The sequence below is a fragment of the Paramagnetospirillum marisnigri genome (assembly GCF_001650715.1).
Classification (GTDB): domain Bacteria; phylum Pseudomonadota; class Alphaproteobacteria; order Rhodospirillales; family Magnetospirillaceae; genus Phaeospirillum; species Phaeospirillum marisnigri.
On record NZ_LWQT01000045.1, the window covers coordinates 1 to 56,360 of the forward strand.

Below are 56,360 nucleotides of genomic sequence, written 5' to 3' on the forward strand. Positions count from 1 at the left end.
TCTTATGAATCACGCAAACTTGCTCTTGGGAACCCCAAAAAACCGCCCGTAGCTAAAATATGCCAAAGTAGTGCTAGCCCGCCCGGCTGAGCGGCAGTTCCGAGCGCAGCCAGTCACGAAAGGCCCTGACCTCGGGCCGGGCCAGGGATTCGCGGGCACAGACCATCCAATAGGCGGTGCGGCTGGGGATGGGCGGCCCCAGCACCATGGCCAGCCGACCGGAATCGAGGTCGCGCTGGACCAGGGGCAGCCGCCCGATTCCGACGCCCAGGCCGCTGATGGCGGCATCCAGCACCATCTGGATGGTGTCGAAGCGAGAACTGCGCGCCGGTTCTATCTCCGGCTCGCCCTTGGTGGCGAACCAATAGGCCCAATCGGTGGAGACGCTGACATTATGCAGCAGCGTGGCCCGGGCGAGATCGGCGCAACTGGAGATAGTCTCGGCCATGGCCGGGGTGCAGACCGGAACCAACCATTCCTCTTCCAGCTTCAGGGCATGCAGCCCATCCCACGGCCCGGCCGCCAGCCGGATGGCAACGTCGATGCCGTCCCTGGGGAACTCCACCTGCCGGAAGCGGGTATCCATGCTGACCTGGATCTCGGGATGGCGGGCCTGGAAGCGGGGCAAGCTGGGCAGCAGCCAGCGGGCGGCAAAGGTCGAGGCGCAACTGACGGACAGCTTGCCGCTGGGCCTGCGCCCAGGCACAGCGTCGGTGGCCCGCGCCAGCGATGCCAGGGCCTCGCTCACCTGGGGCAGATAGGCCTGCCCGGCCTCGGTCAGGTCCAGGCCACGGTTGTAGCGGATGAACAGCCGCACCCCCAGCCAGTCCTCCAGGGTCTGAATGCCATGGCTGACGGCGCTGGGAGTCAGGCCAAGCTCCTCCGCCGCCTGCTTGAAGCTCATCAGGCGGGCGGCGGCCTCGAACAGGCGCAGCGTGGTCAAAGGCGGCAGCCGATAGGTCATGATGGTTCAGTGTGGGGCAAGCCGCCCCACTTCTCAAACAAGAACCAGGGCGGATCGGATGAGGCGCGCTCACCCGAGCCGCCGCCCCTATTCCGCCTTCATGGCCAACAGGAAGTCTCCCACCTCGCCGCGCAGATGCGCGGCCTCGTGCACCAGTTCGTCGGCGGCCTGGAACATGCCCGATGCCATTTCACCGGTTGCGGTCGCCGCCTTGGACACATCGGCGATGTTGCGGGTGATTTCTGAATTGCCATCGGACGCCTGTTGGACGCTGCGCACGATTTCCTCGGTGGCGGCGCTTTGCTGCTCCACCGCCGCGGCGATGGAGGCGACCACCTGATTGACCCGGTCAATGGTCTGGCCGACACTGCGGATGGTATCGGCCGCTTCCCGGCTGATGGTCTGGATGCCCGCGATCTGCTGGGCGATCTCGTCGGTGGCCTTGGCGGTCTGATTGGCCAGGGTCTTGACCTCGCCCGCCACCACGGCGAAGCCCTTGCCCGCCTCGCCCGCCCTGGCCGCCTCGATGGTGGCATTGAGCGCCAGCAGATTGGTCTGGGCCGCGATGTCGTTGATCAGGGTCACCACCTCGCCGATGCGCCGCGCCGCGTCGGCCAGCCCATCCATGGTGGTATTGGCACTGTGGATGCCGTGCACCGCATCGGAGGTAATGGTGGTGGTCTCGGCCACCTGGCGACTGATCTCGCGCACGGAACTGCCCAGTTCCTCGGCGGCGGTCGCCACCGTCGCTACATTGGCGGCGGACAGTTCGGCGGCCGAGGCCACGGCGGCGCCCTGGCGGCTGGTCTGCTCGGCCGTGGCCTGCAACGAGCTGGACGAGGTATGGACCCGGTCGATGGAGGCCCCCACCGTCCCCAGGATTTCCTCCATGGTGGAATTGAAGCGGGTGATCAACTCGTCGCGACGCGCCAGCAACCGGGCCTGGCGCTCGCGCTGCTGGCCCTGCTCGGCCTCCAGCCGGGCCGCCCGCTCCATGCCGTCGCGGAAGACCGCCACGGCGCGGGCCATGGCGCCGATCTCGTCGCCGCTGTCCAGCGAGGGAATCTCCACCTGGGTGATACCGCTCGCCAGCCGTCCCATGACCTCGGTCAAGGCGGTGACAGGCCTGGCGATCAGGCGGGTCATGGCGAAGGTGGCGACGATGCCAAGCACCAGGGCGGCGCCCAGCACCAGGAAGAAACGCAGCCCGGCGGCGGCGGCCAGGGCCTCGGTCTCGCGGTAGTCCTCGGCCGCCTTGGCCGCCGCCTGGGCCGACAGTCCGTCCAGCAGCTTGTGCAGGCCGTCATATTCGATCTCGGTGCTGCCCATCATGGACAGGGCGGTGATGTGATCCGAAATGAAGATGTCGAGTACGTCCCCCGCCGCCAGCCCGTAATCCTTGACCTGCTTGGCGGCGGAGGCATCCGTCCCCAGCGCCGCGAGAACGACACCCGACTTAGCCGACAAGGTCTTGAGATCGCTCCGTATCTGGCCTTCCAGCGCCTTGATCTTGTCCTTGTCTTCCTTGGCCGCCTGCCAGCCCAGGACACGATAGAGATTGGACTGGATCGAGGCGGCGATGCCGTCCAGTTCGGCCGCCGCCCGGCTATTGGCGAAGGAGCTGTTGACCATTCGCTCCATGGCCGCGCCCTGGCGGTCCATGGCCAGGTGGAAGACCAGGCCAAGCAGCAGGATGGATGCCACAAGCAAAAGCGGCGCCATGAAGACTTTAAACGCGATACGCGCGTTGGAGATTTGGCCGAGCACGACGCCTCCCATGACCATCGGTTCCGGACCGATGGTCGGTCCGATGTTGTGAAGTCCTGCCTGTCCCCAATATCGGCCGCCGGATTGTGTCCCCCAGCGTGCCGTCCTATTCAAATTGGTATATGGATACCGATTTAGTCAAGCGCTTGTTGCCCGCGTGGTTCAGAATGAGCGGGTTCTAAGGTATTATCCAAAAACGAACGGGGCCGCACCCAGGTGCGGCCCCGTCGTCATCGACTGCGGCAAGGGGAACTTACTTCTTGCCCTTGCCCTCCGCCAGCGGCAGCGCCACGTAACGCAGTTGCTGGGGGTTCTCCACCCGAAGCAGCAGCGACTTGGCACCGGCCTTGCGGCCGTCCTCCACCAGCTTGCCCAGATCGGCGGGCGAGCCTACCGGCTTGTGGTCGGCTTCCTTGATCAGGTCGCCGGGGCGCAGGCCCTTCTCGGCGGCGCCGCTATCGGGCTTGACCTCGGTGACCACGATTCCCTTGTTCTCGTCATCGATGCCGAAACGCTCGCGCAGCGCCGGAGTGAGCGACGACACGGTCAGGCCGGTGCCGGGAATGGCCAGTACCCCGTCCTTGCCCTGGGATGCCTTGGGCTGGTCGGGCTTGGCCCCCTTGGCCAGCTTGTCGGCCGGGTCCTCGGGCATTTCGCCGACGGTGGCCGAGACGGTCTGCTTCCGACCGTCGCGCCAGATCACCAGATCCACCTTCTTGCCGATGGAGGTTCCGGCCACATAGCGCGGCAGGCGGCGCATCTCGGTGATGTCCTTGCCATCGAATTTCAGCACCACGTCGCCGTTCTTGAGGCCAGCCTTGAGGCCGGGGCCGTTGGGATCCACCGAAGCCACCAGGGCGCCATGCTGATCGGGCAGGCCCATATTCTCGGCCATGTCGGCATCCAGCGACTGGATACGGATGCCCAGCCAGCCGCGCCGCACCTTGCCATGCTTGCGCAGGTCGTCGAGAACCGGCATGGCCAGCGAGGCGGGAATGGCGAAGCCGATGCCGATGGAGCCGCCCGACGGCGAGATGATGGCCGAATTGATGCCGACCACCTCGCCCTTCATGTTGAACATGGGACCGCCGGAATTGCCCCGGTTGATGGAGGCGTCGGTCTGGAGGAAATCGTCATAGGGACCGGCGTTGATGTCGCGGGCCCGGGCCGAGACGATTCCCGCCGTGACGGTGCCGCCGAAGCCAAAGGGATTGCCGATGGCCAGAACCCAGTCGCCCACCCGGGCCTCGTCGGAATTACCGAAGGGGACGGCGGCCAGGACCTTCTTGCCGGGATCGATCTTCAACAGCGCCAGATCGACCTTGGGATCGCGGCCCACCACCGTGGCGGTGAACACGGTATCGTCATGCAGCTTGACGCTGATCTCGTCGGCGTCGGCGATGACGTGGTTGTTGGTCACGATATAGCCCGCCGGGTCGATGATGAAGCCCGAACCCAGCGAGGTCGCCTTGCGCGAGGGCGCGTCGGGACGGCCGGGGCCGCCCTGCTGACGCTCCAGGAACTCCTTGAAGAACTCCTCCAGCGGCGAGCCGGGCGGAAATTGCGGCATTTCCAGCCCACCGCCCTGGGGGGTCTTCAGGGTCTGGGTGGTCGAGATATTGACCACGCTGGGCAGTAGACGTTCCGCCAGATCGGCGAAGCTGGACGGCGGCGGACCACCGGCGGCCTGGGCCGTGCACGTGCTCGCCCAGACGAGTAAGGCCAGTCCGGCGATCGCGACACGCGACACGACGGAATGATGGTTGATCCTCGAGATGAACACCTGACCAAACCCTCCTGAAGATTAAGTCCCGGACAGACCATTTTACTGAGGTCGTCACCCCCGCGAAAGCGGGGGTGACGAAGTTATGTCCCTAGCGGCTCCTTGGCCCGGCATTGAAGGTGCGCAGGAACTCGTTGTCCGGTGACAGCACCAGCGTCGTGCCGGCATCGTTCAGCGCATGGCGATAGGCCTGCAGCGAGCGATAGAAGGTGAAGAACTGCGCGTCCTTGCCGAAGGCCTCGGCCAGGATGCGCGCCGCCTCGGCATCGCCCTGACCGCGGGCGATCTGGGCATCGCGCTGGGCCTCGGCCAGGATGACGGTGCGTTCGCGGTCGGCGCGCGCCCGGATCTGCTGGCTCCACTCATAGCCCTGGGCGCGGGCTTCCTTGGCCTGACGCTCGCGTTCCGACTTCATGCGGTCATAGATGGACTGGCTGGTTTCCTCGGGCAGGTCGGCGCGGCGCAGCCGCACATCCACCACCTGGATGCCCAGTTCGCGCCCGGCCCGTTCGGACACATCTTGCTGGATGCTCTCCATGATCTTGGAGCGCTCGTCAGACAGGATGGCGGGCAGCATCACCTGGCCCATCACCCGGCGCATGGCCGACGAGACGATCTGGGCCAACTGGGCGCGGGCCTGGGTCTCGGTACGGACCGCCTGATAGAATTTCAGCGGATCGGCGATGCGATAACGGGTGAAGGTATCCACCACGATGCGCTTCTGGTCGCCCAGGATCACCTGCTCGTCGGGCGGGTCCAGACCCAACAGGCGGATGTCGTAGCGCACCACATCCTCGATGAAGGGCAGCTTCATGTGCAGCCCCGGTTCCTTGATGGTGGCGCGATGGGCGCCGAAGCGCAGCACCAGGGCCTGTTCCGCCTGATTGACGATGAACAGCGAGGACGAGGCCAACACCAGCGCCACCAGCACCAGGGCCGCCGTCACGGCGAGAGAGCGGTTCATTTGGCACCTCCCGCCTGCTTCTTGATTTCAGGCAGCGGCAGATAGGGAATCACGCCCTGCCCTCCCTTGGCCGATGGGTCGATGACGATCTTGGTGGCGTTCTTCACCACCTCCTCCATGGTCTCGATATACATGCGCCGGGCGGTGACGTCCTCGGCCACCTTGTAGGCGCCCAGCAGCGACAGGAAGCGCTTGGCATCACCCTGGGCCAGGTCGACCACCTGCTCGCGATAGGCCTGGGCCTCCTGGGTGATGCGTTCCACCTCGCCTCGGGCGCGGGGAATGATGTCATTGCGATAGGCTTCCGCCTCGTTGCGGGCGCGCTCCTGGTCGGCGCGGGCGCGCTGGACGTCGTTGAAGGCGTCGATGACCGCGGCGGGCGGGTCGACCTTCTGCAACTGCACCTGCTGGACATGGATGCCGGCGCCATAGGCGTCCAGCAGCTTCTGCAGCTCTTCCTGGGCCTGGATGGCGATCTGCTCGCGCTTGTCCGACAGGGCCGCCTGGATGGGATTGCGGCCGATGACCTCGCGCAGCGAGCTTTCCGCCGCCACCTTGACCGTGGCCTCGGGGTCGCGGACGTTGAACAGGAACTTGCCGGCGTCCTTGATGCGCCAGAACACGGCGGCATCGGCCTCGACGATGTTCTCGTCGCCGGTCAGCATGCGGCTTTCCTCGGGAACCCCGCGCGAGGACGAGCCGCGCTCGCCCCTGGTGTCGCCCACCGAGCGATAGCCCAACTGCAGCTGGTTGACCTTGGTGACCTTGGGCAGCAGCACCGTCTCGATGGGATAGGGCAGGCGGTAATGCAGCCCCGGCTCGGTGGTATCCACCCATTTGCCGAAGCGCAGCACCACGCCCTGTTCGTCGGGACCGACCTTGTAGATGCCGGTGAAGGCCCAGGCCGCCAGGGCGAGCACCGCCAGCACCATCAGCCCCTGGGCACCGCCCAGTCCGCCGGGGCCGCCAGGCATGGCGCGACGCAGCCGTTCCTGCCCCTTGCGGATGAAATCCTCGATATCGGGACCGCCGGGAAGGGGGCCACCGCCGCCAGGACCGCCGCCGGGTCGACCCCATGGGCCGTTACCGCCGCCGCCACCACCCCAAGGGCCGCCGCCGCCGCCACGAGGATTCCAAGGCATGTATCACCCCTATCTATTGTCCGTCCGGTCGCGAAACCTGGGTTCGCACAGGGAACATAGGGCAGGATTCCCCCTCGTGCAACGCGGCCAAGTCCATATTACCGGTTTTCAATCCGTTGCGGGGCTTTCCGCCTTTCCAAACCGGGCCGGGCGACATATATCAGATCATGCTTGTAGGCCATTGGCCCGCAAAAACCCTGAGATTCGCAAGGCTTTTCCAAACAAAGAGGATGTCCATGGCCGAGGTCACCGAACAGCAGATCGTCGAGGCGCTGAGCCGCATCCAGGACCCGGACCGCAAGGCCGATATCATCAGCCTGGGCATGGTGTCGGGCGTGGCGGTGAAGAACGGCCATGTGGCCTTCGCCATCGAGGTCGATCCCCAGCGCGGCCCCCATCTGGAGCCCCTGCGCAAGGCCGCCGAGAAAGCGGTTCACGATCTGCCCGGCGTGCTGTCGGTTTCGGCGGTGCTGACCGCCGAGCGCAATGTCCAGGGCGGCCCCAAGGGCGGCGGCCATGGTCACGGCCATGGCGCCGGTCAGGCCGAGGCGCCGCTGCTGCCCACGGTCAAAGCCATCATCGCCGTGGCGTCCGGCAAGGGCGGCGTCGGCAAGTCGACCACGGCGACCAATATCGCCATGTCCTTCGCCCAGATGGGGCTGAAGACCGCCCTGTTCGACGCCGACATCTTCGGACCGAGCATGCCGCGCATGCTGGGCATCACCGGCGAGCCGGTCAGCAATGACGGCAAGACCATGATGCCCATGGAGAATTACGGGGTGAAGTGCATGTCCATGGGCTTCCTGGTGCCCGAGGATTCGCCCATCATCTGGCGCGGTCCCATGGTGATGGGGGCGCTGGAGCAGCTGCTGCGCGACGTCCACTGGGGCGAGCTGGACGTGATGGTCATCGACATGCCGCCCGGCACCGGCGACACCCAGCTGACCATGACCCAGCGGGTGCCGCTGACCGGCGCCGTCATCGTCTCCACCCCCCAGGACATCGCCCTGCTGGACGCCACCAAGGGCCTGAACATGTTCCGCAAGGTGGATGTGCCGGTGCTCGGCATCATCGAGAATATGAGCTATTACATCTGCCCGAAATGCGGCGACGAGGCCCATATCTTCGGCCATGGCGGCGCCAAGGCGGAAGCGGCGCGGCTGTCCACCGAATTCCTGGGCGAGGTGCCGTTGGATATCGCCATCCGCCAGACCTCGGACGCGGGCGAACCCATCGTGGTCTCCAAGCCCAACAGCCCCCACGCCAAGGCCTATATGGCCATCGCCGCCAAGATCTGGGACAAGGTCCAGGCCATGCAGAGCAGCGGACGCAAGGGCCCCCGCATCGTCATGGAGTAGGTCCAATGTCGACGGCGCTGGTGGTGGTGGGCGACAGCGCCTTCAGCCTGTTGCAGAGTACCGGCGCCGAGCTGGCGGAAGGATTGCGGCAGTTGGGCCATACGGCCGAGCTGCTGCGCTTTCCCAATGCCGCCTTGGCGGGGGAGCGGGCCTTCGAGGAGGGGTTCGCCCAAGTCTGCCGCCGCATCCAGGGCTGCGTGGATTCAGGCGGCGACTTCTTCGTGGTCGATATGAATGCCCACCTGAAATACTCCCAGGTGCGGCGCACCGCCATGAAGCGGTTCTGCTACATCACCGATGCGCCATGGAGCCAGTTCGACAACATCTATTCGGTCGGCGACGACGCGGTGATCAGCTATGTCGACCGCCATCACGCCGAATTCTTCGCCCGCTTTCCCCCGGGCCATCGCACCGTGTTCATGCCCCATGGCGGGCCGCAGCCCGATACCGACTGGCATGATGACCGGCCGTTTCCGGTGCTGTTCCTGGGCAATCTGACGACGCCGTGCCGCATGGAGCATTTCGAGGCGTTGACAGCAGGACTGCCCGAGCCGGTACGCCACGCCGCCCATCTGACCCTGTCCCTGGTGCTGGAAGAGGGGCTTGAGCCGTTCAAGGCTCTGTCCGCCGCCCTGTCCTCGGTCAGCCTGGGAGTGGAGAGCCTGGGGCGTTCCGCCTTCCTCGACCTGCTGCGCTTCCTCTGCCGCTTTCTCGAATCCTTCAACCGGCATCGGGTGCTGACCAGTCTCGGCAAGGTCAAGGTGACCCTGGCCGGGTCCATCGCCCCCGGTTTCTTCGCCTCCGCCCCCGCCAATGTGGAATCCCTGGGCGCGGTGGACGAGCAGGCGGCCATGGCGCTGATGCGCCGGAGCCGCATCCTGCTCAATTCGGTGACGGTGTTTCCCGGCGGCTCGCACGAGCGGGTGTGGTACGGCATGGCCATGGGGGCCGCCATCTGCACCGAGCCCAGCACCTTCCTGGAAGAGACACTGAGCTTCGGCGACCATCTGCTGTCGTTGGAAGACGCGGTGGAGTCAGGCGGCGCCAGCCTGGCCGAGGCCCTGGCCGCGCCGACCGGCGTGCTGCCCCAGGCCCGCGCCGCCCTCCCCCTCTACGCCGCCGCCCATACCTGGCGCCATCGCGCCCGCATCATCCACGACGCCATGGTGGGAAAGCTCACACCTTCCTGAGCAGGTTGACCCGCATGGGCTGGTCGAAGGCGAACTTGCCCTCGGGGCCGGGCTGGGCGAGGCGGACGAAGCGCTCGCGCATCTCGGCATCCAGTTCGGCGAATTTGGCCTCGCGCTCGCTGTTAGCCGAAATGATCTTGTCGCGGAAGGTCTCGTAGTCCGGCAGATGCATGGGATGGACATAGGTGAATTCGGCCGCTTCCTCCAGCCCGTGCACCCAGGCCCCCTTCACCGCCGCCAGGGCGGCGCCGCGCACCCAGGTCTCGTCGTCGATGGGGCGCACCGCCTCGAAGAAGGCGCCATGGGGCAGCGGCTCGGAGACATAGACCTCGCCGCCGGGCTTCAGCACCCGCGCCGCCTCAGCCAGGGCCTTGGCCTGATGCTCGATGGGAATGTGGTGCAGACTGTTGAAGAAGATCACCGAGTCGACACTTTCGTCGTCGGCGGGCAGATTCTGGCCGACACCGTCCACGATCTCCTCGTCCGACACCTTGGATGCAGCCCGGGCCTTGGCCAATTGCCGGGGGCTGCATTCCACTCCCAACACATGGGCACCGAAACGGGCCAGCAGCCGCACCAGGGCACCGTCGCCGCAGCCCACGTCGATCACCCGCTTGCCATCCAGCTTCAGCGTCTCCACGATGACATCGGTATTGCGGCGTCGGTCCACGGTGTCCTCCGTATCAATTCTACGAAATCATTAAGTGATCATGACAGCTTCTGTCGACAGATTCGACGCCGCCATCGTGTTGGGCGCCATGGTCCGTGCCGATGGCCGCCCAAGCCCCGCCCTGGCGAGACGGGTGGCCCACGGCGTCCGGCTGGCGCAGGCGGGAACCGTCGGGCATCTGCTGATGAGCGGCGGACCGGTGCGCCATCCCCGCCCGGAAAGCCTGGTGATGCGCGACCTCGCCCTGGCGGCCGGACTGGCGCCCGAGCGCATCCTCACCGAGGAGACCTCGGTCAACACCATCGGCAATGCCCGGGAGTCGCGTCCCATGGTCGAGGCAAGGGGCTGGACCCGGCTGCTGCTGGTGAGCGATGCCTGCCACCTGCCTCGGGCGATCTATGTCTTTCGCCGTCTGGGACTGGCCGTAAGCCCCGCCCCGGTCTGGCCCGAGGGACTGCCGAGGGCGGAATGGTGGCTGGCCTGGGCGCGCGAGGCCGCCGCCCTGCCCTGGACCGTCCTGCGGGTGGAGCGATCCCGGCTGGGCTGGTAATCCGACGGATCAATAAAAAATACGGATTTCATTTGAGGGAAGATTGACCAAGCTTCCCCGCTATTCGGCCATGCCGATGACCTGCATCTTGACCGGCACCGCCCCCAGATAGGTCATGTGCAGCCGCCGGGCGGCCCCCTGGGACAGGTCGATGGCGCGGCCGGTGAAGGGGCCGCGATCGGTGATGCAGACCACCACCGATTTCTTGCGATCCGGCCGGGACACCTCGACCAGCGTGCCGAACGGCAGGCTGGGATGGGCGGCGGTCAGTCCCTTGGGATTGTACTTCTCGCCATTGGCGGTGCGCTTACCCTTGAAGCCGGGGCCATACCAGGACGCGACACCATAGCTTTCGGCCCGCGATGGATGGGGGCCGATCAACTCGGCCTTGGCTGTGCCCGAAAGGGTGATCATGGCGGCAGCCGCCAGGATGGTCTTCGTCGGGGTCATGGCTATGAACCTTACAGTTCCTGGATACGGGCGCCATTCTGCCCGCGAAAGTGATAATTCTCTGTGAATAATCTCACATTTGCGAACGACTTGTAAACGACATTAGCCCGACCCGGCCAGGCAACAGACCACTTCGTTGAACACATCTAAATTAGGATAATTAAAAAGAATCTAATATCGCGTTGATCCACATCATTGCGGTTAATACGTATACGCGTAAATATCAGGCCCGAAGCGCCCCAGAGGCGACGCCACCCGAGGTGCGCTTCTTTGACTGAACCGACTCCGGGTTCGCGCGATATGCGGGCGCGCCCGGACTTCATCGGGGGGAACTAATGACTCTCAAAGCAGCTCTTCTGTCCTTGACCGTCGGTCTCGCGGTCACTTTCTCTTCGGCCTCGGTCATGGCCAAGCCCGCCGACGAGCCGATCCAGCCGATCCAGCCCGCCAAGGTCAAGAATGTCGGCCTGGTCGAATTGGGCAAGAAGCTCTATTTCGACACCCGCCTGTCCAAGTCGGGCTTCATTTCGTGCAATTCGTGCCACAACCTGTCCATGGGCGGCACCGACAACCTGAAGACCTCCATCGGCCACAACTGGAACAAGGGGCCGATCAACGCCCCGACCGTTCTGAATTCCAGCCTCAACGTCGCCCAGTTCTGGGATGGCCGCGCCAAGGACCTCAACGCCCAGGCGGGCGGCCCCATCGCCAATCCCGGCGAGATGGCCTCCAACCACACCCTGGCGGTGGAAGTGTTGCAGTCCATTCCGGGCTATGTGGCCGAGTTCAAGACGGTATTCGGCACCGAAAAGGTCACCATCGAAGAAGTCACCAAGGCCATCGCCGCCTTCGAGGAGACCCTGGTCACCCCCAATTCCCGCTTCGACAAGTGGCTGAAGGGTGACAAGAAGGCGCTGAAGGCCGACGAAGTGGCGGGCTACAAGCTGTTCAAGGACTCCGGCTGCACCGCTTGCCATAATGGCGCGGCGGTGGGCGGCAACTCGTTCCAGAAGATGGGCGTGGTCGAGGCCTATCAGGCCACCAGCCCGGCCGAGGGACGCGTGGGAGTGACCAAGGACGAGGCCGACCGCTTCAACTTCAAGGTCCCGACGCTGCGCAATGTCGAACTGACCTATCCCTACTTCCATGACGGCGAAGCCGCCACCCTGCCCCAGGCCGTCGACACCATGGGCCGCATCCAGCTTGGCAAGAAGTTCACCCCCGAGGAGAACACCAAGATCGTGGCCTTCCTGAAGACCCTGACCGGCGACCAGCCCAACTTCAAGCTGCCGATCCTGCCGCCGTCGTCCGACGCCACCCCGCGTCCGACGCCGTTCGACAAGTAAGGCGTCAAGCCTGTTTGAAGCCCCGGAGAGCCTGCGCTCTCCGGGGCTTTTTTCATGGGCGAGGCGGTATCGGTTGGCGGAAGCTGGGCCATTCTATATTGTATTGTGCCCCGCACGGCCCAATGGCCGCCCGCACACATGGATCGAGCACGTTATGGACCAGAGCAAGCGCGTCTACATCTATGACACCACCCTGCGCGATGGCGCCCAGACCCAGGGAGTGGACTTTTCCGCCGCCGACAAGGCGCGAATCGCGCGTGAACTGGACCGTCTGGGCATCGACTATATCGAGGGCGGCTGGCCGGGAGCCAATCCCACCGACGACGCCTTCTTCGCGGCGCCACCCGCCTTCAAGCGCTCGCGCCTGACCGCCTTCGGCATGACGCGGCGCTCGGGCCGCTCGGCCGACAACGATCCCGGCTTCAACGCCCTGCTCACCACCCCGGCCCGCATCGTCACCATGGTGGGCAAAAGCTGGGACTTCCAGGTCACCGTCGCGCTGGGCATCGAGCTGGACGAGAATCTGCGCATGGTCTCGGACTCGGTGGCCCATGCCAGGACCCGCATGGAAGAGGTGATGTTCGACGCCGAGCATTTCTTCGACGGCTACAAAGCCAATCCGGGCTATGCCCTGGCCGCGGTCAAGGCCGCCCATGAGGCGGGGGCGCGCTGGGTGGTGCTGTGCGATACCAATGGCGGCACCCTGCCCCACGAGATGGAGCGCATCGTCGGCGAGGTGATCGCGGCGGGCATCCCCGGCAGCCATATCGGCGTCCACTGTCACAACGATTCCGACACCGCCGTGGCCAATTCCCTGGCCGCCGTCAAGGCGGGCGCCCGCCAGATCCAGGGCACCCTGAACGGGCTGGGCGAGCGCTGCGGCAATGCCAATCTGGTCTCCATCATCCCCGCCCTGATGCTGAAGATGGGCTTCGAGACCGGCATCAATCCCGAGGACCTGCGGAACCTTGTTTCGGTATCCCGCGCGCTCGACGAGGTGCTGGACCGTCATCCGTCGCGCGGCCAGCCCTATGTGGGCGGTTCGGCCTTCGCCCATAAAGGCGGGCTGCACGTCTCGGCGGTGGCCAAGGACCCCAAATGCTACGAGCATATCGATCCGTCCTCGGTGGGCAATGTCCGCCACATCGTCATGAGCGATCAGGCCGGGCGCTCCAATCTGGTGGCGCGCATGGCCGAGATCGGCGTCGATCTCGACACGGTGAAGAAAGAAGCCCTGATCGGCGTGGTCGAGCAGATGCAGGTCGGCTTCGACCCGCGCGACGTCAAGGATCTGGTGGATCTGGTCAAGCATCTGGAGCACGAGGGCTATGCCTATGACCAGGCCGCCGCCAGTTTCGAGCTGCTGGTGCGCCGCGCCCTGGGCGAGGTGCCGGAATACTTCACCCTGGAACGCTACCGCGTCATCGACGAGCGCCGCCGCAATGCCAAGGGCGACTGGATCACCCTGTCGGAAGCCACCGTCAAGGTCGAGGTCGCGGGCAAGGAATATATCGAGGTGGGCGAAGGCACCGGCCCGGTCCACGCCTTCGACGTTGCCCTGCGCAAGGTGCTGACCACCGTCTATCCCGAGCTGACCGCCCTGGAGCTGAAGGACTACCGCGTCCGCATCACCGAAAGCACGGTGGGCACCGCCGCCAAGACCCGCGTCACCATCGAGAGCGAGGACGACCAGGGCCATCTGTGGACCACGGTGGGCGTGCACACCAATGTGCTGGAGGCCTCGCTGGAAGCGCTGCAGGACTCCATCACCTTCATGCTGTTCCGCTATCGCGACAAGGGCGTCAAGGCGGCATGAGCGACGCGGCACCGGCCCCCGGCCCCGCCATCATCCTGGTGCGGCCGCAACTGGCCGAGAACATGGGCACCGCCGCCCGGGCCATGCTCAATTGCGGCCTGACCGACCTGCGCATCGTGGCGCCGCGGACCAGTCCGCTGGACGAGCGCGCCATCGCGGCGGCCTCGGGCGCCGACCGGCTGTTGCTTGGCGCCAAGGTGGTGGAGACCACGGCCGAGGCGGTGGCCGATCTGCACCGGGTCTGGTGCACCACCGGACGCGACCGCTACATGGTCAAGCCGGTGGACACGCCGCGCCAGGCCGCCGCCGCCATGCGGGCGGTGGAGGCCGAGGGAATGCGCTGTGGCGTGCTGTTCGGCCCCGAGCGCACCGGGCTGGAAAACGACGATGTCGCCATCGCCGACACCGTGCTGACGGTGCCGCTCAATCCCGACTATTGCTCGCTCAACCTGGCCCAGGCGGTGCTGCTGGTGTCCTATGAGTGGTTCCAGATGGAGGCCGCCTCCACCCTGCCCGCCATGACCAAGGGCGCCGAGGGTCCCGCCTCCAAGGAGAAGCTGCTGACCTTCTTCAATCACCTGGAACGGGAACTGGATGAGTGCGGCTTCCTGCGCATCCCCGACAAGCGCCCGACCATGATCCGCAACATCCGCAACATGTTCCAGCGGGCAGGGCTCACGGGGCAGGAAATCCAGACGCTGCACGGCATCGTCCACGAACTGGTGACCTATCGCCACAAGAAGGGCGGCGCCTGAAAACGCCGCCCCCGCCGCCTCAGGCCGCCTTGCGATCCCGCAGATAGGTCGCCAGCTTGCCGTCCTCGATCCGGATGTGGTTCTTCAGCCAGTTGGAGACGTATTCGAACATCTTCGCCACCGCGTCGGGCTTTCCGTCGCCGATGGTTCCCCGCAGCTTGGCGAAGGTGTCGAGGAAGTCGCGGTGATGGCGGCGATGGGCGTCGATCTCGCCATAGCCGTGACGGTTCATCACCTCTTCCTCTTCCTTGAAATGGGCGGTGAGGACGTTGTCGACCATGTCGATCATGGACTGGGCGGCATGCTGGCCGCCGCCGCTCATCATCTCGGAATAGAGCCGGTTGACCTCGGCGAACATCTCCTGGTGATGACGGTCGATAGCGGCGATGCCCATGTTGAGGGCATTGTCCCATTCCAGCAGCTTCATCTCGGATTTCTCGGCGCGGACCTGGGACAGGAACCGTCCCACTTCGGCCCGCAGATACTCGGCCTGGCGCGACAGGTCGCTGGCGGAGGTATGGATATGCTCGGCCGCGCCGCCGGTATCACGGGCTGCCTGTTCCACCGCCACCACGCTGGAAGAGACCTCGGCGGTTCCCGCCGCCGCCTGTTCCACGTTGCGGGCGATTTCGGCCGTGGCCGCCGACTGCTCCTGCACCGCCGAAGCCACCGACGAACTGATCTCGCCCATCTGGTTGATGACTTGCGAGATGGAGTCGATGGCTCGCACGGCATTGGAAGTGCCTTCCTGCACCGCGCGGATCTGGGCGGCAATCTCCTCGGTGGCCCTGCCCGTCTGGGTGGCGAGATGCTTGACCTCGTTGGCCACCACGGCAAAGCCCTTGCCGGCGTCACCGGCGCGCGCCGCCTCGATGGTAGAGTTTTGTCCTATTAAACAAAAGATAAGACGCTGGATTATGCTCCACCCTCAGCATAAACTAAGGTTCCGCTTCGCTCGGACCGGAACCATGGCTCTCGCATTTTCCTACCTGCGCATGTCGCGCCCGGAACAGATCAAAGGCGACTCGCTCCGGCGTCAGCTTGAGGCATCACGTGAGTATGCCATCAAGCACGGCCTGACCCTCAACGAAACCATGCAAGACATCGGCGTATCCGCCTTCCGAGGTAAGAACCGCACCGAGGGAACGCTGGCGGCCTTTCTCGACCTGATCCGGGACGGCGACATTCCATCGGGATCGGTATTGCTGGTTGAGAACCTCGACCGGCTGTCACGGGAGCAGGTCTCCACCGCCCTGGCGCTGTTCCTGTCGATCATCGACGCCGGGGTTTCCATCGTCACCCTGTCGGACGGGCAAGTGTATTCCAAGGCGGAAGTGGATCGGGATTTCACCAAGCTGCTGATGTCCATTGTCTACATGGCCCGCGCCCATGATGAGAGCGCCATGAAATCAGCGCGGCTGGTCGAGAGCTGGAAGGCTAAGCGGGCTCGGGCTCAAGCCGATCCAAGGGCGAAGCTCACAGGGTGCGTTCCCGGATGGCTGACGCTCAACAAGGCTCGGACGGAATTCCGGGTTCGGGAAGATCGGGCGGCGATTGTCTGCCGCCTCTTCGAGGAATGTGCTTCTGGAATCGGCAGCCGGATGAGTGCGCGGAGGCTGAACGATGAAAATGTCACTCCGTTCGGGCGGGCCAAGGGCTGGCGCAACACAAGCATCCGCCAGATCCTGACGAACGAGGCGGTGATAGGGCGGTTCCAGCCCGGCGTAATGAAGGATGGGGTGCGGGTTCCGGAAGGTCCGCCCATCGAGGGCTATTTCCCGGCCATTGTGCCCGAGGCTCTGTTCTTCCGCGCCCAGAAGGCGATGACCGGGCGGCGGAAAGGATCGGCGGGGCAGGATCGAGGAACCTGTGCCAATTTGTTTCGCGGGCTTGTCAGATGCGCCTATTGCGGCGGCCCAATGTATTATCACACCAGCGGCGGCCTGCCCGAGGGGCAGGGCTGGCTGCAATGCGATATCGCCCGCCGCCGGGTTCGGAAAGATGGGGAACTCGTATGCTCCCACATCAAAACCTATCCTTATGAAATGCTCGAAAGGCACGTCCTCGCCTGCTTGCCCGATATCGACATCAGCCAGATGCTCGATTTTGAAAATCAGGCGACCGCCGCCCTGCGAGAAGAGCATGGCCAAGTGGAGGCCCGGCTTGACTCCGCCTTGGCCAAGCAGAAGCGTCTGGTGGCGATGGCGGAGGAGGTCGAGCCCGGTGACGGTGACGAGGTTGACGATGCCTTGGCTGGCCGAATCGCGGAATTGCGATCGGAAATCCGCTCACTACGAGCCCGCCGAAAGGAATTGGAGGGACGCCTTCAATCGACAGGGGCGGCAGTTGTGAACGGCGAGCATGAACTGATGATGGCCGCATTGGAGCACATGCAGCGCCTGGACGAGATCGACGACCGCTCGGAGCGCTACCGGGCCAGAGCCAGCTTCGCACAGGATCTGAAGCGGTTCATTGAGCGGATCGATATCAACGAAGCCTTTGCAGACGTCATTCCCCATGGCGGCGAGGGCATTGCCCTTATTCTCGATGCCAAGGCCTTCGCAGGAATGATGGAAGGGAATCAAGCGTAAAGGGTGTTCTAAAGTGCTTGCTTGGGCTATCTGACCGCTATGCCCCGGCAACCGCCACTCGTCGGGAGCGTCCGATATGACCCTGTTGTGCCAAGATCCATCACTCGTACCTGTTATCCAGAGCGACTTAATTGGGCAGGAAGCAGATGTCATGTTAGTTATCGGCGATTTGGTTCGGGCCATGACGACGGCGACGGTCACGGAATTTCCAATCTGCTCGGAGCAGTGATTGGCATCACTCTCCAATTCCAAAATGGAAGGTGGCTTGCCTCATTCCTGCCATGGTGTCGCGCTACGCTTTCCATCTTGACTGACGCGGGGCACATTCGCCTCTGTCTAACAATCCCGGAGGTTTCCATGAGCCATAAGCTGTTCGGCACCGTTGCCCTTGCTGCCTTGATCGCTGCTGGATCGGCGTTTGCCGCCGATGCTCCGCCTGCCGCGTCTTCCGCACCCGCTGCGGCCGCGGCAACAACTGCACCCACTACGCAAGCCACGCCTCCTGCCGCCAGTTCGACGCCTGCAGCCACGGCTGCCCCGACCCCGGCGCCGACGGTGGTTCCTGCGCCGGTCGCCGCCGCGCCGGTCGCGACGCCCCCCGCCGTTGCCCCGGCTCCCATGACGGCCATGCCCGCCAAGACGGAGAAGCCACGTGTCTCCGCATGCACCCGCGCAATCCATTCGGCCGAGCATGCCCTGAAGATGTCCAAGGCCAAGCCGGAGGCCATTGCAGGTGCCTGGCAGCATATCCAGGCCGCAAAGCAGGCGCGGTCCAAGCACATGAGCGACGCCTGCAAGTCGGAAGCGGCCGCCGCCACCAAGATGTCCAACATGATGTAATCATTTGGCAGGGGGGAGAGGAGATAAAATTCTTTCCCCTCACCGGCGTGGTCATTGTCATGGAAATTACCGACAACCAGTCGCTGACCTTGCCCCTGATGGCGGTGGCTGTGAACGCCTACGGCGTGTCATGGCTGGGGTGCCCCGCCCCCATGTACCACAACTCGTCTTAGGGTCAGGACCCATAAAATTCCTTTTATGGGTCCTGACCCTAGAACAGCGCCGCATTGATCAGCCGATGGGTGACGATGCTGGAGACATAGCCCGCCGCCACCGCCCAACTCCATTTCAGGTGTGAGCCGAAGGTATAGACACCGCGCGCCTGCCCCATCAGCGCTACACCGGCAGCGGAACCGATGGACAGCAGCGAGCCGCCGACGCCGGTCGTCAGGGTGATCAGCAGCCACTGGCCCAAGGACATGTCGGGCTGCATGGTCAGCACCGCGAACATCAGCGGGATATTGTCGAGGATGGCCGACAGCACGCCGATGATGACATTGGCGCTGGTGGCGCCCAACTGACCGTAAAGCAGGTTGGACATCACCGACAGATAGCCCAGCACCCCCAAGGCCCCCACGCACATCATCACGCCATAGAAGAACAGCAGGGTGTCCCACTCCACACGGGCGATCTTACGGAACACATCAAAGGGGTTTTCGGTGGACGCTCCCCGGCGGCCATGGGTTTTCATCAGGACATAGCCCAGCAGCAGCAGATAGCCCAGCCCGGTCATCATGCCGATCACGGGGGGCAGATGCAGATAATTATGGAAGCAAATGGCGGTAACGATGGTCAGGGCGAACAGGACCAGGACGCCCCAGGCTCCGGGCTTGAGCTTCACCACATCGTCGCTGGCCTCCGGCTTGCCGCCGGGCAGAGCCAGATGCATCAGGGCGGCAGGCACAACGAAGTTGACCACCGACGGCAGGAACAGTCGAAAGAAGTCGTTGAACTGGACCATACCCTTTTGCCAGACCATCAAGGTGGTGATGTCGCCGAACGGGCTGAAGGCACCGCCAGCATTGGCGGCAACCACGATATTGACGCAGGCCATGGCGACGAAACGGGGAGAATCCTTGCCGACCGCCAGAACCACCGCGCACATGACCAGGGCGGTGGTCAAATTGTCGGCCACCGGCGAGATGAAGAAGGCCAAGGTTCCGGTCAGCCAGAACAAGGCGCGGTAGCCAAAGCCTGAGCGGACCAGCCAGGCCCGAAGCGCATCGAACACCCGGCGTTCCTCCAGGGAGTTCACATAGGTCATGGCGGCCAGCAGGAACAGCATCAGCTCGGCATATTCGAGGAAGACGTGGCGGATGGGTGCCTCAAGGGCGTGCGGCAGGCCCTGGGCGTTGTAGACCAAGGCAATCATGATCCACAGGATACCCGCCGCCACGACCACCGGAATGGATTTGCGCAGATGGGTGGTTTCCTCGGTGATGACCAGGGCATAGGCGAAAACGAACACCGCCACGGCGGCAAGTCCGACCCAATGGCCGGTCAGATCGGGCAGGTTCTCGGTCAAATGCTGTCTCCCTCGGTGGCGGTCAGGACCACCCTGTTACGGCCGTCTCGCTTGGCTTGATACAGGGCCTCATCGGCAAGTTTCAGGGCCTCATCCACGGTATGGGTGCCAACAACGGCACCGATGCTAACGGTCACGGACAAGGATTGCTCTTCCCAATCCAACCTGCTCAGTTCCACGGCGGCACGGATACGTTCAGCGGCGATCAATGCACCTTTTTGCGCTGTTTCCGGCATCAGCACGGCGAATTCCTCGCCACCCATGCGCCCAAATACATCAACCTGCCGCAAACACCGCCCCACCACGGTGACAAACAGCCTAATGACTTCGTCGCCCGTGTCATGGCCGTGGCGGTCGTTGACCTGCTTGAAGTGATCGATGTCGAGCATCATCACGGTCATGGGATGGCCATATCGCTTGGCCGATTCCGTCAGTGCCCGGCCCCGTTCCAGAAAAGCGCGGCGGTTGAGAATTCCCGTCAAGGGATCAGTGGTGGCCAGAACTTCCAATTGCCGCTCGAATTCCGCCCGTTCAACGGCATAGCGGCCAAACACCTCGAACCACAGAGCGATGACCGCGCTGGCAATTGCGGACAGCCAAGCCGAGGGAATGATCGGGACATTATGGTGCCAGACCACATTGTCGAAGGCATCGAACAGGCTGGTCAGGCCGAGGCCGAGCAAGGTCGCTATGCCACTCAACATCATGAGGAGGCGGCCATTCCTTGCCCGGCATCGGACAGCACAAGTCCCGAGACGAACGGTGACCACGAAGGCGGTCAGGGCCACCGCTACGGTCAGCACACCATAGGCATATCCAGCCCATGGCAGCGGCATCAGAACGCCTCCTCCCAGTTTCGCGACAGCCGCATGGCGCAATTGATCAGCCCGACCATGGAATAGGTCTGGGGGAAATTGCCCCACAATTCGCCGCTGCGCGGGTCGATATCCTCGGACAGCAGGCCCAGTGGATTGCGCCGCGCCAGCACGGTCTCGAACAGGGTTCTGGCTTCGTCACGCCGCCCCAGCGCCGCCAGGGCGTCGATATACCAGAAAACACAGATGACGAAGGCGGTGGACGGTCGTCCGAAATCGTCCTCGGCCACGTAGCGATAGAGGAAGTCGCCTGTCTTCAGATTGGCGGCTACCGCATCCACCGTGGCGGCGAAGCGGGGATCATCGGCGGGGAGGAAATCCACTTCGTGGAGCAGCAGCAGGGTGGCATCCAACTCAGCCCCGCCGAAGGTGGAGGCGAAGCAACCCAGTTCCACATTCCAAGCCCGCTCGCAGATGATGGAGTGCAGCCGGTCGGATTCCTTGCGCCAGTAGATGGCGCGGTCGGTCTGGCCGATGTGGCGGGCGATTTTGGCCAGACGGTCACAGGCGGCCCAGCACATGACCGAGGAAAAGGTGTGGACCGAGGCGATGGTGCGCAATTCCCACGGCCCGGCATCAGGCTTGTCGAAAACGGTGACGGCGCGATTGCCCTGGCGCTCCAACTGCTCGAACAGTGGCGCACTACCGGGATGGGAAAGCCGCTGGTCGAAGAAGGCATGGGTCGAGGCCAGCACCACGCTGCCATAGACGTCGTTCTGGATCTGGACATGGGCCTGGTTGCCCACCCGAACCGGGCCGAAGCCGTGATATCCGGCCAAATGGGGAATGGTGACCTCGTCGATGGAGGTATCGCGGGTGATGCCGTAGACCGGGCGCAACTCGCCGTCCTTGGCTTCCTCGACGATGTCGTTGATGAAGCGCAGATAGTCTTCCATGGTCCGGGTGACGCCGAGACGGTTCAGGGCATGAATGACGAAATAGGCGTCGCGCAGCCAGCAGAAGCGGTAATCCCAATTGCGCTGGGTCTCCGGCGCTTCCGGGATGGAGGTGGTCAGTGCCGCGACAATGGCACCGGTTTCCTCGAAATTGCACAGCTTCAGGGTGATGGCGGCGCGGATTACCGCGTCTTGCCATTCGAACGGGATCGACAGCGAGCGGACCCAACTGCGCCAATGGTCCAGGGTCCGCTCGAACAGGTCGCGCGCCGTGGTTTCCACCCCGGCCTGCAGGCTTTCGTCGCTGCCCAGCAGGAGGTCGATGGGACGGTCGAGGACAAAGGGCCGTTCCTCGGTGATATAGGACACTGGAGCGTTGGTGGTTAGGCGCAGGGTCTGGGCGGGCGAGACATAGCGAAGATGGTTGCTGCCTCGGGTGACCTGGGGCTTCAGTCCACCGTTCTCAAAGCCGGGCCGCAGCCGCACCAGCACGCGCGGGCGTCCCTGTACTGCCCTGATCCGCCGGACGATCATGGGGGGGCGGAAGATGCGTTCATAAAGGGCGAAGCGCGGCGCGAAGTCGGTGACCTCGGCAATCCCGCCATGATGGTCATAAAGCGTGGTGCGCAGGATCGCCGAGTTGGGCAGATAGGCCTGTTCCGAATGAAGCTGATCGACCAGTTCGATGGAAAACATGCCATCGGCTTTCTGGTCATTGAGCAGGGCATGGAACACCGCGTCGCCGTCAATGCGGGGAAAGCACCCCCAGACGATGGTGGCCTGGGCATCCACCAAGGCGGCGATGCTGCAATTGCCGATGATGCCGAGGTCAAGGCTGTGCATGTCCATTGCCTCCTTGCAAAGCGATATTCAGGCCATCGAGCCAGTGGCGGAGGGATTCCGGATCAGGAAAGCGGAACTGTGCCTTGGTCGTCGGGCTATTCCCCACATGGATGGAAAGCCCGTACATGCGATTGACGGCGGCGAAGCCGCTCTCGTCGGTCACGTCGTCTCCAGCGAAAACCGGCCGTCGCCCCGCATACGGGCGAACCTGCATGAAGCGCTCGATGGCGGAGCCTTTTCCGACCCCGGCGGGAATGATCTCGATCACCGATTTTCCCTCCAGCAGGTCGAAGCGGCGCGGATCCGTCGCGACGGCGGCCTCGGCCACGTCCCAGACGGCGGCTTCCTGCTCGGGAGCGGCGCGGAAATGCAGGGCAAGGGACACGCTTTTGCGCTCCAGCATGACGCCTGGAAGCCTGCGCCTGGCGGCCTCGATCCCGGCGAGGAGACCATCGGGCCAGGGCGGCTGGGGGATGAACGTCTGGCCACCGAGCCGCCATTCCGCTCCGTGGCAACCCACCGCATCGCGATTGCCGGGAAAAAGGCTGTCGATACTGTCGAGAGAACGGCCACTGACCAGCGCCAAGGCTCCACCAAATCTCCGTGTCAGGGCATCCAGCAAGGTCAACAAATCCTTGGGCACCACCACATCGCCGGGCGTTGACGCGAGGTCGAGCAAGGTGCCGTCGATGTCCAGGAACAGCGCCCAGGCGGCATGATCAACCGGGGGCAGGATTTCGGTCTGCATCATGTGCCTCCCGTCGTGATGGCACGGCGCGTCACTGCGGCGATGCGATGTTCGATATTGTGGCGCTTGCGCATGCGGGCGGCATCCAGCAGCATCCGTCCCGCCCAGAAGTAGATGTTGTTCTCGCCCACCATCTCGCGCATCAATCTCATCCGCTCTTGCCGCTGCTCGGCCGGCATGGACAGGCCCATATGCAGCGCCTCGCCCATGGCCCGGACGTCATAGGGATTGACGATCAATGCTTCGCGCAATTCACGCGAGGCCCCGGCGAAGGTGGACAGCACCAGCACGCCGTCGTCGTCGTCCCTGGCGGCGACGAACTCCTTGGCCACCAGATTCATGCCGTCGTGCAGACTGGACACCAGACAGACGTCGGCGGCACGGAACAGGGTAAAGACCTCCTCGGGCTCGTGATGCCTTGGCACCAGAATGATCGGCAGCCAGCCCTCGCGGCCGAAGCATTTATTGACGGCTTCAGCCGCTTTTTCAGCCTCGTCCTGGGTCTCGCGATAGGCGGAAAGGCGCGAACGGGTTGGGGCAGCGATCTGAAGCAGGGTAAAACGGCCGATCCACTCGGGATGGGCTTCCAGCAGGCTTCCCACCGCATGGAAGCGGTCGGCGATGCCCTTGGTGTAATCGAACCGCTCGACCCCCACGGCAAGCATGGTGTCACGGCCAATGCCGAATCCCTTTCGGACACTTTTCCGGCATTCCTCCACCGGAGGCTGGACGCTCAGGGCGGCGGGCGGCCATTCAATGGAGATGGGATAGGGACGGACCTGGGTGGTGCATCCGCCGGCGCTGATGGTGCTGTGCTCGCGGTCGATATGGCACTCAAGGAAGCGGTCCACGGAATCCAGGAAGTTGTTGCAGTGGAACTGGGTGTGGAAGCCCAGGATGGATGAGCCCAGCAGACCCGAGAGTATCTCCTCCTTCCACGGACAGATGCTGAAGACCTCGGGGTTTGGCCAAGGAATATGCCAGAAGGTGATGATGGTCGCCTCGGGCAGCCGCTCGCGCACCATCTTGGGCAGCAAGGCGAAGTGGTAGTCCTGGACCAGAACCACCGGGTTGGGTGTCTTGGCCTCGGCAACCACCGCATCGGCGAATTTCTGGTTGACCGCGACATAGTGCTCCCAATCCGAGGCGCGGAAAGTGGGGCGGACGAAGGCGATATGGCAAAGCGGCCACATCCCCTCATTGGCAAAGCCGTAGTAGTAGCCGTCCTGCTCCTCATCTGTCAGCCATAGGCGGCGAAGGGTATAAGCAGGCGCATCCGGCGGCACAAGAAGGTGGTCATGCTCATCCACCATGGTCTGATCGGCCGAGCCGCTGCCATGGGCGATCCAGGTGCCGCCGCAGGCTCGCATGATCGGCTCCAACGCCGTTACCAAACCACTGGCCGGACGCTGCAAGACCACCTTGCCGTCCTCAAGATTATGGATGTAGGGCTCGCGGTTGGAGATCACCATCACCTCGGCACCGGGCAATTCATTGCGCAGCACACTTCGCAGGCTGTCGGGACTCCAATCGACGCGGATGGCTTCGCTCAGGACGCGGGGCGTATCCAGATCCCGCAGCATCTTGCGCATTTCTTGAACCAAGGGAGCGACATCGGGCGACATGGCGGCGTCATCCTTCGCATCCGCTTGGCCCGACAGCCCCTTGCGGATCGCTTTAACCCAGCCGCGCAGGGTCAGGCGGGCGACCACGACAGTCACGCCAGCCGCCCCCAATCCCAGCAGGGCGAGAAAGCCGGCGAGATAGAGTTCGGCGCTGTCGCTGCGGCGTTCGATGAAGCGCAGATCATGGAGTATGACCAGACGGCCCAGATAGGTATTGTCGGCGGCCAGGGCGAAAGTGGCGACCAGGACCGGTCCGCCGTCAATATGTTCGACGGCGAAGGCATGATCCAAAACAGGCGCCGGAGGACACGCCAACCCCTTCGGCCACGCCACGGAATGCTGGGTCAATTGGCCGTCGGGCGTGCACAGCGCCAGGGCCAGCAGACGCTCGTCCTGGGTGATGTGCTTGAACAGGGCGTCGATCTTGCGGTCGGCCTTGGTAAGGACCAAGCCGTTGACCGTTTCCTGGATGGAGTTGAACACCAACTGCGAGCGCATCTCCACATCGGCCCGGAACCAGCGTTCCACCAACGAGCCGACCAGCGGCGCTCCACCCCAGGCTATACCGCCCAGCACCAGGAGAAGGGGGAGGACGAACCGGATTGCCATTCGCATGGACTGTCTCCTCTATTGCCCTGCGGTGGGGCATATGCCATCGGGACAGGGAGTCACCTCCGTCACCGCGCGCAATTCCCATAGGCTGCCCTGGGTCTTGTTCAGTTGCTCCCAACGCGAGGGGGCCAAGGTCAGGGCGCCGGTAAGGCGAACCCGTTCTCCAACCAAGGGGATGGGCGCGCCATCTGCATCCACCCGACCTTCCACCATTCTGGCTGGTACCGTCGCCACAACAGCGTGACGAATGCTAAAGCGCCCTTTCAGGAAGGACGGCTTCTTGGGCAGCAATCGGAGCTGGTAGCTTCGCTCGACCGGGGCTCCGCATCGCGACACTGATGGCCTGACGGCAATTGCGCGGACGAGATATCCCTCGGTAACGATAACAGAGCCCTCAACCTTTGGGTTGGGTTTGTTCGGCAGAGCTTGAACATCCTTCAGCGACATGGCGCGGGGTTGAGCACCCGATTGGGGGGCAGTCGGCTGAGGGCAGGCGGTTTCTTTCGCCAATGCTTCCCCGGCCACCATCATCACCGAGATGGCCAGTGCGCTCATGGCGATGTGCCTTACGCCCCGGCGACCCGCCACTCGGTTCCCCAACCACACCGTCATGAATTCTGGCCACATGACGCCCTCCATTGCGGTGGAGGCATGACGAAAATCGATTGGGTCGGGGTGCCGAGCTGACGGAGCGTCGGCACCGGCCGCATCAGCCCGTGCCCTCTTCGTATTCCAATGGCTTTCCGGATGGTCCTGGCTGCCCAAAAGCATGCCCGCCTCCTTCGATCAATTTTTCAAAACATCAATATTTGAATTATCGATTGTGGCGAGATGATGGTGAGGCTAGGATTCCGGCAGCCATAAAGGCGATTCGCAAAAGGTCAGTTTTGAAGAAGTGGCTTGGACTTCCTTCAGGCCGGCTTGGGTCGGGGTCCATGCATCGGCGAAAGACCTGGCATCCGACGCCTTTGGGTCACGAAGTGCTGATGGACCGAAACCCGTTGGATGGCCGGATTTTATGAAAGCGGCCATCTGCCGCTATCTTTCCCGCCCCCGCTCCCTTTCCGGCTCCGTCATGGCGACGTCCTGGATGGTTAGCAGTGTGTCACGGAGCCAACGAACTGCCTGCCGGTGACGCTGATGGAGGGGGACGCCACCATGGAGGCGGATCCAGGCACCGATTCCTTCGGACACTAGACGAGACGGATTGACCAGAATCGAAGCATGCCCCAGAAGCTTGGCCCCCACTTCCATCAGGTACAGCATGCGCTTGCGCGCCCGGGTCACCATGGCAGCCTGCCAACCGCCAAACTCCTGCAATTCGTCAGCATATTCGGCAAGCTGACGTTCGTACTTGGCCCATTCTTCGTCGCCCTTGCCATTGCGCAAGGCTTCCACGGCGCGCGTGTCACACTGCCATGACTCAAATTCCTGGCGAAGACCACGGCGCTCAAGGAATGTCCCAAGATCCTTCTTTTGCGCCGTGACAATATCGCGCTGGGCTTCCAAATCAGCGAGGATAACCAAGTGTTTTTGGACCGCTTCCTCGCCCCGGACGCGCACCTCTTGGGCCGCGGCTTCGGCGGCCTGCGCCTTGGCGTGTGACACGACCGCCTCCTGTTCGGCGGTCTTGGCGGTAAGCGCGGCCATCTCGGCGGCATGTCGTAGAGCCTTCATCTTGGCCTCCTCCATAAGGGCAATGTTCCGAGCGTGATGAGCCTCCACCTGTCTCTCGACGGCGGCGGCTTCGTGTTCCTTGATCCTGGCGTAGAATTCGCGGATGGGCTGATGGTGAGCCCGGCTGTGACGCTGGCCTCGGATCAGCCCGAGCGGCTCCATGACAACGGCATAGCGATCCTGACGAGCCGCGAACGCTTCCTTGCCGCTTCCCATGATTTTGTCATGGTTGAGAGTCCATCCGGTAGCGGTGGCGGCCTTCGTCCCGTCCTTACGGGGACGGCCCCGCCCCTTCTTTTGCACCTCGACAGCGGTGGCGCACCAGACATGGGCGTGACAAACGGATTCGTCATGGTGGATGACGACGGTGACCAGATTGTCACCGAATTCAGCACGAAGAAAATCCAGAGTCACCGACCGCCACGTCGCCAGCCGATCAGGGTCGCAATCACCGTCACGCCCGGAATGGCCATTGTCGGCGAAATATGTGCTGGAGGCCGTGAGGAGCAGTTCCCGAGCCACCACTTGACCGGGCTTTGGTTCCAGTCCGACGGCGGCAAGGCGGGTCCGAACATCCTTCACCACGTCGCCGCTGCCGACCAGCACCTCGTTCAGCGGGGAACGATCCGGGTCGATGTTGGCGCCCAGCCATGGCGCATCCCGCATGGTGTGCTGGGCGGCTTGGCGCAGTTCCCCCCAGGTGTGGCTCTTTCGTCCATGCCGCAAGATGCAAAATGGCCCCCTATCGCCGTCGTTGTCATTTGCCGCTATTGCCATGGCTTCCCCCGTAAAATCTCCCCCGCCGTCGACATCGGGCGAAAAATAAAACCGGCAAGGGGAAAAATGCAGCTCGCCTAAAAGGCGGCACCTACGCCGTCGGGTTTCCCGTTGGGAAAGCCGACCTGTAGGCAAGGGCGCTGCCCTTAACCCGAAGTGTAAAATCGTGCTGACCGAAACATCCGATTCGTCGGCGCGAAGGCGATGACAAAGCGGCATCGCCGGCCAAAGCCGTGATGCCCAGCCAGTGCCGACGGGGTGCCGACGCCCTGCTGACGCCGCCAAATCGGCCCGAGAGGCGCGGATTTCCTGGGGGTCGCGGGCATTGTGCCGACGCTGACGCCGGGGTCGCCACGGAGCCGAAAACAAATTGCCGAATCCACTTGATGGCCGCCGACGGGGGCCTAGGTCAACGAAAGCGGACGACGGTGTCCGCCCCATCAGGAGACCCGCCATGCCCAAGCCCACCCGCCCTAAACGCCCCAAGACACCGCCCATCGATCCGCGACAGATGGATCTGCTCGACTTCATCGCCGCAGGCAAGCTGAACGGCGAGCGGGGTGAGACCCTGCGCGGCCTGATGGCCGCCAAGCCTGATCCGCGCAGCTGGCGCGGCACGACCATGGTTCCGCCCGGCACCCTGTTGGACCGGGTGGTGGCCCTGTTCCAGCGGACCACGGACTTCCCGCTGGAGCTGCCGGCCTTCCTTGTGCTCCACGCGTTGGCGGCCTATCTGCTGGAGCGCGAGGTTGTGATCGAGGTGGCCGGAACCAGGCTGAAGCCGGATCTGTGGTCCACCCTGCTCGCGTCCAGCGGGGCGGGCAAGACCAAGACCGCTTCGGTGCTGAAGCGGGTGATGCCCATGCGGCTGTTTCCCGAAACCACCTCGGCGGCACGCTGGATCGAGGAGATGGAGACCCATAACAAGTGCCTGTGGCTTCAGGACGAATGGGCGCAGCTCCTCAAGCGCATAGAAAGCCAGACCTGGGCGGAGGAGATGCGGGGCTACCTTCTCACCCTTCACGACAATCAGGAGATGTCGCGACGGACAAAGACAGGGTCGCTGGTCATCGAGGATCCGGCCTTGGTCATCTTCGGCACGACGGTTCTGGAGACCTTCAACCAGAACGTCTCGGTCGAGTCCATGCTGGATGGCTTCATGCAGCGATTCGGCATCATTATCGGTGATGCCGATCCGAAGCGCACGCCCGACATGTTCCCCATCTACCGGGTGGAGGAGCCGGGCAACCTCGCCCCGCTGCATACCGCCTGGGAGGCGATCGCCGCCGTGCCGCTGCACCGGACCTATACGGTGACGCCGGAGGCCGAAGCGGAATTCGAGGCCGGTTTCCGCAATCATTTCCAGCAGCACAATTCAATCCCCCCATCGTTCTTTAGGCGCGTCCTTTGGCGGGGGTTCAAGCTTGCGGTGGTCTACCACGTCATGCTGGGCAAGGCTGACGCCGACATCGACGCCGAGGACATGGGCTGGGCCATGCGAGTGGCGCTGCTGCACCTGACCGATGCTCGCCGACTACTGGACGGGTATCACCTCACCGAGTTGGAGGACATCGTGGTCAAGGCCGAAGCCTACCAGGCGAAGATCGGCCGGCGGCCGAGCAAGCGGGAGCTGATATCCCGGGTGCGGGGAATTCGCAACAATGCCATGGCAGAGTTCGTGCTGGAGTTGATGTCACCGCTGCCGGGGGCCAATGACAACACGGGCCCGACCGATGACAAGGTCGCCGCATGAGCGGCCATGACAAGCTGGCGCGGATCAGCGCCATCGTTGACGGCAAGGATTGGCGGGCGGCGAACAGGCCGCCCCTGAGCTACCGCGGCCGAGTTGCAGGAGCCTACTTCTATGATGGAGCATTTGACTGGTCGCAGCAGACCGCCCGCCAGGGCGCAAGACAGGGCGATGTGCTGGCCGCGATCAGAGAGCCCGACAATCCCTATGACCGCCACGCCATCGCCTTGTGGACCTTTGACGCCCAGGTCGGCCATGTTCCGGCGAACGTGGCCTGTGACTTGGCCCCCCTGATGGACGCAGGACACCCTCTCTGGGTCCAGGTATGGCGCGAGGCGATCACGGATGAGCCGTCCAATATCGAGATTGTCTATTTCGGTCCCGCCATTGATGAATGGCGCGACCGGCAATGACGGCGCCGGTGATTCGGGATGGCAACCGTCTGGAAGATGCCGCCCATCCCCATCCAGGCCCGTAGCAGGGGGGGCGTATGACCGGTTCGGCACGGAGCACTCCATTGAGCGCATTGCCGCTCGGGTGGTCTCCTAGCGGTGAACGACCGAGCGGGTGCGTTCAGCGGCACAGTATCATCAGGCTGCGAGGGAAAGCGGTGTCCTACACGGCGAAGATTGTACTTGTTTAATAGAACGAAACTTGGTGGCGTTGAGCGCCAGCAGATTGGTCTGGGCGGCGATATCGTTGATCAGGTTGACCACTTCGCCGATCTTGGCCGCGTTCTCGGACAGGGCACGGACCTGATCGGTGGTGGACTGAGCCTCCTGTTCCGCGCGCGCGGCCACCGACTGCGAGCGTTCGACCTGGCGGGCGATCTCGCTGATGGAGGAGGACAGTTCCTCGGTGGCCGCCGCCACCGTCTCCACATTGGCCGAAGCCTGCTGCGAGGCCGAGGCGACGGTGCTGGCCTGGGCGCTGGTCTCCGACGCGGTTCCGGCCATCTGGCTGGAAGACGCCTGCAATTCGGTCGCCGCCGAGGTCACGGTCTCGATCACCTTGCCGACGCTGTCCTCGAAGGTGCTGGCCAGTTGGCGCAAGGCCGCCTTGCGCTCGGCTTCGGATCGGGCCTTCTGCGCCTCCTGCTCACCCTCCAGCTGCTTGACCCGGACAAGCTGGTTCTTGAAGTGCTCCACCGCCTTGGCCATCAGTCCGATTTCGTCACGACGGTCGGCATGGGGAACCTGGACGGGCAGATTGTTGGCGGCCAGATCGCCCATCACCCGGGTCATGGCGTTCACCGGCTTGGTAATGGAGCCCCCCACCAGCCAGGCGATCAACAAGCCCAGCACCACCGCCGCCGCCATGGCAATACGGGTGTACAGTTCCGCCTGATGGCTGACGGCCTCGGCGTTCTTCATGAAGGCCTCGGCTTTATCAAAGGAAAAGGCGATGACCTTGGTCAGGGTGGCGTTGACCTGGGCCACCTGATTGGCGCCCAGGGTCTTGGTGATGGTGGCGGCATCCTCGCGGCGGCCGTCGCGAATGGCGGCGATCACCTGATCGCGGATCGGCTTCCAGTCGGCGAAGGCCTTGGCGGCCGCCTCGACGTCGCTCTTGTCACCGAGGAAGCGTTCGCGAACCAGGGCGAACTTCTCGTAGACCTTCTTCTCGCGGGCATCCACGTCGGCCACCGCCTTGACCAGTTCCTCCGGATTGGAGGCCAGGGCCACATCCTTCATGGACCGGTGCATGGCGACGATATTGGTGTTCGCCTCCTGCAAGGCATTGGTGACCGTGAAGGGGTGGCGGTAGAGCTTGACGGTAAGCTCGGTCAGACGGTCGTCGGTGGCGTCGCCCAGCAGCCCGATTCCCAGGGTCAGCACCAAGATCAAGGCAAAACCGACATAGAGGCGGGCGGAGATCTTGAGATTGGACAGCAGCGACATGGCCGGGCCTCCCCCTAGGAATTCTGGAACAATATCGTCGACAGATGCGGGTGAAAGGCAGGGCTTGATCCGATACGTCGAAGGATCAGACCCCATCACTATGGGCACAGGCCACTCACACTCTCGGGCATATGCATTAATGCATAATACACAACGCAAATCCGAGCGAAAGCCGGTTTATCGCCAAATTTGATCATTTGTTACACTGCGCCAATATATTAGAATTACAAACTTAACCGATTGATTTACTTATTGGCGCTGGCAGCTTTCCGTTCCGGCACATGCCTTCCAACCGGAACAGCGGCGGGGTTTCGCCGAAAGGCGCACCAATCATTTGACAAGCCGCCCCCGATCCGTATAGTTCGCCCCCTCACTCCCGAGAAAGCGGGTGCGTGGCCGTCAGGCTTGTGCATCCCTCCCCGGCGAAGGCCGGACCAGGATGATCGGGACAACCGCAAAAGGCTGAACAATTCGGCCAGAAGGAAGACCATGAGCAAGCGTATCGAAGCCAAATACAAGATCAATCGCCGCCTGTCGGCCAATCTGTGGGGCCGCTCCAAGAGCCCGCTGAACCGTGGCAAGGAGAACCCTCCCGGCCAGCACGGCCAGCGCCGCAAGAAGCCGTCGGACTTCGGCACCCAGCTGATGGCCAAGCAGAAGCTGAAGGGCTATTACGGCAATATCGGCGAGAAGCAGTTCCGCAAGCTGTATGACGAGGCCGTGCGCCGCCGTGGCGACACCTCCGAGAACCTGATCGGCCTGCTGGAGTCCCGCCTGGACGCCATCGTCTATCGCCTAAAGTTCGCCCCCACCCCCTTCGCCGCCCGGCAGCTGATCAACCACTGCCACATCCAGGTCAACGGCGCCCGCGTCAACATCCCGTCCTATCGCTGCAAGGATGGCGACGTGATCTCGGTCAAGACCAAGTCCAAGGACATGGCCCTGATCGTCGAAGCCGCCCAGTCGCCCGAGCGTGACGTGCCCGACTATCTGGAAGTCGATCACAAGGACATGAAGGGCAAGTTCATCCGCGCTCCCAAGCTGGGTGACGTTCCCTACGCCGTGCAGATGGAACCCAATCTGGTCGTCGAATTCTATTCGCGCTGATCGGTTCCTTCGGACCATCGATGGCAAAGGCCTCCCGCTTCGGCGGGGGGCCTTTTTCATGACCGGGCCGCCCGCGCTTCGTCAAGGCCAAGGCGCGCGAAAGCCCCGCGCCGGATGAACCGGGGCGGGGCCATCGACAACAAACGAGGGGATCAGGCGGCGGCGACGCCCTTGTCGGACATCAGCTGCTTCAACTCGCCGCTGGCGGCCATCTCGCGCACGATGTCACAGCCGCCGACGAATTCGCCCTTCACATAGAGCTGCGGCAGGGTCGGCCAGTTGGTGTACTGCTTGATGCCTTCGCGCAAGGAAGGGTCGACCAGGATGTCGATGCCCTTGAACTTGACGCCCAGGTCGGTCAGCACCTGCACCACGGCGGCGGAAAAGCCGCACTGCGGGAACATGGGGGTGCCCTTCATATAGAGCACCACGTCGTTCTCGGTGATGTCCTGCTTGATGCGGTCGAAGACGGGGTTGTTCATCGCAATGGCTTCCTCGAAAAACTGGAATTGCTTCAATCTAGGCGCTGATGCACCGCGACGCAACATCCCCGCCGCGAAAAAAGGACGCATTGAGGGCGGTCAAGTCCCCGCGCCCCCATCCTCCCTCACCTTCAATCCTTGGCGAAGTCGGGGGCGGCGTCGGGGGTAGCGGTCTGCAGCGCCATGGCGTGCAGTTCGCCGCCCATCTTGCCCTTCAGCGCCGCGTAGACCAGCTGATGCTGTGCCACCCGGCTCTTGCCGCGAAACACCTCGGACACCACCAGGGCGGAGTAATGATCACCATCGCCGCGCAGGTCCTCGATGATCACCTTGGCGTCGGGAATGGCCTCCTTGATCATGGCCTCGATATCGGTGGCTTCCATGGGCATGCTAACTCTCCTCAGTGTCCGGACATCTCGGCGCCCATGAAGGCGGGCAGCCAGGCTTCGTTGGCGGCGAACAGCTCGTCCACCCGCACGGCGCGGCCGCCGACGCTGATGACATGGCCGCCGGTCTTGCCGATGACCCGCACGGCGGTATCGTGCTCCTGCGCCTCTTCCAGCACCGAGGCGAGATCGCCGTCGCTCACTTCCAGGACATAGCGCCCCTGGTCCTCGCCGAAGCACCAGGCATGCAGCGGCAGCGAGGACGGCGCGTCCAACTGGGCGCCCAGATGCTTGGCCGAGGCCATGGACATCTCGGCCACCGCCACCAGCAATCCGCCATCGGAGACGTCGTGGCAGGCCAGCACCATGCCGTCGCCGATCAACTGGCGCACCAGTTCACCGGCCCGGCGTTCGCGGTGCAGGGCCACGGGCGGCGGGGCGCCCTCCTCGGAACCGCAGATTTCGCGCAAATAGAGCGAGGCGCCCAGCCAGCCCTTGGTCTCGCCGATCAGGACGATATTGGAGCCTTCTTCCCTGAACGGAACGCTGACCGACTTGGTCACGTCCTCCAGCAGGCCGACGCCGCCAACCGCCGGGGTAGGCTGGATGGCCGTTCCTTGCGTCTCGTTGTAGAGCGAGACATTGCCGGACACGACGGGGAAGTCCAGCTCGCGGCAGGCCTGCCCCATGCCACGGATGGCCTCGACGATCTGGCCCATGATCTCGGGCTTTTCCGGATTGCCGAAATTGAGGTTGTCGGTGATGGCCATGGGCAGGGCGCCCACCGCCGACAGGTTGCGATAGGCCTCGGCCACCGCCTGGCGGCCGCCTTCATAGGCGTCGGCCAGCACATAGCGCGGCGTCACGTCGGTGGTGATGGCCACCGCCTTGGTGGTGCCGTGAATGCGCACCACGGCGGCGTCGCCGCCCGGGCGCAGAACCGTGTCACCCATGACCATATGGTCGTATTGCTGGTAGATCCAGCGGCGCGAGGCCAGATCGGGACAGGCCACCAGGGTCTTCAGCGCCTCGGCCGGGCACACCGCCTTGACCTCCTTGGCGTCGATGACGGCGCGCTTCGCCGGAGCCACCCAGGGGCGGTCGTATTCCGGCGAGGCCAGGGCCAGCGGGTCGATGGGCAGGTCGGCCACCACCGCGCCATGGCGCTTGAGCACCATGCGCCCCGAATCGGTGAGGGTTCCCACCACGGCGAAGTCCAGTTCCCACTTGTCCATGATGGCCTTGGCCTCGGCCTCGCGGCCGGGCTTGAGCACCATCAGCATGCGTTCCTGGCTTTCCGACAGCATGATCTCGTAGGCGGTCATGCCCTCTTCGCGCATGGGGACCGCGTCCAGGTCCATCTCGATGCCAAGGCCGCCCTTGGAGGCCATCTCGAACGAGGACGAGGTCAGACCGGCGGCGCCCATGTCCTGGATGGCGACGATGGCGTCGGTGGCCATCAGTTCCAGGCAGGCCTCGATCAGCAGCTTCTCGGTGAAGGGGTCGCCCACCTGGACGGTGGGGCGCTTCTCTTCCGACTTCTCGTCGAATTCGGCGCTGGCCATGGTGGCGCCGTGGATGCCGTCGCGGCCGGTCTTCGAGCCGAAATACACCACCGGATTGCCGACACCGGCGGCGGCGGAATAGAAGATGTTGTCCTTGCGCGCCAGCCCCACGGTCATGGCGTTGACCAGGATGTTGCCGTTATAGCTGGAATGGAAATTGGTCTCGCCGCCCACGGTGGGGACGCCGACGCAATTGCCGTAGCCGCCGATGCCCGCCACCACGCCCGCCACCAGATGGCGGGTCTTGGGGTGCGACGGATCGCCGAAGCGCAGCGCGTTCATATTGGCGATGGGGCGCGCGCCCATGGTGAAGACATCGCGCAAGATGCCGCCGACGCCGGTGGCCGCGCCCTGATAGGGCTCGATGAAGCTGGGGTGGTTGTGGCTTTCCATCTTGAAGACGATGGCGTCGCCGTCACCGATATCGATGATGCCCGCATTCTCGCCGGGGCCGCAGATGACCCAGGGCGCCTTGGTGGGCAGGGTCTTCAGCCACTTCTTCGACGACTTGTACGAGCAATGCTCGGACCACATCACCGAGAAGATGCCCAGTTCGGTCAGATTGGGCTCGCGGCCCAGAATCTCGAGAATCTTGGCGTATTCGTCGGGCTTGATACCGTGGGAGGGGATGATTTCGGGGGTGATCTGGCTCAAGACAAGGCCTCCACCAGGGAATCGAACATGGCCTTGCCATCGGACCCGCCCAGCAGGTCCTCGGCCAGGCGCTCGGGATGCGGCATCAGGCCCAGCACGTTGTGCCGCGCATTGTAGACACCGGCCACATTGGACAGCGAGCCGTTGGGATTGGCGCCATCGGTCACCTCGCCCAGGGACGAGCAGTAGCGGAAGGCGATCTGCCCATTGCCTTCCATGGCCTTGAAGGTTTCCGGGTCGGCGAAATAATTGCCCTCGGCATGGGCGATGGGAAAGCGCACCGTCTGGCCCGCCTGATACTGGCGGCAGAAATCGGTCTGGTCGCTCTCGACCCGCAGATGGACATCCTTGCAGATGAACTTCAGGTCCTTGTTGCGCATCAGCACGCCGGGCAGCAGCCCGGTCTCGGTCAGGATCTGGAAGCCGTTGCAGATGCCCAGCACCCTTGTGCCCTGGTCGGCCTTGGCCTTGACTTCCCGCATGATCGGCGAATGGGCCGCCATGGCGCCGCAGCGCAGATAGTCGCCATAGGAGAACCCACCCGGGACCACGATCAGGTCCAGATCGGGCAGTTGGGTGTCGCGGTGCCAGACCATCAGGGGCTTGGCCCCCATGCTGGCTTGCAGCGCCACGGCGACGTCACGGTCGCAGTTGGAGCCGGGGAAGACGATGACGGCGGCTTTCAAGGGCGTTGCCTTCGCGCAAGTGAGGACAAGGCTGTCTGTGTACCCCGGATGCGCGTCGGTTTCCAGACGATTGCGGCGGAAATCTATGCGGCGGCGGAAAGGCGGTGTTGCGTCGTCCCGCCGACCCGATCCAGGGTCTCGCGGATATGGCCGGACTCACGGCCGTCGCCGTTGGAACGGAACCCGGCCCCCAGGCGACGGGCCAACCAGCGCCCCACCGTGCCCGAGCGCCCTCGGCCATTGCGGCAGACCACCAGCACCTCGCGCACGCCCTTGTCGCCCAGGCCATCGGCGAAGGCGGCGATATCGGCGGCATCGGCGGCGATGAAGGGGCGCCAGGGAATATCGGTGCCGAACAGGCGCCCGGCCAGGGACTCGAACAGGGCGCGGTTGCGGCCCCACAGCCGGGTGACCAGACGGCCCTTGATGCCCAGGGCGGAGGCGTCCATGTCCCAGAAGGCCAGGCCCAGGGCGGCGCCCCAGCCCTCTCCCAGGCTTTCGCGGGGATCGATGGGATCGAAAATGCGCAGCACGGCCATGTCGGCCCGGGGCGCCAGGCCCTGGAATTCGCCATTGGTGATCGCGGTGACGATCATGCGCCGCACTCCATCATACATTCCATCTGCATGATATATGGAGCATGCTGCGGCGCAACACAAGGCACTCCCCCCACCGCCGGGCGCATGGGCCTATGCGTCATCCCCCACCAATGCCGCCAAACCGATGAAGGCGGGCAGCGGATGGGTGATCAGCCAAGTGGGGATAGCGGCGAGATAGGGCTGGAAGCGGCCATAGGCCTCGAAGCGGGCGCGAAAGCCCGAGGCCTGGAAGGCCTCATGCATGCGGGGCAGGATGCCGCCCGCGATGAAGACTCCGCCCCGGGCACCGGTGGTCAGGGCCAGATTGCCGGCCGCCGTGCCCATCATGGCGAAGAAGGTGTCCACCGTCTCGCGGCTGATGGCGCAGGACCCGTCCAGCCCCCGGCTGGTGATGACATCGGGAGTGGAGAACACCGCCTGGCGCCCGGACAGGGCAGCGATGGCCTGATACAGATTGACCAGCCCCTGGCCCGACAGCACCCGTTCCGCCGAGACATGGTCGAAGCGCTTGCGCAGCCAGCCCAGGATGTCGGCCTCGCGGTCATTGGCCGCCGCCATGGTGACATGGCCGCCCTCGGTGGCCAGCGCCGTCCAGCGCCCATCGGGCGAGGGCACCAGGGCGGAAACCCCCAACCCGGTTCCCGGCCCCAGCACCGCGATGGGGGTGGCGGGCTGGGCCGCGCCGCCGCCCAGGGGCATCAGATGCTCGGATGCGATATGGCGAACCGACAGGGCCACGGCGGTGAAGTCGTTGACCACCTCCAGCCGCTCCAGGCCCAGGGATTGCCGACTCGCCTCGATGGAAAAGCGCCAGGGCGAATTGGTCAGGTCGACCCGGTCGCCGGTAATGGCCGAGGCCACGGCGAAGGCGCCCCGCCTCGGCCGCGCGCCGGGGCAATGGGCGTCGAGGAAGGCCTTGGCCGCCGAGGCGGGACCGTCATAGTCGGCGCAGCGCAGCACCACCGGATTGAGCAGGTCCTGTCCGTCCACCACGGCGAAACGGGCATGGGTGCCGCCGATATCGGCGACCAGGGCGGCGGTCATGCCTTGCGACGTCCCTTGGCCTCGTCGGTCAGCGACTTGTAGAGATCGAGATAGCGCGACGCCGACCGGCCCCAGCTGAAATCCTGGGACACACAGGACTTCACGATCTTCTTCCACTGGTCCTTCTTGGCATAGAGCCCCACGGCGCGCTCCACCGCCCAGCGGAAGGCGCCCGCATTGCAATGCTCGAACACGAAGCCATTGGCGGTTCCGGTCATCAGGGTATCGTAGCCGGTATCCACCAGCGTGTCGGCCAGACCACCCGTGGCATGGGCCACCGGCACGGTGCCGTAGCGGAAGGCGTAGAACTGGGTCAGGCCGCAGGGCTCGAAGCGGGACGGCATCAGCAGCATGTCGCCACCCGCCATCAGGCGATGGGCCAGTTCCTCGGAATAGCCGATGCGGGCGGCCACCTGGGTGGGATGGGCGCTGGCGACGGCGCGGAAGCCGTCTTCCAGGGCGCGATCACCGGCTCCCACCACAGCGACCTGGGCGCCCATGCCCAGGATGGTGGGGAGAACACCCAGAACCAGATCCATGCCCTTGTGGTCGTTGAGACGGCTGACGATCACCATCAGGGGAGCGTCGGCGTTCTGGGCCAGGCCCAGTTCGACCTGAAGCGCCGCCTTGTTCCTGGCCTTGGCCGCCAGGTCGCCGGGCTTGAACGGATGCACCAGATGGGGATCGGTTGCAGGATTCCACACCGCGTAATCGGCGCCGTTGAGGATGCCGACCAGATCGGAGGAGCGCCGGGCCAGCAGCCCCTCGATGCCGCAGCCGAAGGCCGGGGTCTGCACTTCCTTGGCGTAACGCGGGCTGACGGTGGTCAGCTTGTCGGAATAGAACAGGCCGCCCTTCAGGAAGGACAGGCTGTCATAATATTCCAGCCCGTCCACGGCATACATCTCGGGCGGGAAGCCCAGCCGCGCCACCATCTCGGCGGCGAACTGGCCCTGATAGGCGATGTTGTGGACAGTGAAGACTGTGCCGGGCCGCGACAGAAACTCCCAGGCGTGCAGATAGGCGGGCGCCAGACCGGTCTGCCAGTCGTTGCAGTGAAGCACATGGGGACGCCATTTGGCCGGGCTGCCATCGGTGCACAACTGCGCCGCCACCCGCGACAGCAGGCCGAAGCGGAGCGCATTGTCGGGCCAGTCGCGGCCCTGGGCATCCTGATAAGGCCCGCCGGCCCGGTCAAACAGGGCCGGACAGTCCACCAGCCACACCGGAACCCCGCTTTCGGGCAGCTTGCCCGAGACCAGCCGCGCCTCGGCGCCGATGGCCAGCGGATCTCCCAGCAGGCCGACATCGCGCTTGGCGCCCGCCTTGTCCATGGCCTCGGGATAGCCCGGCATCAGAATGCGGATATCGGTCCCGGCCTCGGCCAGGGCGGCGGGCAAGGCCCCCGAGACATCGGCAAGGCCGCCGGTCTTGATCAGGGGAAAAACCTCGGAGGAAGCGAACAGCACGCGCATGGCGAACACCACGGGACAGCATCGGGAATAGTAGACCTAGCCTATCGCGGATTTGCCCTGCGGTCGAGTGAGGGCATGCCCTCATGCACCACGGGTCACCCCCGCGTCATGAAGACTTCACGATTATTGCAGTGCACAATAATACCCGGGGCCATCTCGCACCCGCAAAAATAAAAACGGGCGTTTGAATCCGTTGAATTTCGCCGAGCCGACCTGTTAGTCTTTCCCCCAATAATAAATGGGAGACGTTGGGCCGATGGCTCAGTTCAGCAAGATCACTTCGACCGGGGTTCCCGCCATCGATGCCGCCAATGACGGCCTGCGCTTCTTGCTCGAACGCGTATTCGAGCAAGGCGTTGAATGCCGACGCGGTCCCCATGGCAAGGGCGAGTGCGACCTGACCCGCTGCTCGCGCATCGACGCCATCCTGCGCTATGTGCGGCGGAACTTCTCCTATCAGGAGGAAGTGATGGCCGAGGCCGGCTTCCCCGAGGCCCAGCGCCATTGCGACGACCATACCGCGCTGATCGAGAAATTGACCATCATGCGCGACGCCCATGTCTGCGCCGACAAGGACTCGACCAAGGTGCACGACTTCATCGCCCACTGGGCGACCAACCATGCCAAGACCTGCGACCAGCCCCTGGGACGCTGGGCGGTGACCCGGCGCGTGGTCTCGCCGCGGGCTTGAGCCCTCCCGATTGGGGGGCAGGCGTTCCTTTCCCCTCGCCCGCTTGCGGGAGAGGGAGGAGGCCCAATGGGCCGGAGGGTGAGGGCCTGTGTCCGCCATCGAGGCCCTCACCCGGCTCAGGCTCCGCCTTCGCCACCCTCTCCCGCAAGCGGGCGAGGGTTTATTTGCGAATTCCACTTGCCGCCAAAGAAAGCCCGCTCGGGATGACACGAGCGGAATTTCAGCCGACGATGTCGTCGTCGCGGTAGCCCTGGGCATAGATCAGCGCCGTCAGGTCGCCATGGTCGACCCGCACCCGGGCCTCGGCCGCCACCACCGGCTTGGCGTGGAAGGCCACACCCAGACCGGCGGCCCGCAGCATATCCAGATCATTGGCGCCATCGCCCACCGACACCGCCAGATGGGGGGCAATGCCCAACTCGGCGCAGTAGTGGTTCAAGGTGGACAGCTTGGCCTCGCGGCCGATGATGGTGTCGCCAACCCGGCCGGTCAGCTGGCCGCCTTCGATGATCAGCTCGTTGGCGATATCCACATCGAAGCCGCAGGCATCGCGCACCTTGGAGGTGAAGAAGCCGAAACCGCCCGACACCAGCACGGCGAAGGCGCCGTGCTTCTTCATGGTCCGCACCAGGGAATGGGCGCCCGGGGTGAATTCGATGCGGTCCCAGGTCTTCTGCAGGCAGTCCTCGGACAGGCCCTTCAGCAGCCCCACCCGTTCGCGCAGCGCCGCCTCGAAGCCGATCTCGCCATTCATGGCCCGGGCGGTGATGGCGGCGATGCGGTCCTTGATCCCGGCGAAATCGGCCAGTTCGTCCAGGGTCTCGCCGGTCACCATGGTGGAATCCATGTCGGCCACCAGCAGGCGCTTGCGCCGCCCCTCCACGGGCTGGGCCACCACATCCACCGCCCAGCCTTCCAGGATGCGGCTGGCCATGGCGTCAGCCTCGCTGGTGGCGATGCCCGTGAAGGGCAGGTCGCAGGCCCGGTCCGGCGACAGCCAGTCGGCGGGTCCGACCTCGGCTCCCAGGGCGCGTAGCGCGCCGCGCGCCTCGAACACCAGCGATGAGTCGAGCCCGTCGACCCCATGTCCGGCGATCAGGGTCAGAACCTTGTCCATGGGATGTCCTTTTGGGGGCTGGGGAAGGAAGGCGCCTGTCGTTTACTGCACCGCCGCGCGACTTGGCAAGCGCGAAGCCCTTTGCGACGGCCCCGGGGTGAATTAGGGTCGTGGGCGACACGGCTTTTCCGGAGGTTTTGATGTCGGTTCCGCTGCTTCGCCCCTTCCCCGGCCTTCGCCCCACCCCCGGCCACGCCGCCCTTGTGGCGGCGCCGCCCTATGACGTGCTGTCGTCGGACGAGGCCAAGGCCCTGGCGGCGGGCAATCCGCTGTCCTTCCTGCATATCTCCAAGCCGGAAATCGACCTGCCCGACGGCACCGATCCCTATTCCCCGGCGGTCTACGCCAAGGCGGCCGAGAACCTGAAATCCCTGATCAATCAGGGCGTGCTGGTCCGGGACGCCCGGCCCTGCTTCTACGTCTACCGCCTGCGCATGGGCGATCACGTCCAGACCGGCATTGTCGGCGGCGGCTCGGTGGCGGCCTATGACGCCAACCGCATCCGCAAGCACGAATTCACCCGCCCCGACAAGGAGGACGACCGCGTCCGCCAGATCGACGCCTGCGACGCCCAGACCGGGCCGGTGCTGCTGGCCCATCGCGACCATCCCGATATCGGCGCCGCCATCGCCGCCGTGACCAAGGCGCCCCCCGCCTACGAGGTGGCGGCGGTGGACGGCAACACCCATTCCCTGTGGGTGATGGACGACCCGGCCCAAATCGACGCTGTCACCAAAGCCTTCGACGCCATGCCCGCCATTTATATCGCCGATGGCCATCACCGCTCGGCCGCCGCCTCGCGCGTCGCCATGGTGCAGCGTGAGCGCAAGTGCTGCGCCAGCGGCGAGGAAGCCTATGAATCCTTCCTGGTGGTGACCTTTCCCATCGGCGAAATGAAGATCTTCGACTACAACCGGGTGGTGCGCGACCTCAACGGCTTGACGCCGGATGCCTTCCTCGCGGCCATCGCGGCGGAGTTCACGGTGGAACCCCTGGCAGAACAGGCCCGCCCCCGCGCCCCGCGCGAGATGGGGCTGTATCTGGCGGGCCGCTGGTACCGGCTGGGGCTGCGCAATCCGCCGCCCGCCGACCCGGTGGCGCGCCTCGATGTCAGCCTGCTGTCGGACCGGCTGCTGGGGCCGGTGCTGGGCATCCATGACCTGCGCAAGGACAAGCGCATCGACTTCGTCGGCGGCAAGCGCGGTCTGAACGAGCTGGAAAGGCGGGTGGATTCCGGCGAGATGGCCTGCGCCTTCGCGCTGTTCGCCACCGGCATGGAGGATCTGGTGGCGGTGGCCGAGGCAGGACAGGTGATGCCGCCCAAATCCACCTGGTTCGAGCCCAAGCTGGCCGATGGGCTGGTCAGCTATCCGCTGGACTGGCAATAGCCGTCATGCCCTCGCCCGTCCCCCGTAGCGGCCGATATCCCAAGGCGCACCGGTCGTTTTTCCTGGCCGCAGCCCTTTACGCCGCCCTGGCGGTGCCGCTGTGGGTCGCGGAATGGGCGGGGTGGCTGCCCGGATGCCACGGCTGCGACCCCGTCGCCCGTCATGCCCACGAGATGGTGCTGGGCTTCGCCGGGGCGGTGCTGGGCGGCTATCTGTTCACCAAGGTCAGCCTTGCCCGCCTGCTGGCCGCCCTGGCGGCCTGGGCCGCCGCCCGCATCGGCGCCTGGAGCGGCATCGGCGGCACCCCTGGGCTGGTCCTGGCGCTGGCCTATCCCGCCTTGCTGTTCGCCTTCGGCGGCTGGCCATTCCTGAAGGCGGCCAAGCTGGGCCATAACATGGTCTTCGCCCCCACCATCGCCGGATTCGCCGTGGCCGAGGCATTGTACCAGGCCGGGCGGCTGGGGCTGGTGGAAGCGGGCGAGCGCCGGGGCGCCCTGGTGGCACTGTCCCTGGTGGCGCTGATGATCCTGGTGATGGGCGGACGGGTAATTCCCGCCGCCATGGCCGGGCTGGTGCGCAAGGAGGAAAGCCGCGAACTGTTCGACCGCAACCGTCCCTGGCTGGAATGGCTGGTCGTGGCGGGACTGGCGCTGGGAGCGCTGGGCGAGGCCCTGGCCTGGCCGCTGGCCCACAAGCCCGCCCTGCTGCTGGCCGGAGCCGCCGCCCTGATGCGTCAGGCTCGCTGGCGGCCGCTGCTGGCGGCGCGCGACGTCTCCATGGGGCCGATCCAGTTGGGCTATTTCCTGCTGGCGGCGGGAGTGATGCTGGCCTCGGCGGCGGAACTGGCGGGGATGGGACCGGGCACCGACGCCCTGCATCTCGCCACCATCGGCGGCATCGGCCTGGTGACCGCCACCATGATGCTGCGTATCGACCATATCCGCGAAAGGCGCGAGGGAGGCTGGCCCCCGGCAGCGGTGCCGGTGGCCCTGCTGCTGGTGGTCGCCACCGATCTGCGCATCCTGGCCTCGATCAATCCGGGATGGCTGGTGCCAGCCTCGGCGGCAGCCTGGTCGCTGGCCTATGTGGTGTTGGCGGCGGCGCTGGCGAAGGGATGGCTTAGTCGGCGGCGCGCTTGAGCACTTCGGTGATGGTGACCGCCAGATGGTCTTCCACCACCACCACCTCGGCGCGGCAGACCTTCTTGCGATTGACGTAAAGGTCGACGGGATCGTTGACCTTGCGGTCCAGTTCCACCACGGCGCCACGGCCCAGCTTCAGCAGCTGGGCGATGGGCAGGTTGGCGGTGCCCAGCACGGCGGACAGTTCCACCGAGACGTCGTAGACCGCCTCGCGGTTATCGCCAATGCCCAGGGCTGCGTTGATCGCGTCGTCGTCGGCCATGTCGCCTCGCCTCGTTGGCCCCGGAATCGGGGGACCCCCATCTATAGCATGAGAATGTTAAGGGAGTGTTGAGGGGGCGGGACTTATACCGCGCGGCACGAGATCCGACTCATCATGTCATCCCGAGCGACAGCGAGGGACCTCATCCTGGATCGACGTTTCCGGCCCGGAACCAGCTTTCCAGGCGGAGTTCCCTCCTCCCGATGGTCGTCGGGATGACAGGTCATTTCATTCGCCGACCGGCCTCATAGCCAGCCGACGGCCCGCAGGATCAGCAGCGAGGCATAGGCCAGCAGGAAAAGCCCGAACAGCCGGTTGAACAGGTCCAGCGGCATGGCCACGAACATCCGCTGGCCAACCGCCAGGAACATGGCCGCCGCCGTGGCCGCATAGGCCAGTTGCGGCCAGCCGAACAGGTCGGGCCGCAGCAGCGCCAGCACCAGCAACTGGCTGCTGGCGAAGGCGGTGTAGCAGAACGCGGTCAGGGCGCGCATGCCCTCCTTGTCGTCGCGACAGGCCCCGGCATAGATGGTCAGCAACCCGCCGCCCAGATTGGACAGTCCATGCACCACTCCCATGGCCAGCAGCCATTGCGGCTGATGCTCGGCCACCCAGCGGCGCATGGCGGCGACCAAGCGGGGCGGCGCCGCCCGCAATCCGGCGAAAGCCAGCAGAGCCAGCGCCACCCCCAACTCAAGACCCGCGCGAAGCTTGAATACCAGCACCAGGGCCAGCACGGCCGCCATGGGCGCCAGGCACCACAGGGCGAATCGGCGGGCGAATGCGGCCGATTGCAGGCCGCCGGCCCGGACCTGCAACAGGCTGACCGCCAGCGAGGCCGGCAGCAGGGTGGCCAGGGTCTCGGGATAGCCGAAACCGCTCAACAGCAGGGTCGGCGTGCCGAACACCAGCAATCCGACCCCGAACAAGGATTGGACCAGCGAGAAGATGAGAATGGAGGCGATGGCAAGCAAAACGTCCCGCCCCCGATCAGTAGAGCAGGTTCTCCCTACTCCTTTTCCGCCAGCCGGTATAGTCTCCACAGTCCGAGCGGACGGTTGCGAGATGGACGCACTCGCCGCTATCATCCCCGCTTTGGATGCGGGACCACGGGCATGGCGACGGAAGTCTATAGCTGCAGGGACGGCCAGGAGCTCAAGCAGGGCAAGCTGGACTATTGCGACATCGAGGACCGCGGCGAGGCCGAGGACGATGCCAAGCGCCGCTGCAAGCTGGACCCCTCTATCAAGAAGGTGGCTTATTACAAGGTCGCGCCCGATGGCGAGTTCCGCATGTTCTATTCCTACACCAACCCCAACTGCAAACCCGCGCCCAAGCCCCAGATCGCGGCGGGTCCGACACTGAAGAAGAAGCCTCCGGCCAAGAAGCCGGCCCCAAAGCCCGGCCTGTTGGCCCGGCTGAAGAAAAAGATCGGTCTGTGATACCTTGAAGCTGGAACTACTGTATTGTCGGCCCACGGCCGCCACCGTCGCCCACCCCATTCCAATTCTGTTCGTCCATGGCTCGTATTGCGGCGCCTGGGTGTGGTCCGAACACTTCATGCCGTTCTTTGCCCGGGCGGGTTTTACCTGCCATGCCGTCTCCCTGCGCGGCCATGGCGGCAGTGAGGGCCGTTTCTTCTCGGCCTCGCTGGACGACTATGTCTCGGACGTGCGCCAGGCCATCGATCATATCGGCGGCCGCTGCATCCTGGTGGGGCATTCCATGGGCGGGCTGGTGGCCCAGCACTGTCTGGCCGATGGCGACGAGGTCGCCGCCGCCGTGCTGATGTCCAGCGTGCCGCCCTCGGGCCTGGCCTCGTCGGCCCTGCACATGTCGGTATTCTCGCCCGATGTCTGCATGCAGCTGGCTCTGCTGCAAAGCGTCGGTCCGGCGGCGGTCAAGGGCGAGGTCATCCGCAAGGCCCTGTTCGCCGCCGAGACCCCGGCCGAGGACGTGGCGCGGCTGCTGCCTCGGTTCCAGCAGGAATCCCAGCGAATCTGCGTCGAATTGATGAACCCGCCCCGCCCCCGCCTGCCCAAGCCCGCCGGGGCGCTTCCCATCCTGGTCATGGGCGGCGATCGCGATGTGCTAGTGCCCAGCTTCGCGCTCTACGAAACCGCCGCCTATTTCGATGCCGAACTCGAGGTGATGTCGGGCGCGCCGCACGGATTGATGCTGGACAGCCTGTGGTGGGAACCCACCGCCGACCGCATCCTGGGCTGGCTGCTCGCCCAGGGCCTGTGACCCGTCGCCGCAGCGTGAGCCTTTCAATTTTCCGTTAACTGGCCTATAGTCAGACTCGGGTTAGTGTAGGGTTACTCTATCCAGGTCTATGATGGCACTGAGTACCAAACAGATCGGTTCGGCAGCATCTTCCAGCGTCGCGGCGGCAACGGTCCGCATCGGCGGTGGCGGGCGCAATGTCGCGTCGGCGACCCGCGCCGATGTGGAGAAGCTGGACTTCACCCCCCATCTCGGCGTCAGCGAGGAACAGATCCTCCGCTTCCAGCAGGAAGCCGGGAACCTCAACCCCGATGGCCGCCGCAATTCCCGTGAGAACCGCGACGGCTTCACCCCACTGCTGTCGCGCTCCAGCCTGGGCATCGAGATCGAGGCCGCCGAGGAGCGCAATGCCGACGACTTCAAGCTGTCGCTGACCGACATCATGCGCGGCATCGGCAGCTATGAGGAAAACATGCGTGTCACCTCACCCGCCGCGGTCAAGCCCGGCAGCGTGATGAACTACCTGTTCTGAGAAAGCTTTCCGTCAGCCGACGCTGGTGATGCGCCCGATCAACTCGGCCTTGACCGCTTCCGCCCGCCCGGTCTCCACCTGGCAGGTGCCGGCCGCGTCATGACCGCCGCCGCCGTATTCCAGCATCAGATGCCCCACATCGGTCTTCGACGAGCGGTCCAGGATGGACTTGCCCACCGCGAACACGGTGTTGAGTTTCTTCGCCCCCCACATCACATGCATGGAGATGTTGGACTCGGGAAACAGGGCATAGATCATGAACCGGTTGGCGGCGTAGATGGTCTCTTCCTCTCGCAGGTCGAGAACCGCCAGCTTGCCATGCATGCGGGTACAGCGGATCAACTGGTGCTCGGCGCGCTCGGCATGGGATTCGAACAGCTGCAACCGCTCGACCACGTCGGGCAGCACCAGGATTTCCTCGATGGTGTGATTGCGGCAATAGCCGATCAGGTCCAGCATCAACTGGGTATTGGAAATGGTGAAGTCGCGGAAACGCCCCAGGCCGGTGCGCGGATCCATGATGAAGTTCAGCAGGGTCCAGCCGGAAGGCGCCAGGATGTCCTCTTCCGAGTACTGGGCGGAATCGGCCTTGTCCACCGCCTCCATCATGTCGTCGGCGATGTGGGGAAAGCGGGCCTTGCCGCCGAAATGATCATAGACCACCCGGGCGGCCGAGGCGGCGCCGGGATCGATCACCCGGTTGTTCTTGCCGTCGACCCGGCGCATCTCGCTGGCATGGTGGTCGAAGCAGAGATGGACGCCGTCCACATAGGGCAGGTTGGTGGTGATGTCGTTGTCGGTAATGGCGACCTTGCCGTCCTGCATGTCCTTGGGATGGACGAAGACGATGTCGTCGATCATCTCCAACTCGCGCAGCAAGGTAGCGCAAACCAGTCCGTCGAAGTCCGAACGGGTGACCAGACGGAATTTCTTGGAGGACATCAGGACTTACCCTTCTGTGTAACGAAATCTGACGGCCACCCTAGTCGGATTGGAAGCATTCGACAACGGCAAAGCTCCGCCGACTATTTGCGTGGCGTCCGCCGCGACACCATGTCCATCAACCGGTCGGGCAGGCATCCCGCCAGCCGGGCGGCCAGCAGCATGGGCCAGGGAAAGGCGATGCGGCCCCGGTTGCGCTCCAGCCCGCTGGCGATGATGCGGCAGGCGGGCTCCACCTCCATCAGGAAGGGCATGCGGAAGTTATTCACCGCCGTCATGGGGGTGGTGACGAAGCCGGGACAGATCACCGAGACCCCGACGCCCAGCGGCGCCAGCTCGGCCCGCAGCCCCTCGCCCCACACCCGCACCGCCGCCTTGGAGGCGCAATAGGCCGGGGCGCCGGGAAAGCCCCGGAAGCCCGCCAGGGAACTCATGATCGCCACCTGCCCCCGCCGCCGCTCCGTCATGGCGGCGACGGCGGGCATCACCGTGTTGATGACGCCATCCACATTGACGGCGAAGATGGCCCGTATCTGGTCGGCGCTCTCGCCGCCGCCATGGGTGCCCGCCGAGATGCCGGCATTGGCGATCGCCAAGTCCAGCGGCCTGTGAGCCTCGGACGCCTCGACCCAGGCGCGGGTCGCCGCGGCATCGCCGACATCGACAAGAGTGGCGATTACCTCGGCGCCGCTCGCCCGGCAATCGCTGGCGGTGCGCTCCAGCCGGACGGGGTCGCGACCGGACAGATGCAGCGTCACGCCAGACGCCGCGTAGAAACGGGCCAGCCCCGCCCCCAGCCCGGACGAGGCGCCGGTGATCAGGATGGAGACGGGCCTGCTCATCCCCCCTCCCCCAGCAAGGCCCGGAGCGGCCCCACCAACGGCGGCAGGTCGTGCCGCGCGCTGTCGAACACGATGGACGGATCGACGGAATGGTACTCGTGCACCAGGATGTTGCGCATCTCGGTCATGCGGCTCCAGGGAATCTCCGGGTGGCGCTCGGTGACGGCGTTGGGCACCCTTTTTGCCGCCTCGCCGATGATTTCCAGGTTGCGGATCACCGCGTCGATGCTGCGGTCATCGGCCACGAACTGGGCCTCGGTCATGCCGGAGGTATAGCGACGGATGCGCTCGATGGCCTCCAGAATATCCTCGATGCGTACCTTCCAGTCCTTGAAACTCACCGGCCGCAGGCCTCCTCGCCGAAAATGGGCAGGCATTCTTCCAGGATACGCCGCTTCAGGCGCGGCTTGATATTGCCCGAGGTGATCAGGTCCACCGGGCGCCCCAGCACCCCTTCCAGGGCATGCTTCAGTTCGACAAAGCGGAACAGCCCGCCCGGCTGGCCGGGATGGAAATCCACCATCAGGTCGATATCGCTGGTGGGCTTGGCGTCGTTCCTGACCACCGAGCCGAACAGCGACAAGGCGCGGACGCCGAAGCGCTCCATCAGATGGCCGTTCTCGCGCAGCCGCGCCACCACTTCGTCGCGGGTGATGGGCTGGCGGCGGCGCGACACCCGACCGGCATAGGCCTTGACCGCGTCGGCCTTGTCGGCGGGCACGCGCACCACGATCTCGATGACATTCGGCCTGTCGCGTTGCGGCTTGCGGCGTTCGATCATGCCGAAAAGCTTAGGCTTGGAGGCGAGGCGCCGCAAGGCTATAACCGGGCACGGCAACCACCCGGAAGGACCGCGCCCGTGACAGTTTCCAGCATGACCGGCTATGCCCGCGCCGAAGGCCGCGACGCCCAGGCCTCGTGGGTTTGGGAGGCGAAAAGCGTCAACGGCCGGGGGCTCGAGGTCCGCTGCAAGCTGCCCTACGGCCATGACGGGCTGGAAATCGCCGCCCGCGACGCCGCCGCCAAGCGGCTGAAGCGCGGCAATGTGCAACTGTCGCTGTCCCTCAGCCGGGCAAGCGAAGAGCAGTCGCAGATCCAGGTCAACACCCCCATGCTGGCGCAGCTGCTGTCCATGTGCAAGGAGTGGGAGGGCCGCTTCCCCGGCGTCGCCCCCGCCCGCCTCGACGGTCTGCTGGCCATCAAGGGCGTGCTGGAACCGGCCACCGACGCCGCCGAGCCCGGCGATGACGAAGCCACCCGCCAGGCCCGCGAGGCCGCCATGAAAGCCAGCCTGGAGGCCTTGCTGGACCAGTTGGCCGCCATGCGCCGCGACGAGGGCGCCCGTATCCTGGCGGTGCTGACCAGCCAGATGGATGAGATCAATGCCCTGACCGCCAAGGCGGCCGCCTCGGCGGCGCTGCGGCCCGAAGCCATCCGCGAGCGCTTCCAGACCCAGGTCGCCGCCGTGCTGGAGGCGGTTCCCGCCCTGTCCGAGGACCGGGTGGCGCAGGAAGTGGCGCTGCTGGTGGTCAAGGCCGATGTGCGGGAAGAACTGGATCGGCTGCGCGCCCATGTGGAAGCGGCGCGCGAACTGCTGGCCCAGGGCGGCGCCGTGGGGCGCAAGCTCGACTTCCTGGCCCAGGAATTCAATCGCGAGGCCAATACCCTGTGCTCCAAGTCGTCGGATGTGGAGCTGACCCGCATCGGCCTCGACCTCAAATCCGTCATCGACCAGTTCAAAGAGCAGGTCCAGAACATCGAGTAGCGCCATGACCCAGACCACGCCCCCCACCCTTCCCGCCACCATCCACCGCCGGGGTCTGATGCTGGTGATGTCGTCGCCGTCGGGCGCGGGCAAGACCACCATTTCCCGCGCCCTGCTCGCCAGGGACGACGGCATCGCCATGTCGGTATCCGCCACCACCAGGGCGCCGCGCCCCGGCGAGGTGGACGGCCAGGACTATTATTTCGTTCCGGTGCCCCGCTTCCAGGAAATGGTCGAGGCGGGCGAGTTCCTGGAACACGCCAAGGTCTTCGACAATTACTACGGCACGCCGCGCGGGCCGGTGGAGGCGGTGCTGTCCCAGGGCCGCGACGTCATGTTCGACATCGACTGGCAGGGCACCCAGCAATTGCGCCAGACCGCCCGGGCCGATCTGGTGTCGGTGTTCGTGCTGCCGCCCTCGGTGGCGGAGCTGGAACGCCGCCTGCACAGCCGCGCCCAGGACTCGGCCGAGGTGGTGGCCAAGCGCATGGCCAAGGCGGGCGACGAAATGAGCCATTGGCCGGAATACGACTACATCATCGTCAATGTGGACGTGGAACAGTCCATCGCCAATGTCCAGGCCATCCTGACCGCCGAGCGGCTGAAGCGCGAGCGCCAGGTGGGCATGCACGATTTCGTCACCCGGCTGCGCGGCCTGGATTAGAAGGACCTGACCATGGAGGCATCGGCGAAGGAATTCTGGTCGGAGCGCAAGGAGGAGTTCGGCCGAACCTCCTCGAACGCGACGCTGTTTCGCTTCCTCGGCCAGGCGGGCTTTGATTTCACCCGCAAGAAGGTGCTGGAAGTGGGCTTCGGTTTCGGCTCCGACCTGCTGGAAGCCGAGCGGCGCGGTGCCGAAATCTACGGCGTCGATATCAGTGCCAAGGCGGTGGAGGCCTTCAGGCAGAGAACCGGACGAACCACCGTCCGTGTCGCCGACATGACCCTCGCCCCCCCGGGATTCGATTGCCTGTTCGACGCCATCTATAGCCGGGATACGGTCTATTATTTCAGTGATGCTGAACTGACCGCCTTTGCCGGACACTGCCGCGACGCGCTGGTCCCCGGCGGGCTGCTCATGCTGCATTTCATCCAGGGCAGCGGTCGCCGCGACGTCGCCGATACCGTGTCCGCCCGGCCGGTCCCGCTCGATGACTGGCAGTGGCAGGACCACTCGCTGCACCCCGACAATCCCATCCGCCATCTCGATCCGGAAGACCTGGCGGGCATCATGGCCGAGGCGGGTTTGCGCCTGGTGGGGAAAAAGACGGTGTGGGAGACCTATGGGGTGAGGGAAGACCTCATCCAGTGCAATCGCTACCTGCTGTTTGCCCGCCCCGTCTCGGCCTCGCCATAGCCACTACGGCCGCTATAATATTCCGTTATAGCAATTATACAGATTATGTTATTTCCATGATACCTCGTCTGCGGCAGGGTGTCTCCCATCTGCATTAGAGGAGGCCTCATGGCCGGAGCGCTGTCGCATCTGCGTATTCTCGATCTCAGCCGGGTGCTGGCCGGCCCCTGGGCCGGGCAGTTGCTGGCGGATCTGGGAGCGGACGTCATCAAGGTCGAAAAGCCCGGCGAGGGTGACGATACCCGCGCCTGGGGCCCCCCCTTCCTGAAGGATGCCGACGGCAGGGACACCCGCGAAAGCGCCTATTACCTGTCCACCAATCGCGGCAAGCGGTCGCTGGCCATCGACTTCACCCGGCCGGAAGGCCAGGCGCTGGTCCGCCAGCTGGCCGCCCAGTGCGACGTGGTGCTGGAGAACTTCAAGGCGGGCGGCCTGGCCAAATACGGCCTGGACTATGCGTCCCTGCGGCAGGTCCGGCCGGATATCGTCTATTGCTCCATCACCGGTTTCGGCCAGGATGGCCCCTATGCCCACCGCGCCGGATACGATTTCCTGGTCCAGGGCATGGGCGGCCTGATGAGCCTGACCGGCGAGCCCGACGGCGACCCCATGAAGGTGGGGGTCGCCCTGACCGACATCTTCACCGGCATGTATGCCAGTGTCGCCGTGCTGGCCGCCCTGGCCCACCGCGACCGCACCGGCCAGGGGCAGCATGTGGACCTCGCCCTGCTGGACGTCCAGGTGGCGGTTTTGGCCAATCAGGCCAGCAATTATCTGGTGGGCGGCATGGTGCCCCGGCGCCTGGGCAATGCCCATCCCAATATCGTGCCCTATCAGGCCTTTCCCACCGCCGACGGCCATGTGATCCTGGCGGTGGGCAATGACGGCCAGTTCCAGAAATTCTGTGGCGTCGCGGGCTGCCCCGCCCTGGCCGAGGATCCCCGCTTCGCCACCAATGCCGAGCGGGTGCGCAACCGCGAGACCCTGGTGCCATTGCTAAAGGCGGCGCTGGGCGCACGACCCAGCGCCGAGTGGATCAGGGATCTGGAGGCGGCGGGGGTTCCCTGCGGCCCCATCAACAACCTGGCCCAGGTGTTCGACAATCCACAGATTCAGCATCGCGGCATGGTGGCCCGGCTGGACCATCCCGAGGCCGGACAGGTCAATCTGGTGGCCAACCCCATTCACTTCTCGGAAACGCCTATCGCCTATGACCGGGCGCCGCCACGGTTGGGCGCCGATACGGATGACCTGTTGTCCGACCTGCTGGGGCTTGACGAGGTCGCTATCGCCGAACTGCGGGCCAAGGGCGTGGTTTAGACTGTGTCCGGTTTAATTTTTCTTGTGCGGCCGAAAGCTTGAATGCGGTTGCGTTTCAGGGCCTCGGCGCCGCCAGGGCACTCGAAAAATGATTGACCTCCAAGACTCCAAGAACACCAAGAACACCAAGAGACCGACGCGGTTTTCTACTCACCGTCATGGGTGACGACAAGGAACCATCGATTCTACCGAACTCGGACAGACTCTAATCCAGGCTCTTGGCGGTATCGAGCAGCACGGTGCGAAAGGTCTTCAGCAGGCGCTGGTCGATCTGGCGGCCCAGCTGGGTCATGACATGCAGCGCCTGCTCCGGCTCCATGGGGGCCTTGTAGGCGCGGCGGTCGGTCAGCGCGCCGAAGATATCCATGATGGTGGCCATGCGGGCCAGTTCATTGACCTGCCCCCCCTTCAGTCCGAAGGGATAGCCGGTGCCGTCCAGCTTCTCGTGATGCTGCTCGGCGATCATCAGGGCGCCGCGCGGCAGGCCGGGGCTGCTGCGCAGGAAATCGCCGGTATGCGAGACATGGCCGCGCATGATCACCATTTCCTGGTCGGTCAGGCGATCCGGCTTGTTCAGCACGTCCTGCGGCACCGCCATCTTGCCCACGTCATGGACCAGGCCGCCGGTGGTCAGGGTCATCAGGTCGTCGCCCCGCAACCCGATGGAGTGGCCGAACACCGTCAGGAACATGGCGACGCGCAACGAGTGGACATAGGAGTAATTGTGGTGTTCCCGCACCCCGTCCAGGATCGAGCGGTACTCCCCGGTGCTGACGGCCTCCACCAGCGGGGTGCAGGCGTGGTGCAGGGCCTCGTAAGGCAGGGGGGCTCCCTCGGCCATCAGGTCGGCGATGGCGGTGAAGACCTTGGAGGTGCGCTTCAGCGCCGCGCGCTGCACCGGTTCGATGCGGGTCCACGACCGCTCGACCTTGCTGGTGATTTCCCTGGCCAGGGCACCCAGCAGGGCGCTGCGGCGGAACGGCTTGACCAGCGAGGTGCGCACGCCGAAGGCGCTGGCATCGGCCAGGAAATGGCTGCGGTCATTGGTGGCGGTGCAGATGATGGGAATGGTATCGAGATCGGGGACGCAGCAGATCTCGCGCAACAGCGGCAGGCCGCCCTTGGGCGTGACATTCTCGTCCAGGACTACCGCCGAGGGTGGCCGGGTGGCGATGGCTTCCAGCGCCTCGCCCTGCTCGGCATAGGCGACCACGGCATAGTGCGGCGACAGGGCATTGGCAACGTCGGTACGGTAGGACGCGCTGGCATCCACCACGCAAACCAGACTCTTGCCGGATTGTTCCGCCGCCGCGTTCATGGCCCCCCCGCCAAAAAAATGTCCCCGGCCTCAAGGAGGCTCGGGGAGACACACCAAGACTTTGTCATGGCGCCAAGGTCGGGTCAATACGCCCTTCGATTGTGGGGTGGTGCGCCCTACTGGGCCAGCTTGTAGAACTCCACGATATAGCTCCAGGCCTCCTCGGCGGTCTCGACGAAGGTAAACAGCTTCTTGTCGCCCGGACTCGCCATGCCCTCGCCGATCAGGGCATCCAGATTGATCACCCGTTCCCAGTATTCCCGTCCGAACAGCAGGATCGGGATGGGATCGATCTTGCCGGTCTGGATCAGGGTCGCCGCCTCGAACAATTCGTCCAGGGTGCCGAAGCCGCCGGGAAACACCACCAGTGCCTTGGACCGGGTCAGGAAGTGCATTTTGCGGATGGCGAAATAGTGGAAGCGGAAGCACAGTTCCGGGGTGATATAGGCGTTGGGCTCCTGCTCCAGGGGCAGGACGATGTTGAGCCCGATGGACTTGCCGCCCGCCTCCATGGCGCCGCGATTGGCGGCTTCCATGATTCCCGGGCCGCCGCCGGTCTTGATGACGAAATCGCAGGTCTGGCGGTCGGAGCAGGTGCCGGTGACGATATGGGCGAAGCGGCGCGCCTCGTCGTAATAGCGGCTGTTGGCCGCCATGCGCCGGGCCACCGACACCCGGCGGGCAGCATCGTGGTCGTCGGGATTGGCGCGGGCCTCGGCCTCGGCCGCCGCCAGCCGCTCCGCAGCCGCTTCCGGGTTGGGGATGCGGGCCGAGCCGAACACGGCGATGGTGGATTTGATGCCGTATTGCTGCTGCAGCAGTTCCGGCTTCAGCAGTTCCAGCTGCAGCCGCACCGGCCGCAGGTCCTGACGCAGCAGGAAGTCCACATCCTCGAAGGCTAGGCGATAGGCGGGCGAGGCGGTCTGGGCGGTGGCGGTGGCCTCGCCGGGCAAGGTGAACTTGCCGGCTTCACGACGCGCGGTGGGAAAGGGGCCGCGACGGGGATATTTACGCATGAATGGGCTGACTCCGGGGGCGGATTCGTCCGCCATATCACCTCCCAAGTGTCGGCCATGCATCCTTACCAGCGGGTAAAGACACACGCGGCGCTTGGAAAGCGGCGCTCCCTTCGCTATAGGGGGAGGAATTGTTGACAGGAAACAGCGTCATGACACATCAGCACCTCGGCGATTTCGGGGATTTCTCGCTCTCGGTGGTGGTCACCAGCCCGCCCTGGTACGAAAATTGTTTCCTGGTCCTGCATAAGCCCAGCAAGTCCCTGGTGGTGGTCGACCCCGGTGGCGACGCCGAGCGCATCCTGGATACCATCGAGCAGTTGGACGGCAAGACCGAGGCCATCTGGCTGACCCACGGCCATCCCGACCATCTGGGAGCGGCGCACCGGCTGGAAAGCGAACTCAAGGTTTCGACCCATGCCCATGCCGACGAGATGCCGGTCATCGCGGCGGCCAGCGATCTCAGCCGCTCCTTCACCGGCCAGCCGCAGCAAGGCCCCGGCAGCCTGAGCACCTTCGAAGGCGAGCCCAGCCTGTCCCTGGGCGGCGTTCCGGTACGGGTGATCCACACCCCCGGCCATACCCCCGGCGGCGTCTGCTTCGATTTCGGCACCTTCGTGCTGACCGGCGACACCTTGTTCCGTAACGGCGTCGGGCGGACCGACCTGCCCGGCGGCAGCGAACAGCAGCTTTGGGCCTCCATCAACCGGCTGCTCGGCCTGCTGGGCGAGGAAACCATGCTGTATTCCGGCCACGGCCCGGAATGGGGCGTGCGCGAAGCCCGCCGCTGGTGGCGGATGGTCGGCTAAGCGGCTTGGTTCCGGTTCATTTCGCCAGGGAATGCTGCGCCGGATGGCGCGGCGCCTCGGGCAGGCGGGTGTCGGGATGCCAGCCCACCACCGCCGTCAGCACGGCGAAGCCCGCCACATAGGCGGCGGCCACATGCCAGCCGTGGCGCAGCCACTGCCCCACCGACTTGGCTTCGGGGAACATGTTGGACAGGGCGACGCCCGCCGATGACCCGAACCA

The 56,360-nt window shown here is 64.8% G+C and carries 55 protein-coding genes (1 of these 55 running past the window's edge); 22 read left to right on the plus strand and 33 right to left on the minus strand.

Annotated elements, in window-relative coordinates:
- Positions 1-73 precede the first annotated feature (73 nt).
- The 5 genes from gcvA to hflK form a co-directional block, all read right to left on the minus strand.
- Positions 74-964 carry a transcriptional regulator GcvA gene (gcvA, locus tag A6A04_RS07365; RefSeq protein ID WP_068491455.1) on the minus strand — a complete coding sequence of 297 codons (891 nt, stop codon included), beginning with the start codon at positions 962-964 and terminating at the stop codon, positions 74-76.
- A gap of 87 nt (positions 965-1,051) precedes the next feature.
- Positions 1,052-2,686 (minus strand): methyl-accepting chemotaxis protein, encoded by a 1,635-nt coding sequence (locus A6A04_RS07370; RefSeq protein WP_245651115.1) that lies wholly within the window; start codon positions 2,684-2,686, stop codon positions 1,052-1,054.
- A gap of 298 nt (positions 2,687-2,984) precedes the next feature.
- On the minus strand, positions 2,985-4,514 hold the full coding sequence (locus A6A04_RS07375) for a DegQ family serine endoprotease (protein WP_068491457.1): 1,530 nt from the start codon (positions 4,512-4,514) through the stop codon (positions 2,985-2,987).
- Between the two features lie 91 nt (positions 4,515-4,605).
- On the minus strand, positions 4,606-5,478 hold the full coding sequence (hflC, locus tag A6A04_RS07380; protein ID WP_068491459.1) for a protease modulator HflC: 873 nt from the start codon (positions 5,476-5,478) through the stop codon (positions 4,606-4,608).
- Positions 5,475-6,620 (minus strand): FtsH protease activity modulator HflK, encoded by a 1,146-nt coding sequence (hflK, locus tag A6A04_RS07385; protein WP_068491461.1) that lies wholly within the window; start codon positions 6,618-6,620, stop codon positions 5,475-5,477. Before hflK ends, hflC begins: the two co-directional genes overlap by 4 nt.
- Positions 6,621-6,856: 236 nt before the next feature.
- Here hflK and A6A04_RS07390 point away from each other — a divergent pair, with 236 nt between their 5' ends.
- The gene (locus tag A6A04_RS07390; protein ID WP_068491462.1) at positions 6,857-7,978 is read left to right on the plus strand and encodes an Mrp/NBP35 family ATP-binding protein; all 1,122 of its coding nucleotides are present in this window, start codon (positions 6,857-6,859) and stop codon (positions 7,976-7,978) included.
- A 5-nt stretch (positions 7,979-7,983) separates the two neighbouring features.
- Positions 7,984-9,168 carry a glycosyltransferase family protein gene (locus tag A6A04_RS07395; RefSeq protein WP_068491465.1) on the plus strand — a complete coding sequence of 395 codons (1,185 nt, stop codon included), beginning with the start codon at positions 7,984-7,986 and terminating at the stop codon, positions 9,166-9,168.
- Here A6A04_RS07395 and A6A04_RS07400 read toward each other — a convergent pair.
- A complete protein-coding gene (locus tag A6A04_RS07400) occupies positions 9,155-9,838 on the minus strand; it encodes a class I SAM-dependent methyltransferase (RefSeq protein ID WP_068491467.1) in 684 nt (227 codons plus the stop codon). The genes A6A04_RS07395 and A6A04_RS07400 overlap by 14 nt on opposite strands.
- 40 nt (positions 9,839-9,878) lie before the next feature.
- On the opposite strand from A6A04_RS07400, the gene A6A04_RS07405 reads away from it, so the two are divergent.
- A complete protein-coding gene (locus A6A04_RS07405; RefSeq protein ID WP_245651116.1) occupies positions 9,879-10,388 on the plus strand; it encodes a YdcF family protein in 510 nt (169 codons plus the stop codon).
- 60 nt (positions 10,389-10,448) lie between these two features.
- Here the strand turns inward: A6A04_RS07405 and A6A04_RS07410 are convergent, their stop codons facing one another.
- Complete coding sequence (locus tag A6A04_RS07410) at positions 10,449-10,838, minus strand: septal ring lytic transglycosylase RlpA family protein (protein ID WP_245651117.1); 390 nt, start codon at positions 10,836-10,838, stop codon at positions 10,449-10,451.
- A 335-nt stretch (positions 10,839-11,173) separates the two neighbouring features.
- Here A6A04_RS07410 and A6A04_RS07415 point away from each other — a divergent pair, with 335 nt between their 5' ends.
- The 3 genes from A6A04_RS07415 (at position 11,174) to A6A04_RS07425 (ending at position 14,755) form a co-directional block, all read left to right on the plus strand.
- Positions 11,174-12,184: a cytochrome-c peroxidase gene (locus A6A04_RS07415; protein ID WP_068491469.1), complete on the plus strand. Its 1,011-nt coding sequence runs from the start codon at positions 11,174-11,176 to the stop codon at positions 12,182-12,184.
- A 154-nt stretch (positions 12,185-12,338) separates the two neighbouring features.
- Positions 12,339-14,000, plus strand: coding sequence for a citramalate synthase (cimA, locus tag A6A04_RS07420; protein WP_068491470.1), 1,662 nt, complete (start codon positions 12,339-12,341; stop codon positions 13,998-14,000).
- Positions 13,997-14,755, plus strand: coding sequence for an RNA methyltransferase (locus tag A6A04_RS07425; RefSeq protein WP_068491472.1), 759 nt, complete (start codon positions 13,997-13,999; stop codon positions 14,753-14,755). Before cimA ends, A6A04_RS07425 begins: the two co-directional genes overlap by 4 nt.
- Positions 14,756-14,774: 19 nt before the next feature.
- Here A6A04_RS07425 and A6A04_RS07430 read toward each other — a convergent pair whose 3' ends face one another.
- A complete protein-coding gene (locus tag A6A04_RS07430) occupies positions 14,775-15,674 on the minus strand; it encodes a bacteriohemerythrin (protein WP_082914770.1) in 900 nt (299 codons plus the stop codon).
- 49 nt (positions 15,675-15,723) lie between these two features.
- Between A6A04_RS07430 and A6A04_RS07435 the strand changes: the two genes are divergently transcribed.
- Both A6A04_RS07435 and A6A04_RS22250 read left to right on the plus strand, forming a co-directional pair.
- A complete protein-coding gene (locus tag A6A04_RS07435) occupies positions 15,724-17,346 on the plus strand; it encodes a recombinase family protein (protein WP_172822739.1) in 1,623 nt (540 codons plus the stop codon).
- A 357-nt stretch (positions 17,347-17,703) separates the two neighbouring features.
- Positions 17,704-18,186 carry a hypothetical protein gene (locus tag A6A04_RS22250; protein WP_156612510.1) on the plus strand — a complete coding sequence of 161 codons (483 nt, stop codon included), beginning with the start codon at positions 17,704-17,706 and terminating at the stop codon, positions 18,184-18,186.
- A gap of 211 nt (positions 18,187-18,397) precedes the next feature.
- On the opposite strand, the gene nhaD is transcribed toward A6A04_RS22250, so the two are convergent.
- From nhaD to A6A04_RS21550, 7 genes are all read right to left on the minus strand, one after another.
- A complete protein-coding gene (gene nhaD, locus A6A04_RS07445; RefSeq protein WP_068491479.1) occupies positions 18,398-19,711 on the minus strand; it encodes a sodium:proton antiporter NhaD in 1,314 nt (437 codons plus the stop codon).
- The gene (locus A6A04_RS07450) at positions 19,708-20,547 is read right to left on the minus strand and encodes a GGDEF domain-containing protein (RefSeq protein WP_082914772.1); all 840 of its coding nucleotides are present in this window, start codon (positions 20,545-20,547) and stop codon (positions 19,708-19,710) included. The genes nhaD and A6A04_RS07450 overlap by 4 nt, the downstream gene beginning before the upstream one ends.
- The gene (locus A6A04_RS07455) at positions 20,547-22,325 is read right to left on the minus strand and encodes a glycoside hydrolase family 15 protein (protein ID WP_068491483.1); all 1,779 of its coding nucleotides are present in this window, start codon (positions 22,323-22,325) and stop codon (positions 20,547-20,549) included. Before A6A04_RS07455 ends, A6A04_RS07450 begins: the two co-directional genes overlap by 1 nt.
- Complete coding sequence (gene otsB, locus A6A04_RS07460) at positions 22,312-23,076, minus strand: trehalose-phosphatase (protein WP_068491485.1); 765 nt, start codon at positions 23,074-23,076, stop codon at positions 22,312-22,314. The genes A6A04_RS07455 and otsB overlap by 14 nt, the downstream gene beginning before the upstream one ends.
- Positions 23,073-25,313, minus strand: coding sequence for an alpha,alpha-trehalose-phosphate synthase (UDP-forming) (locus A6A04_RS07465; protein WP_068491486.1), 2,241 nt, complete (start codon positions 25,311-25,313; stop codon positions 23,073-23,075). The genes otsB and A6A04_RS07465 overlap by 4 nt, the downstream gene beginning before the upstream one ends.
- A gap of 12 nt (positions 25,314-25,325) precedes the next feature.
- Positions 25,326-26,081 (minus strand): hypothetical protein, encoded by a 756-nt coding sequence (locus A6A04_RS07470; protein ID WP_068491488.1) that lies wholly within the window; start codon positions 26,079-26,081, stop codon positions 25,326-25,328.
- Between the two features lie 267 nt (positions 26,082-26,348).
- Positions 26,349-27,764, minus strand: coding sequence for a plasmid recombination protein (locus A6A04_RS21550; RefSeq protein WP_172822740.1), 1,416 nt, complete (start codon positions 27,762-27,764; stop codon positions 26,349-26,351).
- Positions 27,765-28,218: 454 nt separating this feature from the next.
- On the opposite strand from A6A04_RS21550, the gene A6A04_RS07485 reads away from it, so the two are divergent.
- Both A6A04_RS07485 and A6A04_RS07490 read left to right on the plus strand, forming a co-directional pair.
- Positions 28,219-29,517 carry a DUF3987 domain-containing protein gene (locus tag A6A04_RS07485; protein WP_068491494.1) on the plus strand — a complete coding sequence of 433 codons (1,299 nt, stop codon included), beginning with the start codon at positions 28,219-28,221 and terminating at the stop codon, positions 29,515-29,517.
- A complete protein-coding gene (locus A6A04_RS07490) occupies positions 29,514-29,927 on the plus strand; it encodes an HIRAN domain-containing protein (RefSeq protein WP_068491496.1) in 414 nt (137 codons plus the stop codon). Before A6A04_RS07485 ends, A6A04_RS07490 begins: the two co-directional genes overlap by 4 nt.
- A 177-nt stretch (positions 29,928-30,104) precedes the next feature.
- Here A6A04_RS07490 and A6A04_RS07495 read toward each other — a convergent pair whose 3' ends face one another.
- Positions 30,105-31,415 carry a methyl-accepting chemotaxis protein gene (locus A6A04_RS07495; RefSeq protein ID WP_068491498.1) on the minus strand — a complete coding sequence of 437 codons (1,311 nt, stop codon included), beginning with the start codon at positions 31,413-31,415 and terminating at the stop codon, positions 30,105-30,107.
- A gap of 489 nt (positions 31,416-31,904) precedes the next feature.
- On the opposite strand from A6A04_RS07495, the gene rpsD reads away from it, so the two are divergent.
- A complete protein-coding gene (gene rpsD / locus A6A04_RS07500) occupies positions 31,905-32,522 on the plus strand; it encodes a 30S ribosomal protein S4 (RefSeq protein ID WP_068491500.1) in 618 nt (205 codons plus the stop codon).
- Between the two features lie 152 nt (positions 32,523-32,674).
- Here the strand turns inward: rpsD and grxD are convergent, their stop codons facing one another.
- The 7 genes from grxD to glgA form a co-directional block, all read right to left on the minus strand.
- Complete coding sequence (grxD, locus tag A6A04_RS07505; protein ID WP_068491502.1) at positions 32,675-33,004, minus strand: Grx4 family monothiol glutaredoxin; 330 nt, start codon at positions 33,002-33,004, stop codon at positions 32,675-32,677.
- A 131-nt stretch (positions 33,005-33,135) separates the two neighbouring features.
- Positions 33,136-33,393, minus strand: coding sequence for a BolA family protein (locus A6A04_RS07510; RefSeq protein ID WP_068491504.1), 258 nt, complete (start codon positions 33,391-33,393; stop codon positions 33,136-33,138).
- A gap of 11 nt (positions 33,394-33,404) precedes the next feature.
- Positions 33,405-35,609: a phosphoribosylformylglycinamidine synthase subunit PurL gene (purL, locus tag A6A04_RS07515; protein WP_068491506.1), complete on the minus strand. Its 2,205-nt coding sequence runs from the start codon at positions 35,607-35,609 to the stop codon at positions 33,405-33,407.
- Positions 35,606-36,295: a phosphoribosylformylglycinamidine synthase subunit PurQ gene (purQ, locus tag A6A04_RS07520; protein ID WP_068491509.1), complete on the minus strand. Its 690-nt coding sequence runs from the start codon at positions 36,293-36,295 to the stop codon at positions 35,606-35,608. The genes purL and purQ overlap by 4 nt, the downstream gene beginning before the upstream one ends.
- Positions 36,296-36,378: 83 nt before the next feature.
- Positions 36,379-36,891 (minus strand): hypothetical protein, encoded by a 513-nt coding sequence (locus A6A04_RS07525; RefSeq protein ID WP_068491512.1) that lies wholly within the window; start codon positions 36,889-36,891, stop codon positions 36,379-36,381.
- A 93-nt stretch (positions 36,892-36,984) separates the two neighbouring features.
- Complete coding sequence (glk, locus tag A6A04_RS07530; RefSeq protein WP_068491514.1) at positions 36,985-37,938, minus strand: glucokinase; 954 nt, start codon at positions 37,936-37,938, stop codon at positions 36,985-36,987.
- Positions 37,935-39,413, minus strand: coding sequence for a glycogen synthase GlgA (glgA, locus tag A6A04_RS07535; RefSeq protein WP_068491557.1), 1,479 nt, complete (start codon positions 39,411-39,413; stop codon positions 37,935-37,937). Before glgA ends, glk begins: the two co-directional genes overlap by 4 nt.
- Before the next feature lie 256 nt (positions 39,414-39,669).
- Between glgA and A6A04_RS07540 the strand changes: the two genes are divergently transcribed.
- Entirely contained in the window at positions 39,670-40,104 is a 435-nt protein-coding gene (locus A6A04_RS07540; RefSeq protein WP_068491516.1) for a bacteriohemerythrin, read from the plus strand.
- 220 nt (positions 40,105-40,324) lie between these two features.
- Here A6A04_RS07540 and serB read toward each other — a convergent pair whose 3' ends face one another.
- On the minus strand, positions 40,325-41,221 hold the full coding sequence (serB, locus tag A6A04_RS07545) for a phosphoserine phosphatase SerB (protein ID WP_068491519.1): 897 nt from the start codon (positions 41,219-41,221) through the stop codon (positions 40,325-40,327).
- Positions 41,222-41,361: 140 nt separating this feature from the next.
- Here serB and A6A04_RS07550 point away from each other — a divergent pair, with 140 nt between their 5' ends.
- Both A6A04_RS07550 and A6A04_RS07555 read left to right on the plus strand, forming a co-directional pair.
- Positions 41,362-42,609: a DUF1015 domain-containing protein gene (locus A6A04_RS07550; protein ID WP_068491520.1), complete on the plus strand. Its 1,248-nt coding sequence runs from the start codon at positions 41,362-41,364 to the stop codon at positions 42,607-42,609.
- Between the two features lie 5 nt (positions 42,610-42,614).
- Positions 42,615-43,748, plus strand: coding sequence for an NnrS family protein (locus A6A04_RS07555; RefSeq protein WP_068491523.1), 1,134 nt, complete (start codon positions 42,615-42,617; stop codon positions 43,746-43,748).
- Here A6A04_RS07555 and fliN read toward each other — a convergent pair.
- Together fliN and A6A04_RS22670 are read right to left on the minus strand one after the other, a co-directional pair.
- Positions 43,729-44,013 carry a flagellar motor switch protein FliN gene (gene fliN, locus A6A04_RS07560; RefSeq protein ID WP_068436324.1) on the minus strand — a complete coding sequence of 95 codons (285 nt, stop codon included), beginning with the start codon at positions 44,011-44,013 and terminating at the stop codon, positions 43,729-43,731. The genes A6A04_RS07555 and fliN overlap by 20 nt on opposite strands.
- Positions 44,014-44,258: 245 nt before the next feature.
- The gene (locus A6A04_RS22670) at positions 44,259-44,987 is read right to left on the minus strand and encodes a TSUP family transporter (protein ID WP_068491525.1); all 729 of its coding nucleotides are present in this window, start codon (positions 44,985-44,987) and stop codon (positions 44,259-44,261) included.
- A gap of 141 nt (positions 44,988-45,128) precedes the next feature.
- Between A6A04_RS22670 and A6A04_RS22675 the strand changes: the two genes are divergently transcribed.
- From A6A04_RS22675 to A6A04_RS07580, 3 genes are all read left to right on the plus strand, one after another.
- On the plus strand, positions 45,129-45,455 hold the full coding sequence (locus tag A6A04_RS22675; protein ID WP_068491527.1) for a hypothetical protein: 327 nt from the start codon (positions 45,129-45,131) through the stop codon (positions 45,453-45,455).
- Positions 45,456-45,459: 4 nt separating this feature from the next.
- Positions 45,460-46,260, plus strand: a complete 801-nt coding sequence (locus tag A6A04_RS07575; protein ID WP_068491530.1) for an alpha/beta hydrolase — start codon at positions 45,460-45,462, stop codon at positions 46,258-46,260.
- An 88-nt stretch (positions 46,261-46,348) separates the two neighbouring features.
- Positions 46,349-46,771 (plus strand): hypothetical protein, encoded by a 423-nt coding sequence (locus A6A04_RS07580; RefSeq protein WP_245651118.1) that lies wholly within the window; start codon positions 46,349-46,351, stop codon positions 46,769-46,771.
- A 12-nt stretch (positions 46,772-46,783) separates the two neighbouring features.
- Here A6A04_RS07580 and A6A04_RS07585 read toward each other — a convergent pair whose 3' ends face one another.
- The 4 genes from A6A04_RS07585 to A6A04_RS07600 form a co-directional block, all read right to left on the minus strand.
- Positions 46,784-47,713, minus strand: a complete 930-nt coding sequence (locus A6A04_RS07585; RefSeq protein ID WP_068491531.1) for an exopolyphosphatase — start codon at positions 47,711-47,713, stop codon at positions 46,784-46,786.
- An 83-nt stretch (positions 47,714-47,796) separates the two neighbouring features.
- Positions 47,797-48,555: an SDR family NAD(P)-dependent oxidoreductase gene (locus A6A04_RS07590; RefSeq protein ID WP_068491533.1), complete on the minus strand. Its 759-nt coding sequence runs from the start codon at positions 48,553-48,555 to the stop codon at positions 47,797-47,799.
- Positions 48,552-48,896, minus strand: a complete 345-nt coding sequence (locus A6A04_RS07595) for a HepT-like ribonuclease domain-containing protein (protein ID WP_068491535.1) — start codon at positions 48,894-48,896, stop codon at positions 48,552-48,554. Before A6A04_RS07595 ends, A6A04_RS07590 begins: the two co-directional genes overlap by 4 nt.
- Positions 48,893-49,336 (minus strand): nucleotidyltransferase family protein, encoded by a 444-nt coding sequence (locus A6A04_RS07600; RefSeq protein ID WP_068491562.1) that lies wholly within the window; start codon positions 49,334-49,336, stop codon positions 48,893-48,895. The genes A6A04_RS07595 and A6A04_RS07600 overlap by 4 nt, the downstream gene beginning before the upstream one ends.
- Positions 49,337-49,414: 78 nt before the next feature.
- Here A6A04_RS07600 and A6A04_RS07605 point away from each other — a divergent pair, with 78 nt between their 5' ends.
- The 4 genes from A6A04_RS07605 to A6A04_RS07620 all read left to right on the plus strand — a co-directional run bounded on the left by A6A04_RS07605 (position 49,415) and on the right by A6A04_RS07620 (position 52,997).
- On the plus strand, positions 49,415-50,320 hold the full coding sequence (locus A6A04_RS07605) for a YicC/YloC family endoribonuclease (protein ID WP_068491536.1): 906 nt from the start codon (positions 49,415-49,417) through the stop codon (positions 50,318-50,320).
- A gap of 4 nt (positions 50,321-50,324) precedes the next feature.
- Complete coding sequence (gmk, locus tag A6A04_RS07610; RefSeq protein WP_068491538.1) at positions 50,325-50,984, plus strand: guanylate kinase; 660 nt, start codon at positions 50,325-50,327, stop codon at positions 50,982-50,984.
- A 12-nt stretch (positions 50,985-50,996) separates the two neighbouring features.
- Positions 50,997-51,677, plus strand: coding sequence for an SAM-dependent methyltransferase (locus A6A04_RS07615; protein WP_068491540.1), 681 nt, complete (start codon positions 50,997-50,999; stop codon positions 51,675-51,677).
- A gap of 108 nt (positions 51,678-51,785) precedes the next feature.
- On the plus strand, positions 51,786-52,997 hold the full coding sequence (locus tag A6A04_RS07620; protein WP_068491542.1) for a CaiB/BaiF CoA transferase family protein: 1,212 nt from the start codon (positions 51,786-51,788) through the stop codon (positions 52,995-52,997).
- A gap of 205 nt (positions 52,998-53,202) precedes the next feature.
- Here the strand turns inward: A6A04_RS07620 and A6A04_RS07625 are convergent, their stop codons facing one another.
- Together A6A04_RS07625 and A6A04_RS07630 are read right to left on the minus strand one after the other, a co-directional pair.
- The gene (locus A6A04_RS07625; protein ID WP_068491544.1) at positions 53,203-54,315 is read right to left on the minus strand and encodes an HD domain-containing phosphohydrolase; all 1,113 of its coding nucleotides are present in this window, start codon (positions 54,313-54,315) and stop codon (positions 53,203-53,205) included.
- 116 nt (positions 54,316-54,431) lie between these two features.
- Complete coding sequence (locus tag A6A04_RS07630; RefSeq protein ID WP_068491563.1) at positions 54,432-55,331, minus strand: LOG family protein; 900 nt, start codon at positions 55,329-55,331, stop codon at positions 54,432-54,434.
- A gap of 152 nt (positions 55,332-55,483) precedes the next feature.
- On the opposite strand from A6A04_RS07630, the gene A6A04_RS07635 reads away from it, so the two are divergent.
- On the plus strand, positions 55,484-56,140 hold the full coding sequence (locus A6A04_RS07635) for an MBL fold metallo-hydrolase (RefSeq protein ID WP_068491547.1): 657 nt from the start codon (positions 55,484-55,486) through the stop codon (positions 56,138-56,140).
- A 16-nt stretch (positions 56,141-56,156) separates the two neighbouring features.
- Here A6A04_RS07635 and A6A04_RS07640 read toward each other — a convergent pair whose 3' ends face one another.
- A protein-coding gene (locus tag A6A04_RS07640) for a citrate transporter (RefSeq protein WP_068491549.1) crosses the window boundary here: on the minus strand, positions 56,157-56,360 show its final stretch. The gene runs 1,050 nt beyond the window's last position; 204 of the gene's 1,254 nt are visible here — the last part of the coding sequence; the start codon falls outside the window, past its right edge; it ends in the stop codon at positions 56,157-56,159.

Bases quoted from the DNA above. Each gene is read 5' to 3' on its own strand.
- A6A04_RS07625 (WP_068491544.1), bottom strand. From the start codon at position 54,315: ATGAACGCGGCGGCGGAACAATCCGGCAAGAGTCTGGTTTGCGTGGTG.
- A6A04_RS07395 (WP_068491465.1), top strand. From the start codon at position 7,984: ATGTCGACGGCGCTGGTGGTGGTGGGCGACAGCGCCTTCAGCCTGTTG.
- cimA (WP_068491470.1), top strand. From the start codon at position 12,339: ATGGACCAGAGCAAGCGCGTCTACATCTATGACACCACCCTGCGCGAT.
- hflK (WP_068491461.1), bottom strand. From the start codon at position 6,620: ATGCCTTGGAATCCTCGTGGCGGCGGCGGCGGCCCTTGGGGTGGTGGC.
- hflC (WP_068491459.1), bottom strand. From the start codon at position 5,478: ATGAACCGCTCTCTCGCCGTGACGGCGGCCCTGGTGCTGGTGGCGCTG.
- A6A04_RS07525 (WP_068491512.1), bottom strand. From the start codon at position 36,891: ATGATCGTCACCGCGATCACCAATGGCGAATTCCAGGGCCTGGCGCCC.
- grxD (WP_068491502.1), bottom strand. From the start codon at position 33,004: ATGAACAACCCCGTCTTCGACCGCATCAAGCAGGACATCACCGAGAAC.
- otsB (WP_068491485.1), bottom strand. From the start codon at position 23,076: ATGATGCAGACCGAAATCCTGCCCCCGGTTGATCATGCCGCCTGGGCG.
- A6A04_RS07390 (WP_068491462.1), top strand. From the start codon at position 6,857: ATGGCCGAGGTCACCGAACAGCAGATCGTCGAGGCGCTGAGCCGCATC.
- A6A04_RS07470 (WP_068491488.1), bottom strand. From the start codon at position 26,081: ATGCTTTTGGGCAGCCAGGACCATCCGGAAAGCCATTGGAATACGAAG.
- fliN (WP_068436324.1), bottom strand. From the start codon at position 44,013: ATGGCCGACGACGACGCGATCAACGCAGCCCTGGGCATTGGCGATAAC.
- gcvA (WP_068491455.1), bottom strand. From the start codon at position 964: ATGACCTATCGGCTGCCGCCTTTGACCACGCTGCGCCTGTTCGAGGCC.
- A6A04_RS07405 (WP_245651116.1), top strand. From the start codon at position 9,879: ATGACAGCTTCTGTCGACAGATTCGACGCCGCCATCGTGTTGGGCGCC.
- A6A04_RS07620 (WP_068491542.1), top strand. From the start codon at position 51,786: ATGGCCGGAGCGCTGTCGCATCTGCGTATTCTCGATCTCAGCCGGGTG.
- A6A04_RS07425 (WP_068491472.1), top strand. From the start codon at position 13,997: ATGAGCGACGCGGCACCGGCCCCCGGCCCCGCCATCATCCTGGTGCGG.
- glk (WP_068491514.1), bottom strand. From the start codon at position 37,938: ATGACCGCCGCCCTGGTCGCCGATATCGGCGGCACCCATGCCCGTTTC.
- A6A04_RS07590 (WP_068491533.1), bottom strand. From the start codon at position 48,555: ATGAGCAGGCCCGTCTCCATCCTGATCACCGGCGCCTCGTCCGGGCTG.
- A6A04_RS22675 (WP_068491527.1), top strand. From the start codon at position 45,129: ATGGCGACGGAAGTCTATAGCTGCAGGGACGGCCAGGAGCTCAAGCAG.
- A6A04_RS07495 (WP_068491498.1), bottom strand. From the start codon at position 31,415: ATGTCGCTGCTGTCCAATCTCAAGATCTCCGCCCGCCTCTATGTCGGT.
- A6A04_RS07635 (WP_068491547.1), top strand. From the start codon at position 55,484: ATGACACATCAGCACCTCGGCGATTTCGGGGATTTCTCGCTCTCGGTG.
- A6A04_RS07415 (WP_068491469.1), top strand. From the start codon at position 11,174: ATGACTCTCAAAGCAGCTCTTCTGTCCTTGACCGTCGGTCTCGCGGTC.
- A6A04_RS07370 (WP_245651115.1), bottom strand. From the start codon at position 2,686: ATGGCGCCGCTTTTGCTTGTGGCATCCATCCTGCTGCTTGGCCTGGTC.
- A6A04_RS07485 (WP_068491494.1), top strand. From the start codon at position 28,219: ATGCCCAAGCCCACCCGCCCTAAACGCCCCAAGACACCGCCCATCGAT.
- A6A04_RS07580 (WP_245651118.1), top strand. From the start codon at position 46,349: ATGATGGCACTGAGTACCAAACAGATCGGTTCGGCAGCATCTTCCAGC.
- rpsD (WP_068491500.1), top strand. From the start codon at position 31,905: ATGAGCAAGCGTATCGAAGCCAAATACAAGATCAATCGCCGCCTGTCG.
- A6A04_RS07450 (WP_082914772.1), bottom strand. From the start codon at position 20,547: ATGCCGCTGCCATGGGCTGGATATGCCTATGGTGTGCTGACCGTAGCG.
- gmk (WP_068491538.1), top strand. From the start codon at position 50,325: ATGACCCAGACCACGCCCCCCACCCTTCCCGCCACCATCCACCGCCGG.
- A6A04_RS07465 (WP_068491486.1), bottom strand. From the start codon at position 25,313: ATGCGAATGGCAATCCGGTTCGTCCTCCCCCTTCTCCTGGTGCTGGGC.
- A6A04_RS07550 (WP_068491520.1), top strand. From the start codon at position 41,362: ATGTCGGTTCCGCTGCTTCGCCCCTTCCCCGGCCTTCGCCCCACCCCC.
- A6A04_RS07510 (WP_068491504.1), bottom strand. From the start codon at position 33,393: ATGCCCATGGAAGCCACCGATATCGAGGCCATGATCAAGGAGGCCATT.
- A6A04_RS07615 (WP_068491540.1), top strand. From the start codon at position 50,997: ATGGAGGCATCGGCGAAGGAATTCTGGTCGGAGCGCAAGGAGGAGTTC.
- serB (WP_068491519.1), bottom strand. From the start codon at position 41,221: ATGGACAAGGTTCTGACCCTGATCGCCGGACATGGGGTCGACGGGCTC.
- A6A04_RS07490 (WP_068491496.1), top strand. From the start codon at position 29,514: ATGAGCGGCCATGACAAGCTGGCGCGGATCAGCGCCATCGTTGACGGC.
- A6A04_RS07435 (WP_172822739.1), top strand. From the start codon at position 15,724: ATGGCTCTCGCATTTTCCTACCTGCGCATGTCGCGCCCGGAACAGATC.
- A6A04_RS07600 (WP_068491562.1), bottom strand. From the start codon at position 49,336: ATGATCGAACGCCGCAAGCCGCAACGCGACAGGCCGAATGTCATCGAG.
- A6A04_RS07585 (WP_068491531.1), bottom strand. From the start codon at position 47,713: ATGTCCTCCAAGAAATTCCGTCTGGTCACCCGTTCGGACTTCGACGGA.
- A6A04_RS07410 (WP_245651117.1), bottom strand. From the start codon at position 10,838: ATGACCCCGACGAAGACCATCCTGGCGGCTGCCGCCATGATCACCCTT.
- A6A04_RS21550 (WP_172822740.1), bottom strand. From the start codon at position 27,764: ATGGCAATAGCGGCAAATGACAACGACGGCGATAGGGGGCCATTTTGC.
- A6A04_RS07630 (WP_068491563.1), bottom strand. From the start codon at position 55,331: ATGCGTAAATATCCCCGTCGCGGCCCCTTTCCCACCGCGCGTCGTGAA.
- A6A04_RS22250 (WP_156612510.1), top strand. From the start codon at position 17,704: ATGAGCCATAAGCTGTTCGGCACCGTTGCCCTTGCTGCCTTGATCGCT.
- A6A04_RS07540 (WP_068491516.1), top strand. From the start codon at position 39,670: ATGGCTCAGTTCAGCAAGATCACTTCGACCGGGGTTCCCGCCATCGAT.
- A6A04_RS07455 (WP_068491483.1), bottom strand. From the start codon at position 22,325: ATGCACAGCCTTGACCTCGGCATCATCGGCAATTGCAGCATCGCCGCC.
- glgA (WP_068491557.1), bottom strand. From the start codon at position 39,413: ATGCGCGTGCTGTTCGCTTCCTCCGAGGTTTTTCCCCTGATCAAGACC.
- A6A04_RS07555 (WP_068491523.1), top strand. From the start codon at position 42,615: ATGCCCTCGCCCGTCCCCCGTAGCGGCCGATATCCCAAGGCGCACCGG.